Raw genomic sequence first — 55,576 nt, forward strand, 5'->3', positions numbered from 1 at the left:
GCAGGTACAACTGGATGCCAAGGGGGTCTCCCTCGAGATCACCGATGCGGCTCGCCACTGGTTGGCAGAGAAGGGATACGACAGGGCTATGGGGGCTCGTCCCATGGGGCGTGTCATTCAGGAGCAACTCAAGAAGCCGCTGGCCAACGAGATCCTGTTTGGTGCGCTGGTCGATGGCGGGGCCGTCAGAGTGGATCTGGGCAAGGAGGGGTTAACCTTCGACTTCCAGACCCAGCCTCTGACCGTACAACACTAAACCAACAACAAAAACCCCAACCGACTGGTTGGGGTTTTTGTATGAATTCCTGGCTTAGCGAGAGCGGAAAACGATGCGACCCTTGGAGAGATCGTAGGGGGTCAGGGCAACGGTTACCTTGTCACCGGTGAGGATACGGATGTAGTTCTTGCGCATCTTGCCGGAGATATGGGCGATCACCACGTGACCGTTCTCAAGTTCCACCCGGAACATGGTATTGGGCAGAGTCTCCAGAATGGTGCCCTGCATCTCAATACTGTCTTCTTTAGCCATTGAATCCTCTTGATAAGCCACAACAAAAAACGGCGAGATCATGCCGGATTTAAGGCTATGTGTAAAGTTTACTCGGGGATTGAGGGCACTTTTTTCCACTCTTTGCCGATGAGCAGCTCGTGGGGACGGTACTGGCTCTTGTAGTTCATCTTCTGGCAGTGCTCGACCAGATAGCCCAAATAGACCCAACTCCGGCCCGTCCGAGCGGCCAGCTCCAACTGACTCAGGATGGCAAAGACCCCCAATGAACGGCCCGCCTCTTCGGGATCGAAGAAGGTATACATGGCGCTCAAGGAGTGGGGCATCAGGTCGGTCACCGCGACGGCCAGCAGTTTCGAGCCAGAGCGAAACTCCATGTAGAGAGGGGGCATCCAGTGGCAGTGAAGAAATCCCTGATATTGGCTGCGGCTGGGGGGATACATGGTGCCATCGGCATGACGGCCACGAATATAGCGCTCGTAGAGTTCGTAATACTCGGGTTTGTCCTGATAGCTCAACACCACCTCAAGATCCCGGTTCTGTTGGCGGATACGTTTCTGGCGCTTGCTGGGGACAAACTCCTGGCTATGGATGCGAAGGGATTGGCAGGCCGAACAGGTGGGGCAGTGGGGGCGATAGATATCATTGCCACTGCGGCGAAAGCCGGCGCTGAGCAGTCGTTCATAGCCGTTGGGCGTGAGCAGGGAGTGATCCATTAACACCAGCAGCTGCTCTTGCCTGTCACCCAGATAACTGCAGGTGTGTTGCGGGGTCAGTCCAACCCGAAGGATCACTTCTTCAGTCATAGTGTACCTGCCTGGTAGTCCAGCAGCCGGCATGCAGCGGTTCGTGCTGCAGATGAGACAGGGCATCGAGAAAACGTCGCCGTGGCCACTCTTCAATGCCCATGGTGGCCAGAAAAGGGTTCTGCATCTGGGTGTCGATGAGGGCGCCGCCATGGGCGCAAAAGTGGCGACATAGGGCCATCAATGCCAGTCGTGCACCGCCGTCGATACGCGAGAAGATAGACTCGCCGCAGAAGACGCGGCCCAGGCTCAGTCCGTAGAGTCCTGCGACGGGCTCTCCCCCTTGCCAGATCTCGATGCTGTGAGCGTCACCCTGCTCATGGAGTCTCTTGTACGCGCTGATCATCTCGCTGCCAATCCAGGTTGAGTCGGCGGTACGCCGTGGTGCGGCGCACCCTTCGATGATCCTATTAAAGTCGCGATTGATCCAAATATCGAATTGGCCGCGACGCCACAGTCTGCGTGTGCTGCGTCCTTCGTGGATCTGCTCCGGGATCAGTACTCCACGGGGATCCGGTGACCACCAGAGGATGGGCCTGTGAGGCTCATACCAGGGGAAAATGCCGCGACGATAGGCCGCAAGCAGGCGGGGAGGGGTGAGATCACCGCCGATGGCGAGCAACCCGTTGGGCTCTTCGAGGGCGTGATCTACAGAGGGGAAATGCAGTGAGTGGGCATCCAGCTGGGTGAGATACATCGACATCCAAAGGGACCGATTACGAGCCATAGGGAGATAGTATCCAGCCGGTCCGCCTTTGTCACGGCACCGGCCTGCCCATGCCGGTTATGTGCACTCGGTGACTATCTTGTCGCGCCCCGTCCGCTTGGCGTGGTAGAGCAGTCGATCCGCCTCACTCAGGGCCTCGTCCATGGAGAGCCGCCCCACCTCGGTAACCCCGAAGCTGGCACGCACAAACAGAGGAACCTCACGAGCGAGAGGGAGTTGGCGCAGGTGCAGGCGAAGCCCCTCGAGGCGCTTGGCCAGTACCGGCACACTGCAGTGGGGGACCATAAGGGCAAACTCCTCGCCGCCGAAGCGGGCGATGAGTGCATCGGGGAAAAATTGGGTCAGTTGCTGGGTCAGGTGACAGAGCAGCTGATCCCCCACCGCATGACCCCAGTGATCGTTGACCTGCTTGAAGTGGTCCACATCCAGTACGCAGAGGGAGAGCTGGGTCTCTTGTTGCTGGAGCGCCTCAAACCATTTCATGCCCTCCCCAAACCAGTAGCGGCGATTATAGAGCCCGGTCAAATAATCCCGGTTGGCCGACTCCTGAATGCTGGTGAATTGCTCCAGGGCCTCCAGGTTGTGGCTGACACGGCATTGCAACTCCTCGGGCTCGAACGGTTGGTTGAGGAAGTCGTTGGCCCCCTGCTTGAGATAGCGGGCAGAGAGACCACGTTTGTCGGAGACCGAGATGCCAATGATGGCCAGACGCTGCTTGCTGTAGCGTTCACGCAGTATTCGCACCAGGCTGATACCGTCGATCTCGGGCATGTAGTAGTCGATCAGTGCCAGCCGAATGGCCGGGTTGGACTCGATGATGCCCAGCGCCTCTCGGGCATGTCCTGCCTCGTGAACCTGCAACAACTGCTTGCGCAGTTGGGCGGCGGTGCGGTGACGGGAAGTGCGTGAGTCGTCCACCACCAGCACCTCGATGCGCTGGTTGAGATAGAGTCGGTGGACCAGCCCCACGGCGTACTGCAGGGAGTGCCGTGAATCCTTCATCACGTAGTCGAGCACGCCGGCTTCGAGCCAGGCGTGGCGTTTCTCTTCGCTGATGTCGGCGGTGAGGATCACCACAGGCAGGCCGCGTTCGAGCAGTACATTGACCGCCTCTCCCCGGGGGGCATCAGGCAGTGTGAGGTCAACCAGCGCCACCACGTACTCTTCGCCGTGGCAGTGGCGGGCCCCCTCCAGGGTGTCATAGGCATCGATCTCCAGGCCCGTCTGCTGGGTGATGGCCTGGATCAACATGCGACGGACAGTCAGGCTGTCCTCGACGATCAGAATCTTCTGCTTCATCCGTGCTCTGAAAGTGAAAAAGGCATGCCGGGGCATGCCTTGAGGTTCAACGTGGCTTACTGGCTGTCGAGATAACGCTCGGCATCCAGAGCCGCCATACAACCGGTACCGGCTGAGGTGATGGCCTGGCGGTAGTTGTGATCCGCCACATCTCCCGCGGCAAACACCCCCTCGATGCTGGTCTGGGTGGCAAAACCGTCGAGGCCACCGCGTACCTTGAGATAACCGTTCTGCATCTCGAGTTGACCGTCAAAGATCTGGGTATTGGGCTGGTGGCCGATGGCGATGAAGACCCCCATCAGTGCCAACTCGCGAGTGGTTTCATCACGCACGTCGCGCAGGCGCACACCGGTAACCCCCATGGCGTCACCCAGGACTTCGTCCAGGGTCTGATGGGTATGCAGCTCGATGTTGCCGCTGGCCACCTTGTCGTGCAGGCGCTTGATCAGGATCTTCTCGGCGCGAAACTCGTCGCGACGGTGAATGAGGTGCACTTTCTTGGCGATGTTGGCCAGATAGAGTGCCTCTTCCACTGCGGTGTTGCCGCCGCCGACTACCGCCACTTCCTGGTTGCGATAGAAGAAGCCGTCACAGGTGGCACAGGCAGAGACGCCACGTCCCTTGAAGGCCTCTTCCGACGGCAACCCCAGATACTTGGCAGAGGCGCCAGTGGCGATGATCAGGGCATCACAACTGTATTCACCGCTGTCACCCTTCAGACGGAAGGGGCGTTCGGTGAGGGTCACCTCGTTGATATGGTCAAACTGGATGCGAGTGTCGAATTTCTCGGCGTGAGCCTTCATGCGATCCATCAGTGCCGGGCCGGTGAGGCCTTCCGGATCTCCGGGCCAGTTCTCCACCTCTGTGGTGGTGGTGAGCTGACCGCCCTGCTGCATGCCGGTGATGAGCAGCGGGTTGAGGTTGGCACGGGCGGCGTAGACGGCGGCTGTGTAGCCGGCCGGGCCTGAGCCCAGGATGATCAGCTTGCTGTGGATGACTTCGCTCATGTTAGGTGTCCTGCTCGGTTATTTGGGCCGGATTTTAGGGAATTGTCGATCCGGGGTCAAAGCACTCTGCTCGATAGCCTTCATCGAGACGATGGATGGTTACCTGGAGACCTGATGCAACCACCAGCGTGCGCCCAGAATGGCGGTGGCCGATCCGAGAATCGCGCTGGCCAGCAGATCCCCTGCCCAGTGCATACCCAGCAGCAGGCGCGAGACGGCAACGGCCAGCGCCCAGAGAGGCAAGAGCCAGGCTCCTCGAGGGGCTCTGGCCAGCCAGATCAGACCGAAAAATTGCGCGAGGGTGATGGTGACTATGGTGTGACCCGAGGGAAAGGCGTAGTTAACCCCCTGCTGCCAGTGCTGACCGAGCCAGGTTGGCAGACCGAGCAAGAGGCTGGTGGCATGGATTTGCTCCATACGCTCGCTGACCGGGGCGGCATAGAAGTGTTCGAGAGAGTCCAGCAGTCCCTGCTCGACCAGCCAGACCAGATAAGGACGGGGCTCCTGGGTCAGATGCTTGATAGCCGCCTTGATGCACCAGTCAGCCCCCATCAGCAGGACGAACACCGCCAGCAGCAATCCCCACTCCCGATGCCCCAGCCGCAGCTTGAACTGGGTCATGGCAAAGAGCAGAGCAAAGGTCGCCAACAGCCCGGGCAGGCCGACCGTACCCGATAGCAGATATGCCAGATAGAGCCCGGGTTGGTTCAGGTCGTGGGTGAGGAAGGGGGTCCATCCGGACAGGGCCAGCAGTGCCAGGGGCAGGATCAGGGCGGCACTGAAGCGAAGAACTTGGGCATTGGTCAGCATAGGGGCTCCGGGTGGCAATAAGCGCGCCATTTTGCCTGTCTCAACTGCAGGGTCAAGCCAACGGACATGAAATCGGGCAGCGCTTTGGGCTAGAATGCGCCCCTTGCCGTTTCTCTACCACAGTGCGGGCCGTCGTGCCGCGGAGGTGCCAGTGCTTAAGATCGTTGCCGATGAGAACATGCCCCATGTGGAGGCACTGTTTGGCGAGCTGGGGGAGGTGACCCTGCTTCCCGGGCGAGAGATGCTGCCGGCGCAACTGTGTGATGCCGATGTGCTGCTGGTGCGTTCGGTGACCCGGGTGAACGAGGCGTTGCTGGCGAAGGCCAGTCGCCTGCAGTTTGTTGGCACGGCGACCATCGGGACCGATCACGTGGATCAGGCGCTGCTGCGCGAGCGGGGTATCGCCTTTAGCAGTGCTCCCGGTTGTAACCGTATCTCTGTGGGTGACTATGTGCTGAGCGCCTTGCTGGTGCTGGCCGAGCGCCATGGGCTCTCTCTGTGCGCAATGAGCCTGGCCGTGGTGGGAGCGGGTAACACGGGGAGCGCCGTCGCCACCCGGGCAGAAGCACTGGGCATGCGAGTGCTGCGTTGTGATCCCCCTCGGGCCCGGATCGAAGGGACAGCGGGTTTCGTCACCCTGGAGGAGGCGCTTGCGGCCGATGTGGTGAGCTTTCATGTGCCGTTTACCCGAGATGGCGAGGAGGCAACCCACCACCTGCTCGATGCATCGCGCATCGCCGCCCTGCGACCGGGCCAGTTTCTCATTAACGCCTCCCGTGGCGAGGTGTGGGATAACCGGGCATTGCTGGCGCGTCAACGGGGAGCTGAGCCCCTGCATCTGGTGATGGATGTGTGGGAGCATGAGCCACACTTGCTGCACGAGCTGGTGCCCCTGGTGGAGATTGCGACCCCCCATATTGCCGGTTATAGCCTGGAGGGGAAGGCGCGTGGCACCTGGATGCTCTATCAGGCCCTGTGCGAGCGTCTTGGTCGTTCGGCCCGTCAGGATCTGAGTGCCTTGCTACCCTCTCCCGAGGTGACCAGGATGCAGCTGGGCCAAGCGCCCGATCAGGCGCTGATCGGCCGACTGGTGCATCTGGTTTATGACGTGCGCCGTGACGATGCCCGTTTTCGCCGGGAGCTGGCGATCCCCGGCAGCTTCGACCGTCAACGCAAGCACTACCCGGAGCGGCGTGAGCTCTCGTCACTGCACCTGTGCGGGACGACAACGCCCTGCCTGGCCAAACTCGGTTTTACCCTTTCCTGACCCTCTCGGGTTACCCATTGTGTCGGGCCCGCCCAGGGGCGGGTCCATCCTCTCAAGGAGTGTTTTACATGACTGCGCAACTTGGCGTCGCTGTATTCGGAGCCGGTACTGCTGCCGGCCAACTGGTGCTGGAACTCATCGAGGAGCGCGGCCTGCCGGTCGACACCATCATCCCGCTCGGTTCGTCCGACGAAGTGGGTGAGACGGTGCGCGCCCTCGGCCGTAACCTCGATATTCGCGATGTGGCCGATTTTGACTGGAGCGAGGCAAGGCTTGCCCTCTTTGTCGGCACGGCAAGCGACAGCCTGCGCTGGGCCGACGTGGCGGCCGAGCAGGGCTGTCTGGTGCTCGATGCCAGTGGTGCCTTCGTCACCGATGACGAGGTGCCCCTGGTGTGCATGGAGGCCAATCCCGAAGCACTCGGTGACTATCGCCAGCGCAACCTGATTGCACTCGCCTCCGGGGTGACCAGCCAGCTGCTGGCGGTGCTCAAGCCCCTGCATGCCGAAGTGGGGGTGGCACGGGTCAATCTGAGCGGTTATTTGTCGGTCTCCGGGGCCGGCAAGGCCGGGGTGGATGAGTTGGCCAGCCAGACCGCGGCCCTGCTTAATGCCCGTCCGGTGGAGCCCTCCTGCTTCCCGGTCCAGATTGCCTTCAACCTGCTTGGTCAGTGTGGTGAACTGCTCGACAACGGCTACAGCTGTGAGGAGTGGCAACTGGTGCTGGAGAGCCAGAGAGTGTTGGGGCAGGAGGTGGCCATCAATCCGACCCTGGCCCGGGTACCTGTCTTCTACGGCGATGCCCTGGCGGTACACCTCGAACTGCATCAGCCCCTCGACGCCGAACAGGTCAAGGAGCTGCTGCGCAGCGCCCCCGGGGTTGCGCTCTCGGACGAGGGGGAGGTGCCCTCACCCGTCGTGGATGCCAACGGCCGTGACGAGGTGCTGGTGGCCCGGGTTCGTCAGGATTTTTCCCACCCTCAGGGTGTGGATCTTTGGCTGGTCGCCGATAACCTCAGGAGAGGGGCGGCGCTGGGGGTGGTTCAGGCAGCAGAAAGTGTGTTGCGGGACTATCTCTGAGTCGTGAGGCCACCCCGGGTGGCCTTTTTTATTTGCGCGGGATCACTCTGCCAGAGGCAAAGAGGACAAAAATGAGTCGATGGGTGAGCGATAACTGGTTTGACAGCGTCGGCTGAATTATAGTGATTCGATAAAACGGGCTAACTATCTAAACTTTTCAATGTGATAGAGCCGTCACACGAAGGAACGAATATGGGACACTCCCGCATAGCATTGGCTACGCTGCTGGTTTTAGGGTTGCTGACTCCTGTTCATGCAGAGCAGCGTGAACCCTTCTTTGTCGAGTTAAAGGGACCGGATGAACCGGTTCAGCCTTCCCAACCGACCCAGGCAACCCCCGCCGTGCCGCAACGGACCCAGGCTCCGGCCCCGGCTCCTCGTCAACCGGTTGCCGCCTCCACCAGCGTCGGTCGCTATGGCCCCATTCTGCGGACCGATACACTCTGGAGCCTGGCCAATCGTTATCGTCCCAGCACGCGGGTGAGCGTCTACCAGACCATGGTCGCCATCTACGAGAAGAATCCGCGCAGTTTTGCCGATGGCAACATCAACCACATTCTGGTGGGCTCCACCATAGTGTTGCCAAACGAGCAGGAGGCCAGCCGCATCTCCGACGAGCAGGCGCGCGCCCGTTTCCGCAGCGATAATGCCAGCTGGAAGGGGATCAGCTCTCGCTATACCGCAGAGGTGAAGAACCTCACGGTCCATCCCAAACCCGCGGTCAAGTCTGCCGGGGAGAGCAAGCCCAAGGTTGAGAGCCAGCCACAGACCACGACCAAACCGGCCAAGCCCGAGGCGGTGCCACAACCCGAGGTGGTTGCCAAGGTTGAGGAGAAGAGACCGGCCCCCCTGCCCAAACCGGTAGAGCCGGCCCCGGCCACCAAGGTGGAGGAGGCCCCACAGGTCAAGGCCGAGGCCGAAGCCCCCAAACCCCTGCCGCCCGAGACCCAGACCGAGCAGCCCAGCAGCGTCACCGAGATGAAGTTGGCCCTCGATGATGCGACCAGCCAGCTGTCGCAGGTGAGCGAGACCAACCACAGGCTCAAGTTGCGAGTAGAGTCCCTGACTCAGGAGCTCGAGACCCTCAAGGCCCAGTTGCAGGATCAGGAGTCCTTGCAAAAGCAGATCGCCGAGCTCAAGGCGGGTATGCCTGCCCCGGCGGCCCCCGACGACGGGTCTGCCAAGCCTGACGAGAAGAACTGGTTGCTCGATCTGCTCTCGTCACCGCTCAACCTGGCCATGATCATCCTGTTGCCTGTCTTGCTGGTGCTGGCGCTGGTGACACTCTGGCTGCGTGCCCGCGCTCGCCGCGAGCTGGAAGAGCAGGAGAAGAGCCTCTCCGAGTCCACCTCCGCCTTCATGGAGGAGGGGAGCAACGAATTTGATGAGCTGCTCTCTCCCGAGTTGGGGGCGCTGGATCTCGCTACCGAGCCTCAGGCTGCACCTGAGCCTGAGCCCATTCCCGAGCCAGAACCTGAATATCAGCTTGAGGAAACCAAGGAAGAAGAGCTCTTCTTCCACGATGAGCACGACCTCGACGAGCCTGCCCATGGGCCCGTGGATCCCGATCTGGTCCCCGAGCCTGCCGACTCCCCCGAGTCGCTGATGGCCGATGCCGATCTCTTGCCGGGGGACGATGATGCCCACGAGGTCGATCAACAGTCCTACGAAGAGTTTGATCTCAGTGAGCTCGATGCCGAGCTCGACAAGATGCTGGCCGACTCCGATGACAGCAAGGTCAGCCTCTCATCGGTGGATGAGGCTCTGGAGCTGACCCTCGACGAGTCGCTGGTCGGTGACAGTGAGCCTCGGGAGGAAGATCCCAACGAGCTGGCGCTGGCCGATTTTGAAGATGCCTTCAAACAGGCGGAGCAGGCCGAGCCGGCGGCAGTGCCGGATCGCGAGGCTGCCGATGACAATCATTACGTGGAGATCGATACCCTGTTGGCCGAGGCTGATGCCGCCGGCCAGGGCGAGGAGCCCTACCAGAATGCGACCCTGGATGTGGGTCTCGATGGTTTCCCCGAAGTGCTTCCCGAGCGTAGCGACTTCGATATCGACGCCGATGATGGCGGTGTGGGTGCCAAACTGGATCTGGCGCGCGCCTATCTCGAGATCGACGACAAGGACAGTGCTCGCGAGCTGCTCGAAGAGGCGGCGGCCCAGGGTAGCGACAGCCAGCGCAAGGAGGCCGAGAAGCTGCTCAAGCGGCTTGGTTGACAGGAATAAGTCTGCGTCTGGATGCGGGGCGGCCGGGTGGCCGCCCTTCTTTTTGTCGCCCCATTGCGTATAATTCGCCGCGTTTTTATTGCATTCAGGTGTCCCATGCGTATAGCCCTTGGAATCGAATATGACGGCAGCCGCTACTTCGGCTGGCAGCGTCAACGGGAAGTGATCAGCGTTCAGGAGGAGCTTGAGCGTGCCCTCGGCAAGATTGCCAATCACCCGGTCGAGATCCAGTGTGCCGGCCGCACCGATGCCGGGGTGCACGGTACCGGTCAGGTGATCCACTTCGATACCGCAGCGGTGCGCAAGGAGTCGGCCTGGACCCTGGGCCTCAACTCCAACCTGCCGGGGGACATCGCCGTGCGTTGGGCCAAAGAGGTGCCGGAGGATTTCCACGCCCGCTTCAGCGCGACAGCCCGTCGTTATCGCTACGTCATTTATAACCACAACTACCGCCCCGCCATTCTGGGCAGTGGCGTGAGCCACTATCACGAGCCTCTCGACGCCGAACTGATGCATGCGGCGGGGCAGTGCCTCATTGGCGAGCAAGACTTCAGCTCCTTTCGCGCCATCCAGTGCCAGTCCAACACCCCTTGGCGTAACGTGACGCACCTGTGTGTCAGCCGCTCCGGCCCCTATATAGTGCTCGATATCAAGGCCAATGCCTTCCTGCACCACATGGTGCGCAACATCACAGGCACCCTCATCGAGGTGGGCAAGGGGGAGCAACCGGTGGCGTGGGTGGCCGAGGTGCTGGCGGCGCGGGATCGCAACGTGGCGGGCCCCACCGCCAAGGCTGGCGGCCTCTATCTGGTGGAGGTGGACTATCCCGAGGCCTTTGCCCTGCCGCGCGTTCCGCTTGGCCCCTTGTGGCTGCCGGACTCGGCCCCGGGTACGACCAGTTTTTTGTAACTGCCCCCAAAAAAGTGTGCTTTAATGGCAGGCCACATGTCCCAGCAACACCGCCAAGTCATTGAACTGGCACGGTGTTGCCGTGTTTTCAAGCATTAAAAAGCATTAAGGAATTCCATGAGCTGGCTTGAGAAGATTCTTCCCAAGAGCAAGAACACCGCACCGCGTCGCCACAACATCCCGGAAGGGGTGTGGTCCAAGTGCAGTGCTTGCGAACAGGTGCTGTACCGGGCTGAGCTGGAGCGCAACCTGGAAGTCTGCCCCAAGTGTGACCACCACATGCGTATCAGCGCCCGTACGCGCCTCGAGCGCTTCCTCGACGAGCAGGGACGGGTCGAGGTGGCTGCCGAGCTGGAGCCGCAGGATATCCTCAAATTCAAGGATGCCAAGCGCTACAAGGAGCGCCTGGCCGTCGCCCAGAAGAGCACCGGCGAGAAGGATGCGTTGGTGGTGATGAAGGGGACCCTCAAGGGCGTGCCCGTGGTGGCCTGCTCCTTCGAGTTCGCCTTCATCGGTGGCTCCATGGGATCCGTGGTTGGTGCCCGCTTCGTGCGCGCCGTCGACGAGTGTCTGAAAGAAGGGCGTGGTCTCATCTGCTTCTCCACCTCCGGTGGTGCCCGTATGCAGGAGGCCCTCTTCTCCCTGATGCAGATGGCCAAGACCAGTGCGGCCCTCGATCGCCTCTCCAAGGCGGGTCTGCCCTTTATCTCCGTGCTGACCGACCCGACCCTGGGCGGCGTTTCCGCCAGCCTGGCGATGCTCGGCGATATTCAGGTGGGTGAGCCCAAGGCGCTGATCGGCTTCGCCGGCCCGCGCGTCATCGAGCAGACCGTGCGCGAGAAGCTGCCGGAAGGATTCCAGCGCTCCGAGTTCCTGCTCGAGAAGGGGGCCATCGACCTCATCATCGATCGCCGCGAGATGCGCGATCGCCTGGCCGGCCTCATGGCCAAACTGATGAACACCACAGTCGACGCCGAGTAAGCATGAACGCTTCGTCTCAGAATCAAAGCCGGTCGCTGGTCGACTGGCTTTCTTATTTGGAAGCCATCCATCCGGCCAACATCGACATGGGGTTGACCCGGGTCGGTGAGGTCGCCCGGCGCCTTGGGGTGACCACGCTGCCGTGCAAGGTGATCACCGTGGGGGGTACCAACGGCAAGGGAACCTCCTGTGCCATGGCCGCCAGCATCTTGATGGCCCAGGGTTATCGGGTGGGGGTCTACTCCTCGCCGCATCTGCTGCGCTTTACCGAGCGGGTAAGGATCAACGGCGCCGAATTGGAAGGCGAAGCCCACTGCGAGGCCTTCGCGGCGGTCGAGGCCGCCCGCGGCGATATCTCCCTCACCTTCTTCGAGTTCGCCACCCTGGCCGCCCTCTGGCTTTTTGCCCGCGCCAACCTCGACGTGCTGCTGCTTGAGGTAGGGCTCGGTGGGCGGCTCGACGCCACCAACGTGGTGGCGTCCGACGTGGCGGTAACCACCTCGATTGCCCTCGATCACTGCGACTGGCTCGGGGATACCCGCGAGCAGGTAGCGGTGGAGAAGGCGGGGATCTACCGCGCCGGCAAGCCCGCCATCAGTGGTGAGCCTGAGCCTCCGGCCACCATCGCCAGTGAGGCGGCCCGGATCGGCGCTCACCTTCGTCAGGTTGGCCGCGATTTTCGTGGTGAAGTGCGGGAGCTATGTTGGGACTACCATGGCCTGCACACCTATCTGAACTTGCCGCTGCCAAGCCTGCCTCTGATGAATGCCGTCACTGTATTGGCGGCCCTGGAATCCCTCGGTCTGCCCCTGGGCGAGGCCGCGATCCGCGAGGGGCTGGCCTGCGCCACTCTGGCCGGCCGCCTGCAACTGCTGCAGGAGAGGCCGACCGTCTATCTGGATGTGGCCCATAACCCTCATTCGGCGGCCTATCTGGCCACACGTCTGCGTCAGATGCCGTGCGCCGGGGTGCGCCGCGCCGTGGTCGGCATGCTCAAGGACAAGGACATGGCCGGGTCGCTGGCCGAGCTCAAGGGGTTGATCGGGCAGTGGCATCTGGCCAGTCTGGGCGGGCCGCGTGGCGCCAGTGCAGCCCAGCTGCAGGTGGCTCTGGGAGAGGAGGCGAGCTGTCATGACGTCGTGATGGAGGCCTATCGGACAGCCCTTGCCCAATCGGGGCCCCTTGATATGGTTATCGTTTTTGGCTCGTTTTATACTGTCGCGGATGTATTGGCCGGGCACGAGAAAAAGGAGTCATAGTGGCCTCGCAGTTTCAGAATCGTTTAGTGGGCACCATCATACTGGTCGCCCTGGTGGTCATCTTCCTGCCGGACTTGCTCGATGGTAACAAGCAGCAGGAGGTCGAAGACGCCGCCTTTGCCAAGATCCCCCTGCGTCCGGAACTCGAGCCCGCCAAGCCGGCCTTGCAGGTCTCCGGTGCTGCCGATCTGCAGGCGGCTCATGAGCAGGCGAAGGTGGCCGCAGCTCAGCCCGAGGCCAGCGGCGATGCCAATAGCTGGCAGGTTGAGCCCATTGCCGAGCCGGTGACGGTGCAGAGCCAACCCGTGCCGCAGGCGACGGTGCCACCCAAGCCTGAGCCCGAACCCAAGCCAAAGCCAAAGCCCGCCGAGCTGGCCCAGGCCAAACCCAAGCCGGTCGAGGCCAAGCCAAACGTGGTGGAGAGCAAGCCCAAATCGGTCGATCCCCTCGGCGATCTGGTCTCCAGCCTCGACAAACCCAAGCCGGCCTCGCCGAGTCAGGGGGCCTGGATCATCCAGCTGGGGGCCTTCAAGAACGTGGAGAGCGTCAACAGCATAGTCGCCAAGCTGCGGGCTGCCGGCTATCCGGCTCATACCATCCCCCGTACTCCGCGCCAGGGAGAGCTCAATCGAGTGGTGGTGGGGCCCGATGTCTCCCGCGACAAGCTGCAGGGAATGTTGCCACGACTCAATCAGTTGACCGCCCTGAGTGGCTCTGTGGTGGCCTACAACCCCTAGTCACTCTCGCGTTTAAAAACACCGCGCCTTGGCGCGGTGTTTTTTCAGATGCATTTAACCGGCTTGGGAAGGCCGCCGATCTTGGTCGCCTGCTTGGCCGGCCCCTTGGGGAAGAGCTTGTAGAGATAGCGACTGTTGCCCTTCTCGGGGCCGTAGTGCTTCTCCATCGCCTTGACCAGGGCGCGGATCGCCGGCGAGGTGTTGAACTCCAGGTAGAAGCCGCGTACGAAACGCACCACCTCCCAGTGAGGCTCCTCCATCACGATTCCCTCCTGCTCGGCCAAAAGCTGTGCCAGCTCCTCGCTCCAGTCGTGGATGTCGCACAGATACCCCTGGGCATCGGTGGCGATGGCTCGCCCGTTGAAAATCAGTTCTGCCATGGATGACTCCTGTGATGAGGCGGGCATGGTAGCGCCTCACTCCGGCGCGAGCAACCGGGTCTGGCGCGCCAGTGCCTGCAGCTCCTCGGCCTGTTGGCTGATGAGGTTGAGTTGCTGGGTCAACATCTGCTGCTCCTCGCTCTGATCGTGGCTAAGCAGGGGGCAATGTCCCTGGGGGGGCAGGGGGGGCTGACCGGTCACCTGCCTTGCGGCGCTGTGCAGGGTCTGCTCCAGATAGAGCCCGATCTCGGTCAGACCCTCTATGCTCTCGAGCTTGTCCCGGTGTGCTCCGAGGGCCGAGATGTAGGAGAGCAGGGCATGGTTGTGCCAGGTCAGCGAGAAGCAGAGATCGAGAAAGCGGCGCCGCTTCTGGGGCTCAACCAGCATGCTTTGCCAGGCCAGGGCCAGCTCGCTGTCGGCCTGATGGGCCTGCTTGCGGGCGATACGATAGTCGAGGGAGTCCCTGCGTCCCTGATGAAGGGCCGAGAGGACTCGCTCCAGATAGCCGGCATTGGCCGACAAGGAGCGGGCTATCAGGGCCGGCAGGCGCTTGTACTGCCAGTCAGGCCAGAGCCAGGCCACCAGGGCATAGGCAAGCAGGCAGCCGAGGGTGGTGTCGAGCAGGCGAGGGGCGACGATGCCGAGACCCTGCTGATCGAGCAGGTTGAAGGCCATCAGTACATAGAGGGTGATGAAACAGACCGCCGCGCTGTAGTTGCTGCGCACCTGGGTGAAGAAGAGAAACGCCGCCAACCCCATCACCACCAGCTGGGAGTGGAGATCGGGGAAGAGCAGCAGCACGGGAACCCCGAGCAGGATCCCGATGAAGGTGCCGAGCATTCGCTGCACCAGACGGCGTCGTGTGGCGCTATAGCTGGGCTGGCAGACGAACAGCAGGGTCAACAGGATCCAGTACCCCTTGTCGAGGGAGAAGGCCTGCAGCAGGCCGTAACCCAACACCAGACCCAGAGAGATACGGATGGCATGACGCAGCAGCATGGAGTCAAGAGAGAGGTGCTGGCGCAGGCTCTGCCAGCCGATCCGGGCTGGCCTTGCCAGGGGAGGGAGCGCCCCCTCCGGCTCGGGAAGGGCCGCCGCGCTCTGCAGCAGGGCGTTGATGCTGGCCAGGTTACGCCGCAAAAACTTCATGGGGGTGAAGAGGCTGCTGGGATAGTGCTGCTTGAGATGGGTGAACTCCAGCTGGTCCCCGAGTGCCTCCAGGGTCCAGTGAATGCGCCGTGAGTGTTGATAAGGCTTGTGCACCAGGATGCTGTAACCCAGGCGCTGGCACGCCTCGGCCAGTTGCAGCAGCACCTCCTGGAATCCCTCCAGAACGATGCCCTGCTTGAGATCCTGCTCGAGGCGGCTGTAGGGGTAGTGGCTCGAGGTTGCCCGCTCATGGATCTCCTGGGCCAGCAGATAGAGTTGCAACAGGCGGGCCAGCTCGGGTGCCGGAGGTTGGCCGAGGCGGCTGTTAAGGCTGGCCTTGGCCAGGTTCATCCCCTGTACCACCTCGATATTGAGCAGGGCCAGGTTGTGGCGGATCGCCTGGCTGCCGTGCTCATCGGCCGGAAAGAAGCGGGATTTCTCCAGCAGGTAGCGGCCGAGGGCGAAATAGCCCTGAGCCAGTTGCTCGTGCAGGGTCTTGTAGGGGAGCAGCCAGAGCCAGACGAGCGACACCGCCCCGTACCAAAGGGCGCCGGCCGACAGCAGGAGGGGTTGATAGAAGAGTGAAGGGGCGCTGGCGGCCCCCAGCATGGTGTAGATGGCGATGAGCAGGGAGCCAAAACTGATGGTGGCGTAGCGCTGGCCGAGGGCACCGACCATCACAAACAGGAAGCTCGAGCCGGCCAGTCCCAGGGCGAAGAGCCAGGGCCAGGGGAAGAGAAACTGCACGCAGACACTGGCAAAGAGGAAGCAGCCGAGGGTCATGGCCAGGTTCTTGATGCGCCCCCAGGGGTGGTCATCGGTCTCGGCGATGGCGCCGGCCACGACCCCGAGGGAGAGGAGCACCGCCATACGCAGCTCGCCGGTGACGAGGGCAAAGGCGAGGATCCCCAGGATGGCGATCAGGACTTTGAGTGCAAAATAGACGTGACTGTCGGTAACGAGGCGGCGCAGGGGGCCCAGGATATCCATCGGCATGGGAGAGGTGACACATCCGAAGCGGTAACAAAGCCCTGATATTAGCCCAAAAGAGAGGGGCGACATCCTGATCCAAATCAGGGGGCAAGAAAAACCCCCGCCGAAGCGGGGGTCATTTTACCATCTGGCTTAGTTGCGGCTGCCGCCGAGCAGGCTCAGCAGGCTGACGAAGATGTTGTAGATGGAGATATAGAGGGTGATGGTGGCCGAGATGTAGTTGGTCTCGCCGCCGCGCACGATCTGCTGGGTAGTGAGCAGGATGGCACCGGAGGAGAAGAGCATGAACATGGCCGAGAGGGCCAGATGCAGGGCCGGCATCTGCAGGAAGATGTTGGCAATCATGGCCACCAGCAGTACCCAGAAGCCCACGAACAGCATGCCGCCGATGAAGGAGAGATCACGCTTGGTGGTCAGGGCATAGGCGGAGAGGGCGAAGAAGGTCAGCGCCGTGCCGCCAATGGCCGTCAGCACGATATCGCCACCGCCGTTGTTCATAAACAGGTTGATGATGGGACCCAGGGTGTAGCCCATAAAGCCGGTGAACAGGAAGGTGAACACCAGCCCCATGCTGTTGTTGCGGTTCTTCTCGGTCAGGAACATCAGGCCATAGGCACCGATGAGAAAGACAGCCCAGTGGGGGGCAGGCAGGGCCAGCATGGCGGCAGTCCCGGCCACCAGGGCGGAGAAGCCCAGGGTCATGGAGAGCAGCATATAGGTGTTGCGCAGCACCTTGTTGGTGTCGCGGGCGGTGCTCTGGACACCGGTAAAGACAGAACGGGTTTCCATCTTGTCGATCCTCTTGTGATGAATGGGCCGGCTGCGGCCTGTTGACCCCACCGAGATGGGGACGGCAGTGCCGTGTCACAACCTTTGGCGTCGATTATTACTCACCAGTATGTACTTGTCATGAACAACCGGACCGGGAATGGCGGTCGAGGGCTCGCCGTCGCAGGACCGAGCAGGTCCAGAGGCGCTCGATGACGATGGCGCCAAGCAGGGCACAAAGCGAGCCAAGCAGCAGGGTCCCGAGCAGCAGGGCAGGTCCCAGGGTAGCAAACGAGTGGCTCAGCCATTGCCAGCTTGCCTCGAAGGTGAAGGGTTGGGGATCCGTACCGAGCAATCGGGCGCCGAGTTTGTAGGCCCCGTAAAACATGGGCATCAGGGTGACGGGATTGTTGAGCCATACCAGAGCCACCGAGAGGGGGAGATTGGCGCCCAGCAAGAGGGCACCGGCTACTGCCACCACCATCTGAAACGGGATGGGTAGCCAGGCACAGAAGAGACCGACGGCGAAGGCGCGCGCCGCCGTGCGCCGGTTGAGGTGCCACAGGGTGGGGCGGTCGAGCCAGCGGCCAAAGAGGCGCAGTCTGGGGTGATGGCGCAACTGCGCCGGGTTGGGCATCCAACGATTGAGCAGGCGCTTGAGCTGCATGGCGTGTGCTCCTTGGGTCACAAAGGGCGGTGAGTGTAAACCTCTCAACCCCCGTTGGCACGGATTAACTCAGTGCCACCGTCGCCACAGGGCAAGCGTGCCGCCCAGTAGCAGGTAACCCAGTGCCGCGCTCAGCAGACCCAGCAGCAGGGAGCCGAGCAGGAAGGGAGGGAGCACGGTCAGTGCCTCGTGCTCGAACCACCCCAGGCGCCACACCAGATGGAACTGCTCGGCCGGAAGCCCGAGCAGGCGACAGCCGATCTCGTAGGCGGCCAGATACATGAGGGGCAGGGTCAGGGGATTGTTAAACCAGACCGCCAGCAGGGCGAGGGGAAGGTTGAGCCCGAGCCAGAGAGCCAGCACCACGGCGATCAGGGAGTGCATGGGCACCGGGATCCAGCTGGCAAAGAGGCCGGCGGCCAGGGCGCCGCCCAAGGCAAAGGGGGTCGTGCGCCAGAGGCGGGGGGCGAGCAGGCGCTCCCCGAAGAGGGCAAACCAGCGTTGCTGGCGCAGGGCCTCGGGGGTCAGCCCCAGGCGGGATAAAAACCGGCTGTTCAAGGTTGCCATGCTCTTGCTGTGAGGAGGCGTCAGTCTATCTGCATCCGAAGAGGTGGCCAAGGTGGCGAAGCTTGCGAGCCATACGAATACTCAATCCATGGACCGTCATCTCATCGGCTTCTGCCTGGGCGGGGCATCGGCCCTGCTCTGGCCCTTCATCCCCGCCTGGCCATGGGCATTGCTTCCCCTGGCAACCCTCATCTTGGCCCTCAGAAAGGGGCCCAGCCCCCTGTTGCTGGGGCTCTGCCTCGGGCTCCTCTGGCTGCAGCTGAGCCTGCATCTCAGGCTCGCCTGGCTTGAGCAGTTGCCAGCCCAGCAGCGACTCTCCCTGGTCGGGAAACTGGAGCGTTGGGAGCGTGTCGACGAGCGTTTCAGTCGCTGGTGGGTGCGCGTCAACCGAATGGAGGGGAGCCCCCTCTGGCCCGAGCCGCTGGTCCAGCTCAACCTCTATCGCCCCCTGACTCCGCCGGCGGTCGGCGCGCATCTCGCCCTGACTGCCCGGCTCAAGCCGGCCCATGGCCTGGCTAACGGTGCCGGTTGGGATGGGCGGCGTACCCTGCTCGGGAAGGGGATCACCGCCACCGGCACCCTCGATAGCGTAGCGGTGCAAGAGGCCCGGCCCCCGGCTCTTCGCGAACGCTGGCTGAGCCAAGCCGATGCCCTCTGGTCGCCGCTCTCCCAGGCTGCCTTGCTGCGGGCCCTCACCTTTGGCGAGCAGGGGGGGATCAGCCGCCACCAGTGGGATCTCTTTCGCGGCGGAGGGTTGACCCATGTCATCGCCATCTCGGGTCAACACATCGCCATCGTTGCGCTACTCGGTTGGTGGCTCGGCCGCCTCTGGGGGGAGCGTCCGGCCATCATCCTCTCTTCGCTACTCGCCCTTATCTACACCTATCTGGCCGGTTTCGGGGTCTCGGCCGAGCGGGCGCTGCTTATGGTACTGGTATGGGGCGCGCTGCGTTGGTGGCGCCGCGCCTGGCCACCCTGGCGAGTGTGGCTCTGGGCCTTTTCCCTCCTGCTGTTGTGGGATCCCCTCTCGCTTTGCTCGGCCGGCTTTTGGCTCTCGTTTGTGGCGGTGGCCCTCCTGATGGTGGCGGGGCTCCTCTGGCGACGCCCCTCCCTGTGGCGGTTGCAGCTCTGGATGCTGCTCGGGCTGTTTCCCCTGCAAGTCATCCTGTTTGGCGGCGTGGCGCCCCTGGCCTTTGCCACCAACCTGCTACTTCTGCCCCTCTTTGGCCTGCTCATCATCCCGGCGGCCCTGTTGGGGGTGTTGTTGTCGCCTCTGGCTGCCGTGCTCGCCTATCCCCTGCTGTGGCTCTCCAATGAGGCGCTGGTGGGCGTGATCTGGCTGCTCGAGTGGTTGGCTGGGCAGGTCGTGCTCTGGTGGCCCTTGGGGCGTGAGTGGGGGCTTATCGTGGCGCTGGCGCTGCTCTCTATGGTGGCCTGGCGCCTCTCGGGGGGACGCTGGTTGCTGCTGCCGGCACTGCTGCTGAGCCTGATGGCGGGTTGGTCCCACGACAGGGGCCGGGTCAGCGTGCTCGATGTGGGCCAGGGGCTCAGCGTAGTCGTGAGCCAGGGGGGCCGCGCGCTGGTCTATGACACCGGAGATCGCTATCCGGGCGGATACAACATGGCCGAGGCGGTCTTGCTGCCCCATCTTCATGAGCGGGGGATCCGCCGGGTCGATACACTGGTGATCAGCCACAAGGACAGGGACCACTCGGGTGGGCGGCGAGCGTTGCTGCGCCAGATAAGGGTGGGGCGAGAGGTGTCCTCCTACCCTTTCGCAGGCAGCACCGAGCCCTGTCAGGCCGGGCAGCAGTGGCACTGGCAGGGGATCCGGGTGCGGGTGCTCTGGCCCGAGGCGGGACACAGGGCGGATAACAGCCGCAACAACGGCAGCTGTGTGCTGCGCCTGGAGGGGGAGGGGTGGAGCCTGTTGCTGCCCGGCGATATCGAAAAGGAGGCCGAGGCTGCCCTGGTGGCGCGCTGGGGCTCTGCGCTTGGAAGCGATCTGCTGGTGGTGCCCCACCACGGCAGCCGCACCTCATCCACCCCGGCTTTCGTGGCGGCGGTCGCGCCCCGCTTCGTCGTCTACAGCGCCGGTCTTTACAACCGCTGGCGCTTTCCACGCCCCGAGGTGGTGGCCCGCTATCGGGCGATCGGCGCCCGCCAGTGGGTCACCGGTGAGCACGGCGAGGTGGTGATGGTGGCGGGGTCAGATGGCCTCACGGTGAAGGCCGAGCGTGAAGGGGGCCCCTGGTACCGGCGTCACGGCGCTTGGTGGATGCCGGCGCTTTGGCTAGAATGACCCGTCTTTTCAATTAACAAGCAGCATTTCAATGCAAGAAACTCATGATCAGCCGAGCTGGCCCATCTTCAAACGCCTGCTCGGTTATGTGCGCGATCGCAAGCTGGGTCTCATCGGTGGCATCATCGGCATGCTGGGCTACGCCGCCGTCGATACCACCTTCGTCTACTCCATCAAGCCCCTCATCGATGAGGGGATCAACGGCAGCGATCCGAGCGTGCTCAAGTGGATGCCTTTCTTCGTGCTCGGCATCGTCGCCCTGCGCGGGCTGGCCAACTTCCTCTCCAACTACTGCATGGCCTGGGTCGGCAACCACGTAGTGATGCGTCTGCAGCAGCAGGTATTCAACCACATGGTGGCTATGCCGATGAGCTTCTTCGACCGGCAAAATACCGGTCATCTGCTCTCCAAGGTGACTTACGATGCGAGCCAGGTCTCCTCGGCCGCCAGTACCACGCTGGTGACCCTGGTGCGTGAAGGGGCGACCGTGGTGGGCCTGCTTGGCCTGATGTTCTATCACTCCTGGCAGCTGTCGGTGATCTTTCTGGTGGTGGGTCCCCTGGTGGGCATCATCATCGGTCTCATCAGCCGCCGTTTTCGCAAGATAAGCCGCCACATTCAGCACGCGGTGGGCAATATCACCACCTCTACCGAGCAGATGCTCAAGGGGCATAAAGAGGTGCTGATGTTTGGTGGCCAGAAGGTGGAGGAGAAACGCTTCTACCAGGTCAGCAACAACATGCGCCAGCAGACCATGAAGATGGTGGCGGCCGATGCCATCGGCAGTCCCATCGTCCAGATGGTTGCCTCCATCGCCCTGGCGGCCTTCCTCTACGTGGCAACCATCGACAGTGTGCGCAGCACCCTGACTGCCGGTACCTTCACCGTCATGATCACCTCCATGATGATGCTGCTCAAGCCGCTAAAAAGCCTGACCGACGTCAACAACCAGTTCCAGCGCGCCATCACCGCCTGCCACAGCCTGTTTGGCCTGCTCGACACCGAGCCGGAGCCGGACACCGGCACCCGCACCCTGGAGCGTGCCCGCGGCGAGCTCGAGTTTCGCAACGTCACCTTCACCTACCCGACCAAGGAGACCCCGGCCCTTTACAACCTCAGTTTCAAGGTCGAGGCGGGCAAGTCGGTGGCCCTGGTGGGACGCTCGGGCTCTGGCAAGAGCACCATTGCGAGCCTCATCACCCGTTTCTATGACATCGATGAGGGGGAGATCCTGCTCGATGGGGTCAATATTCGTGACTATCGCCTGAGTGAGCTGCGCAAACAGTTCGCCCTGGTCTCCCAGCAGGTGCACCTGTTTAACGACTCGGTGGCCAATAACATCGCCTACGCCGCCGAGGATCGCTACAGCCGTGACGAGGTAGTGCAGGCGGCCCGCATCGCTCATGCCGACGAGTTCGTGAGCAAGATGCCCCAGGGCTATGACACCGTGGTCGGGGAAAATGGCGCGTCGCTCTCGGGGGGCCAGCGCCAGCGTCTGGCCATCGCCCGTGCCCTGCTGCGCGATGCCCCCGTGCTGCTGCTCGACGAGGCCACCTCGGCCCTGGATACCGAATCCGAGCGCCACATCCAGGCGGCCATCGACGAGCTGTGCAAGCAGCGCACTTCCCTGGTCATCGCTCACCGCCTCTCTACCATCGAGAAGGCCGACGAGATCCTGGTGATCGACGAAGGGCGCATCGTCGAGCGTGGCAACCACGCCGAGCTGATGGGCAAAGCCGGCACCTATGCCCAGCTGCGCGCCATTCAGTTTGGTGACAAAGCCTGATGCTTGACGCCCTCTGGTATCAAAAAAGCCCCCTGCGCTGGGGGCTCTTGCCCCTGGCTGCCCTGTTTGCCGCCGTGAGCAGCGCTCGCCGCGCGGCTTACCGGCTGGGGCTGTGCAAGGCCTATCGCTCGCCTCTGCCGGTGGTGGTGGTGGGCAACCTCTCGGTGGGAGGAAACGGCAAGACCCCCGTGGTGGTCTGGCTGGTGGAGGCCTTGCGCGCCCGGGGGCTGCGCCCCGGGGTGGTGAGCCGTGGCTACGGTGGCAAGGCGCCGCACTATCCGCTGCGCCTCGTCGCCGGCACCACCACCGCCGAGGCGGGGGATGAGCCTGTGCTGATCCACCGTCGCTGCGCCTGTCCGGTGGCCGTCTCTCCCAAACGGGCCGATGCGGTGCGGCTGCTCGAGCAGAGCGGTGAGGTGGACATCATCATCACCGATGACGGCCTGCAGCACTACGCCCTGGCCCGGGACGTGGAAATCGTGGTGGTCGACGGGATACGCCGCTTCGGCAACGGCTGCCTGCTACCCATGGGGCCACTGCGCGAGCCGCTTTCGCGCCTTGGCTCGGTCGATGCCATCATCTGCAACGGTGGCGAGCCTGCCCCGGGGGAGTGGGCCATGCGTCTGGTCCCGGATGCACCGCGCCGGGTGCTGGATGATCTCCCCGCCGAGGGGGCGCTCGGTCCCAAGGTGGACGCCCTGGCGGGTATCGGCCATCCGCCCCGATTCTTTGCCACCCTGCGCGAGCTGGGCTATGACCTGGTCCAGGCGCAGGGCTACCCCGATCACCACGGCTTCGATGAGGCCGAGCTGACCGCTCGTTTTGGCGAGCGGCCGCTGCTGATGACCGAAAAGGATGCGGTGAAGTGCCGCGCCTTCGCCCGGCCCAACTGGTGGTATATTCCCGTGCGTGGCGAGCTGCCGGAAGGGCTGCTCGCCACCCTCATGACATCGCTAAAGGAGTGACGCAGTGGCTCTCGATCCGAAACTGCTGGATATCGTGGCCTGCCCCCTGTGCAAGGGCAAGCTGAACTATGACAAGAGCAAACAGGAGCTGGTGTGCCGGTTTGACCGACTCGCCTATCCGCTGGAGGAGGGGATCCCCGTGCTCCTCGAAAACCGTGCCCGTCACCTCTCCCTGGAAGAGCTCAATCCATGAGTTTTATCGTCATTATTCCGGCCCGTTACGCCTCGACCCGGCTGCCGGGCAAGCCGCTGGCCGATATCCATGGCAAGCCCATGGTGCAGCACGTGGCGGAAAAGGCCCTGCAGTCAGGCGCCGAGCGGGTGATCGTCGCCACCGATGACGAGCGGGTGCGCCAGGCGCTGCTCCCCCTTGTCGCGGGGACCGGCGTCGAGGTGTGCATGACATCACAGGATCACCAGTCCGGCACCGAGCGTCTGGCCGAGGTGTGCCGCCACTACGGCTTTGCTGCGGACACCATCATCGTCAACGTGCAAGGGGATGAGCCCCTCATTCCGCCCGCCCTCATCCGCCAGGTGGCAGACAATCTGGCCGGCGCCAGTGCCCCCATGGCGACCCTGAGCGTACCGGTACACACCGCCGCCGAGGCCTTCAATCCCAATGCGGTGAAGGTGGTGACCGACAAGGATGGCTACGCCCTCTACTTCAGTCGCGCCCCCATTCCCTGGGAGCGTGATCGCTTCGCCCAGAGCCGCGAGGCCATCGGTCCCTGGTTCCAGCGCCACATCGGCATCTACGCCTATCGTGCCGGCTTTATCGAGCGCTACGTCTCCTGGGCACCGAGCCAGCTCGAGCAAGTTGAGGCTCTCGAGCAGCTGCGGGTGCTCTGGTACGGAGAGAAGATCCACGTGGCCGAAGCCATTGAATCGCCGCCGGTGGGGGTCGATACCCCCGAGGATCTGGAGGCGGTGCGCCGGGTCCTGGCCGGGTAGGCGAGAGACCCTCTTTTCCTGTTTTTCGGATAAAGCGACACCCGGTGTCGCTTTTTTATGCACTGTTATTGTCTAATTTATTGATTTTAGTGAGGATGTTCTCGATTTTTTGCCTCGGACTTGCCCCGGATTGCCAAATCGGGCAGTTTGGTTATGATGCAAGAATTGTGGTTCGCCCGAGTGAGGGCGAAATAAGTAATAAAAATGGGGTGTCCGGGTGATTAATGTATTTCTGGTCGATGACCATGAGCTGGTGCGTACCGGGATAAGACGAATTCTGGAAGATGTGCGCGGGATCAAGGTGGTGGGCGAGGCCCAAAGCGGCGAGGCTGCCGTCACCTTCTGCCGCCAGAGCCATCCCGACGTGATCCTGATGGACATGAACATGCCCGGGATCGGCGGGCTCGAGGCGACCCGCAAGATCCTGCGTATCTGCCCCGATGTGCGCATCATAGTGCTGACGATCCATTCCGAGAATCCGTTCCCGACCAAGGTGATGCAGGCGGGCGCCGCCGGTTACCTCACCAAGGGGGCGGCCCCCGAGGAGATGATCCAGGCGATCCGTCTGGTTCACTCCGGGCAGCGCTATCTCTCCCCCGAGATCGCCCAGCAGATGGCCCTGAGCCAGTTTGCCTCCGGCGATGAGAACCCCTTCAAGTCTCTCTCCGAGCGCGAGCTGCAGATCATGATGATGATCACCAAGGGGCAGAAGGTGAACGACATTTCCGAGCAGCTCAACCTGAGCCCCAAGACGGTCAACAGCTACCGCTATCGCCTCTTCAGCAAGCTCGGGATCAACGGTGACGTAGAGTTGACTCACCTGGCCATCCGCTACGGCATGCTGGATGCCGATACCCTCTGAGCCTTGGGCTCACGTTTGTCAAAGGCGGCCGTGGCCGCCTTTTCCCTTGATGGAGCACCATGAGCGAGCAGTTTGACAGCAAGGCCTTCCTCAAGGTCGTGACCCACCAGAGCGGTGTCTATCGCATGTATGACGCCGGCGGCGTTGTCATCTACGTGGGCAAGGCCAAGGATCTTAAAAAAAGGCTCTCCTCCTACTTTCGCAAACAGGTCGACAGCGCCAAGACCCGCGCCCTGGTGAGCCAGATCGCCGACATTCAGGTGGTGGTGACCCACACCGAGACCGAGGCGCTGATCCTCGAGCACAACCTCATCAAGCAGTACCAGCCGCGCTACAACGTGCTGCTGCGGGACGACAAGTCCTACCCCTGGATCATCATCACCGATCAGCGCCACCCGCGCATCGGGATGCACCGTGGGTCGCGCAAGGTGAAGGGGGAGTACTTCGGACCTTACCCCTCTGGCGGTGCGGTGCGCGAGAGCCTGCACCTGATGCAGAAGATCTTCCCGGTGCGCCAGTGCGAGGACGCCGTCTATGCCAACCGCTCGCGCCCCTGTCTCATGTACCAGCTCAAGCGCTGCGCCGGCCCCTGTGTGGCGGGGCTGGTGAGTGACGAGGAGTACCAACGCCAGGTGGAGCTGGCGCGCCTCTTCCTGGCCGGCAAGAACCAGGAGGTGATTGGCCGGCTGGTGGCTAGGATGGAGACGGCGAGCCTGGAACTGCGTTTCGAGGAGGCGGCCCGTTTTCGCGATCAGATCCAGGCCCTGCGCCGGGTGACCGAGCAGCAGTCGGTGAGCGGCAACGTGCTGGACGATCTCGACGTGGTGGGGGTGGCCCAGGAGCAGGGCACCGCCTGTGTGCACGTGCTCTTTATCCGCCAGGGCAAGGTGCTCGGCTCGCGTAGCTACTTTCCAAAGGTGCCGAGTGACACGCCCCTGGACGAGGTGGTGCAATCCTTCCTGCTGCAATTTTATCTCTCGGGTCACTCCGGTCGGCAGATCCCGAGCGAGGTGTTGCTCGATGTGGCCCTCGAGGATGAATCGGTCATCGCCGACACCCTGGCGCAGACCGCCGGCTACAAGGTGCGGGTGGTGAGCCGCACCCGCGCCGAGCGGGCCCGATTTATCAAGCTTGCCAGCACCAATGCGCTCACCGCACTGCAATCGCGTCTGGCTCACAAGAGCACCATGGGTGAGCGACTGCGCCAGCTCGAGGAGCTGCTCGAGCTGGAGACGCCGATCGCACGGATGGAGTGTTTCGATATCTCTCACACCATGGGGGAGCGCACCGTGGCCTCCTGCGTGGTGTTTGGTCGCGAGGGGCCGGTGGGCGGCGAATATCGCCGCTTCAACATCGAGGGGATCACCGGGGGCGATGATTATGCCGCCATGGAGCAGGCCCTGGAGCGCCGTTTTGCCAAGCAACAGGATCCGGACAAGGTACCGGACGTGCTGTTTATCGATGGCGGCCTCGGCCAGTTGCGCCGGGCCGAGGAGATCCTCGCCAGCCAGCAGGAGCGGCTCGGTGGCAAGCAGCCTCTGCTTATCGGGGTGGCCAAGGGGGTGACCCGAAAGGCGGGTCTCGAGACGCTGATCATCGGCGACAGCCACGAGGAGCTGCACCTGCCGGTGGATATGCCGGCACTGCACCTCATTCAGCACATTCGCGACGAGTCCCACCGCTTCGCCATCACCGGCCACCGGGCACGGCGCGCCAAGGCGCGGGTATCGAGCTCACTCGAGGAGATCCCGGGGGTCGGCCCCAAGCGGCGGCAGGCGCTGCTTAAATATCTGGGAGGACTGCAGGAGGTCAAGCGTGCCGGGGTTGAGGAGCTGGCCAAGGTGCCCGGCATCAGCGAGGCCCTGGCCGAGGCGATCCACGCCGCGTTTCACGGTGCAAACGGGTGACGCACAGACGGTGGGGTGACATAATGGCGGGGCCTGCCAGGCAGGTACTCTCAGGCGGCACTGCCGCCTCTCGCTCGCACAGATGAAGTGGCTGACAATAATGACCAATATCCCCAATCTCCTGACCTACTTCCGGATCTTGCTGATCCCCTTCTTCATCGTTCTCTTCTATCTCCCCTATGAGTGGTCCTATCTGGCGGCGGCCATCGTCTTCATCCTGGCGGCGGTCACCGACTGGTTCGATGGCTATCTGGCGCGCAAGCTCAACCAGTCCACCGCGTTTGGCGCCTTCCTCGATCCGGTGGCCGACAAGATCATGGTGGCGGCCGCCCTGGTGGTTATCGTCGAGCACTACAACACCGTCTGGGTCACCATCCCTGCGCTGACCATGATTGGCCGCGAGATCCTCATCTCGGCCCTGCGCGAATGGATGGCCGAGATTGGCAAGCGCTCCGCCGTTGCCGTGGGCTGGATTGGCAAGTGGAAGACCACCATCCAGATGATTTCGCTCACCGGCCTCATTTGGCAGTACAACATCTGGATGGTGTGGCTTGCCTATGTGCTGCTCTATGTGGCCACCGTGCTCACCTTCTGGTCCATGTTCCAGTACCTCAAGGCGGCCTGGGCCGATCTCAGCTACCACTCCCGTTTTTAAGCCCCCTTCATGGGTTGGGGCCCCGTCATGGGGCCCGACGGGTTTCGCGCCGCTCTTTTCACCAAACGGCGCAAAAAACGCCCGAACGATCAGGCAATTAACTTTTTTGGGTTGACTCGTTGGCGCAAGCCGATAGAATGCGGCCTCACAGTCAGGGCGAAAGCCAAGACAGGCGGGAATAGCTCAGTTGGTAGAGCACGACCTTGCCAAGGTCGGGGTCGCGAGTTCGAGTCTCGTTTCCCGCTCCAAACTCTCTTAGAGAGCATGGCGCGTTAACAAAGCGGTTATGTAGCGGATTGCAAATCCGCCTAGTCCGGTTCGACTCCGGAACGCGCCTCCATATTCCAGGGCCCGCAGTGCGGGCCCTATTACAATCAGATACCGCCCGGATGGTGAAATCGGTAGACACAAGGGATTTAAAATCCCTCGACCTTTGGTTGTGCGGGTTCGAGTCCCGCTCCGGGCACCAGTTAAAATGATTGTAAAAACATATGCTTACGAAAGGCCACTCCAACGAGTGGCCTTTTTCGTTTGTGCACATCACCTGCAAAGTGGCGACAAAGTGGCGACAGAATTCTCGAGGAGCCTGAAGGCAGGGCCGGTCAGACTCTTCTGCTTCTGCTTCTGCTTCTGCTTCTGCTTCTGCTTCTGCTTCTGCCTCTGCCTCTGCCTCTGCCTCTGCCTCTGCCTCTGTGGTGTGGTTGTGGGGCACAGCAAGCGACATGCGCTCTCGGGCCCCTCTCTTCTCTGTGACTCCCTGTGACATGCCTTTTTTTGGTGCAACCACGGGGTTGCACCAATAGTGTGCATCCTGATGGTGCTGCTGCGCCTTGATTGGGATTGAGGGGAGGGGATGAGGCCGTGAATGATTGTATTTTATTGATATTTAAAGATTAAATTTTTTGGCACGGGATTTGATTGATTGCATCCGGGAACACCTAAGGATTGGGAGAAACCAGATGAAGTTAATCACTGCCATTATCAAACCCTTCAAACTCGACGATGTGCGCGAGGCCATCGCGGATCTGGGCGTCGAGGGGCTGACCGTCTCCGAAGTGAAGGGATTCGGTCGTCAGAAGGGGCACACCGAGCTCTATCGCGGCGCCGAATATCAGGTCGACTTTCTGCCCAAGGTCAAGCTGGAGATAGCCACAGTGGCTGAGAACGTGGAGCAGATCATCGAGGCGATCTGTTCGGCGGCCTACACCGGCAAGATCGGTGACGGCAAGATCTTCGTCTATGACCTGCAGCACGCCGTACGGATCCGTACCGGCGAGAGCGATGCCGAAGCCCTGTAATATTCAAGGAGAAGTGACATGGACGAGTTGACCAAATCCGTAACCGAGCTGCGCTTTGCGCTCGATACCTTTTATCTGTTGATGTCCGGGGCCCTGGTGATGTGGATGGCGGCCGGATTTGCCATGCTGGAGGCCGGCCTGGTTCGGGCCAAGAACACCACCGAGATCCTGACCAAGAACGTGCTGCTCTATGCCATCGCCTGCGTCATGTATCTGCTCGTTGGCTACAACCTGATGTATGTGGACAACACGGCCGGTGGCTGGTTGCCGAGCCTGGGTGCCCTGTTGGGGAGTCAGGCCGAGGGGGCGGGGCACTCTCTGGAGTCGGATTTCTTCTTCCAGGTGGTGTTTGTGGCTACCGCCACTTCCATCGTCTCGGGCGCCGTGGCCGAGCGGATGAAGCTCTGGTCCTTCCTGCTCTTTTGCGTGGTGATGACCGGGTTTATCTACCCCATGGAAGGCTACTGGACCTGGGGCGGCGGTTTCTTGAAAGAGGCGGGCTTTAGCGATTTTGCGGGCTCGGGGATCGTCCACCTGGCCGGCGCGGCAGCCGCTCTCTCCGGCGTGATGTTGCTGGGCGCTCGGCGCGGCAAGTATGGCAAGGATGGGGCCATCTATCCCATCCCCGGCTCCAACCTCCCCCTGGCGACCCTGGGGACCCTGATCCTCTGGATGGGTTGGTTTGGCTTTAACGGCGGCTCCCAGCTGGTGCTCTCCAGCGCCGCCGATGCGACCGCCATTGGCAAGGTATTCGTCAACACCAATGCCGCCGCCGCCACCGGAGCCCTGGGGGCGCTGTTGGTGACCAAGCTCACCTGGGGTAAGGCCGACTTGACCATGGTGCTTAACGGTGCCCTGGCCGGGCTGGTGGCCATCACCGCCGATCCTGCCTCGCCGACACCGCTGTTTGCCTCCCTGATCGGTGTGCTGGCGGGAGCCCTGGTGGTCTATGCCATCGTCTGCTTCGACAAGCTCAAAATTGACGATCCGGTCGGGGCCCTCTCGGTGCATGGGGTGTGCGGCCTGTTTGGCCTGCTGGTGGTGCCTCTCTCCAACGAGGCGGCCAGCTTCAGTGGTCAGTTGCTCGGGGCGGCCGTCATCTTCGGTTGGGTCTTCCTCTCCTCCTTGCTGGTATGGAGCCTGCTCAAGGCCACCCTGGGCCTGCGCGTCTCCGAAGAGGAGGAGCTGATGGGGGTCGACGTGCACGAGTGCGGTATCGATGCCTATCCGGAGTTTGTGACCGTCAAGTCCAGCCTCTGAGGCTTACCCTTCAGACGGGCCGGGGTTCTCCCCGGCCCGTTCTTTTTGGGCGACACTCAGTGGCAGTGTGTGATGCGGCGACAGGAGAGGGGGAAGCATGAGATCGTTGCTGATGATGCTCTGGTTGGCATCGGCCCCGCTGTGGGGGGCCCAGTGGCGGCTGGAGCGCTCGGTGGATGGGGTGACGCTCTGGAGCCAGCCCCGGCCCCCGGAGTCTTATCTGGCCTTGCGTCTTGAGATGCGGGTACGGGCCGCTCCCGCAGCCCTGCTCAGGGTGCTGCGCGACACCTCTCGCCATCGGCTCTGGCTGCCCCAGAGTCGGGAAGTACGTCTGTTGGCGCGTCCGTCCCCGGGAACCGATCTGGTTTATACCCTGCTGGTGGCCCCCTGGCCGGCGGCGGATCGCGAGCTCATCACCCGCTCCCATCTCAGTTGGGGGGAAGATTGCCGCCTCGTGTTGGTAGTGCAGGCGGAGCCCGATGCGCGGCCCTCGCACCCGCAGCGAGTGCGGATCCGGCACAGTAGCGGACGCTGGGAGGCCCTTCCTATGGGCGATGGCACCACGCTCGTTCGCCTCGAGAGTTACACCCATCCGGGGGGCTCGCTACCGGCCTGGCTGGTCAATCCCATGGCCATGAGGGCAGCACTGGAGGGATTTAGTGCCATCCGGACCTTGATGCAGGTTGCCCCTCAGGAGGCATCGGATTGTGAACCCTGTGCGAAGGCTCGCTGCCAGAGAGCCAGCATGGGGTCACCCAGCAAATAGAAGTGCAGCTCCAACTCGGCAAACTCAGGTCTGCGGCAGGTTGCCAGCGCGATGGAGGCCGCCTCGGCCGGAGGGAAGCCGTACACGCCGCAAGAGATAGCGGGCAGTGCCACCGAGTGGCAGCCGTGCTCAAGAGCCAGGGTCAGGGCGTTGTGATAGGCCCGAGCCAGGGTATTGGCCGGAGCAGGATCATGGCCGTAGACAGGGCCCACGGTGTGAATGATATAGCGAGCCGTCAGTCTGCCAGCCTGGGTGATGCGTGCCTCCCCCGGGGGGCAGCGCAGGCCGCTGTGCAGCGGCAGGGCCTGGCAGGCCGTGAGCAGATCTGGCCCTGCTGCCCGGTGAATGGCGCCATCGACGCCACCGCCTCCCAGTAGTGAGGGGTTGGCGGCGTTGACGATGGCATCAACCCGGGCCCGGGTGATATCCCCTTGATGTAGGTACAGTTGTCCCATGGCGGCTTCTCTCTGGGGAGCCCCGGTTTACTCACCAGGTGCGGTCAAGGTCGTCGGCATAGAGCTCGATGGCGCGTCGATAGGCGCGGATCGTCTCATCGTTGGTGGTGGAGACCAGCAGGCGCAGCAGCAGGGCAACTGCCTCCTTGTGCTGGCCGAGGTTGTAGAGGCACATGGCGTAGAAGGGCGCTATCTCCTGCGCCTCGGGAAATTCCCGGCGGGTCTGCTCAAAGTAGCCCAGGGCCTCGGTATAGTGGCCCAGAGTGCGCAAGGTGCTGGCCAGTCCCAGCAGCGCATCGAGACGCTCGTCGGGGGCGAGGGTTCCGGCCAGTGCCCCCTGGTAATGGGGAACGGCCTCCTGCTCGGCACCCTGATTGTCAAAGGACCAGGCGATGTGCAGATGGGCCCGGGCCGCCAGTTCCGGCTTGTCGAGCAGTGGGGTGAGCAGGGCCCTGCTCTCCTCGTCGCGCCCCTCCTTGCGAAGGGTGATGGCTTCGTCGATGGTGTGGGTCATCCTGGACTCCTCGTAGGTCGATGGAGAGCCATCATGATGGTTTCCGTTTCACCGGACAAGCTCTTCCCCCTCAACGGGGGTAGAGCGCCAGTTGCTGCAGGGTGTCACAGAAGGCGGTGAGGGCCGGGCTCCGGGGCTCGGCCGGGCACATCAAGCCAATGGGCCAACTGGCGTCGGGTCCGGTCAGTGGCAGGATTTTCACGCCCGGGTGATCGACGGGAATGGAGGAGGGGAGCAGGGTCCAGGCGATCCCGGCCGCTGCCATGGTGATGCCGGCGGTAAAGTCACTCAAGGGGTCGAGGTGGGCAAACGGCGTTCCCAGTTGCGCCAGGTAGTGGAGCAGGTGATCGTGGAAGGCCGGGGCCTTCTCCCGGCGCAATATGGCAAGGGGATAGGCTGCCAGCCCGGTGATGTCGGTTATCGCTGGATAGTCGGCGGGGAGCACCGCCACCAGATGAGAGTGCAGCAAGGGGCGGAAGAACCAGCCGCGTGGGGCCGGCAGGCGACAGCATCCCAGATCCAGCTTGCCCTCCAGCAGGGCACGCAGCTGGTGGTGGGTGGAGAGATCGTGCAAGGTGATCTTCACCTCGGGGTGGTGCTGGCGAAACGAGGCGATGGCCTGTGGCAGCAACAGGCGTACCGGAGCCCCGAAGCCGATGCGAAGCGTCCCCCGGGTACCGGCCAGTACCTCCTGGGCCAGCCTGGGGAGGCGCTCGCTGCGCTCGACAAGCACACGGGCCTCGTCCAGCAGGGCGACCCCCAGCGCCGTGAGCCGGGTCGCTCCCGGGCTGCGCTCGAAGAGAGGCGCGCCCAGTTGTGCCTCCAGGCGCTTGAGCTGTTTGCTCAGGGCCGACTGGGTCAGGCTCAGGCGCTGGGCCGCCTGACCAAAGTGCAGTTGCTCGCTCAAGGTCACGAATGCACGCAGATCCCTTAACTCCATCATTCCTCCGGGGAATATTAAAAGGTCCAATATATCATTGGACGGAATTGGCCAAGAGCGCAATCCTAAGCATCCGATACCCCATCTGAGGAGCTCAACATGCACCATGCTCGCCTTTCCCCCTTCCCTGACGGCTTTCTCTGGGGAGCCGCCTCGGCTGCCTACCAGGTGGAGGGCGCCTGGGATCAGGATGGCAAGGGTCCCTCGGTGTGGGACACCTTCAGCCGGGTCCCGGGCACCACCTTCATGGGCAGCAACGGGGAGGTGGCCGTGGATCACTACCATCGGCTGGAGGAAGATCTTGATTTGATGCAGCAGATGGGGCTTACCGCCTACCGCTTCTCGGTCAGTTGGCCCCGGCTCTTCCCCTCGGGGCGGGCGCCCCTCAACCCGGCCGGACTCGCCTTCTATGACCGTCTGGTGGATGGGCTGCTGGCACGCGGCATCGAGCCCGTGCTGACCCTCTATCACTGGGATCTGCCCCAGGCCTTGCAAGAGGAGTACGGTGGCTGGGAGGACAGGCGGATCCTCGATGACTTCGAACACTACTGCGTGACCCTCTACCGCCATTTTGCCGATCGGGTCACCTACTGGGTCTCGCTCAACGAGCAGAATTTCAATCTGACCAACGCCTATCTGTTGGGATCTCACCCTCCGGCGGTGCAGGACAGGCGCCGCTTCTTCAACGCCAACCATATCGCCTCACTGGCCAATGCCAGGGCGATCCGGGCCTTTCGGCAGCATGTCCCCAGGGGGCAGATAGGGCCCAGCTTTGCCTATTCGCCGGCCTACCCGCTCACCTGCGCTCCGGCGGATCTGCTTGCCTTCGACAATGCCGAGGTGTTTTGCAACCACTGGTGGCTCGATATCTACTGCTATGGGCGCTATCCCAGGGTGGCCCTGCGCTGGCTCGAGCAGCGGGGTGAGGCCCCCGAGATCTTGCCCGGTGACATGGCCCTGTTGGCCGAGGCCAGGCCCGATTTTGTGGGGGTCAACTACTACTACACCCTGACCTATACCGATAACCCCATGGGAGGAGAGACCCTGCGGCGCATCAATCACTCGGGTCAGAAGGGGACAACCCCGACGAGCGGGGTGCCAGGCCTCTACAAGACGGCGACCAACCCCCATCTTGAGACCAGCAACTGGGACTGGGCCATCGATCCCACCGGATTGCGTCTGGCTCTGCGCCGTCTGACCTCCCGTTACGACTTGCCACTGATGATCACCGAAAACGGGCTGGGGGAGTTTGATACCCTGACCGGGGAGGGCGTTCAGGATGAGTACCGGATTGCCTACCTCAAGGCCCACCTCATCGCCTGCCAAGAGGCAATGACCGACGGCGTCAGGCTGATCGGGTACTGCGCCTGGTCCTTTACCGACCTGCTCAGCTGGCTCAACGGCTATCAGAAGCGCTATGGCTTCGTCTATGTGGAGCGTGACGAGCAAGGAGGGAGCCTCAGGCGTATTCCCAAGGCGAGTTTTCACTGGTACCGGGAGGTGATCGCAAGTCAGGGGCTGAGCCTGGGTAATACCTGATTGTCATAAAAAGGGTCTACGCTTGAATCCTTCTCTTGAGCGTGGAGGCATCATGGAGAGAATGAGACTCTATCGAGCTGCATGCAGGCTGGTGGCCCGGGACCCCTTTACCCTCGACAATGCCCGCGCTCTGGAACGTCTGGAGGCGCGGGCAGAAGGGGAGGAGCGGCTGCTGATCGCCACCCTCTGGGTCGGCTTGCTGGAGCGGGGAGACGAGGGGCTGACCCGTTATATTCATCGGGAAGAGAACTGACCCGCCCCGATGGCGGGATCTTTTCTATCCTGTTGGTGATGATCCCGTGCCGCCCCGCATCGGGGCCACATCAGGAGGAGATAACGATGGCGCGCCATTCCACCTTGCTGAGTCGGGCCGAAGAGCTGCTCACTCACGATCCCTTCACCCTGGCCGATGCCAAGGCTCTCGAAGAGCTCGAGGAGTTGGCCTCGGGCGAAGAGGGGCTGCTGATTGCCGAGATCTGGGAGTCGGCCCAGGGCATCGCCGATGATGAGGCCCGGCTCTATATGAGCGGTCTTCGATAATCGGGCGAGCCATGCCGGAGTATGACGGTCGCCAGGTGCGACCGTCTTTTTTTGCCATTGCAATTTGCAATGGCCATTGCAATTTGGCTCTCCCGGTGCATTCCGGCAAGGGAATTGTGACCCGGTAATGGGGTGGCACGCCCTATGCCTGTTCGCTTCGTGCAAGTCACGACAGGGAGCGAGTCATGAGAAACAATCAGCCGGTCACCCAGAAAGAGGTGCTCTACGGGGATGAAGAGAGCCTCATCTCCACCACCGATCTGGAGAGCCGAATCACCTATGCCAACGAGGCGTTCTGCAAGGTCGCCGGCTTCACCGAGAAGGAGCTACAGGGGCAGCACCACAACATGGTGCGCCACCCCGACATGCCCAAGCAGGCGTTTGCGGATCTCTGGGAGCATATCAAGGCCGGAAAGAGCTGGATGGGGCTGGTCAAGAACCGTTGCCAAAATGGTGATCATTACTGGGTAAGCGCCTTCGTGACGCCCATTCGCGACAGTAACGGCAAGGTGATCGAATACCAGTCGGTGCGCAGCGCGCCGCGCAGTGAGTGGAAGAGCCGTGCCGAAAAGGTCTATGAGGGGCTTCGTGCAGGCAAGATGCCGAACCTGATGTGTCTCTCCTGCAGCGCCATCGGTTTGGGGGGGGCCGGGGTCGGGCTCTTGGTGCTGCTGGGGGCCATCGTGGTCGGTGGCCTACCCTGGGCATGGGGGATCCCGCTGCTCGTCCTCCAGGGGGCGGTGGCCGGATTGCTGCTCCGGTCTCGCCAGCGGTTGGCCAAGGTCAATGCCCTTGCCAGAGAGTATTTCGACAATCCCCTGATGGAGCATCTCTACACGGGTCAGCGTGACGATCTGAGTGCCGTCGAGCTGGCGCTCATCATGGGCAAGGCCGAGCTGCGCGCCGTGGTGGCTCGCAGCCAGCAGACCTGTATCAACATACTGCGCTCGGCCGAGCAGGATCAGCGCAATATAGAGGTGATCGCCAGCAACCAGGTGCGCCAGCAGGAGGAGACCAACATGGTCGCCACGGCCATGGAGGAGATGAATGCCTCGATCCACGAGGTGGCCAAGAGTGCCAGTGCCTCCAGCAAGATGATCGAAGATACCCAGAGCCTCTTTGCCGACGGCCATCGCAACCTGAGCGAGACGGTGAACGAAGTCGCGACCCTGGACAGCGAATTGCAGCGCTCCCAGGGGGTGATCCACTCACTGGCGGAGCAGTGCCGCGCCATCGACACCATAGTGCTGGCTATCAGCGAGATCGCCAACCAGACCAACCTGCTCGCCCTCAATGCGGCCATCGAGGCAGCGCGGGCCGGGGATCAGGGGCGTGGCTTTGCGGTGGTGGCCGATGAGGTCCGTCAGCTGGCGACGCGAACCCAGAGCTCGACCGGTGAGATCCAGAGCATCATCCACCGGTTGCAAAGCAGTGCCAGTGAGGCCGAGCATGCCATGCAGGCGGGGTCGGCCCTCTCTTCCGGTTGTCAGTCCAAGGCCAGGGCCAGTGGTGAGCTGCTCGAGCAGATCAATGCCATGCTGCTGCAGGTCGCGGCCAGCAGCACCCAGATAGCCCAGGCTGTGGATGAGCAGTCTCAGGTCACGACCGACATGAACGATCGTATCCACACCATCAAGGATCTGGCCGATAACTCGCGCGAACGCAGCACAGACGCGGCGCACGGGATCGATCAACTGGTGGGGCAACTGGGGGATCTGGAGCGACTGGTGCGCCAGTTTATTCGGGGAAAAGGGCGCCAGAGCGCATAAACAACTCGGGCCCTTTGCGGGCCCGAACTGTTTTTTCGGCTTAAGCCAGCAGCAGATGGGGGTCGGTAAACGCCAGTCCGTGCGCCTCGGCCACCTCCTTACAGGTGAGGCGCCCCTCCAGCACGTTGAGGCCGGCGAGCAGGTGCCGATCCGCGCGCAGCGCGTCGCGCCACCCCTTATCGGCCAGCTTGATGATGTAGGGCAGGGTGGCGTTGTTGAGGGCAAAGGTCGAGGTGCGAGCGACCGCGCCGGGCATATTGGCCACGCAGTAGTGAACGACCCCGTCGACGATATAGGTGGGATCTTCGTGGGTGGTGGCGTGGGAGGTCTCCACGCAGCCGCCTTGATCGATCGCCACGTCGACGATGGCCGAGCCCGGCTTCATGCGTGCGATGTGCTCTCGGGTGACAAGTTTCGGCGCAGCCGCACCCGGGATCAGCACACCACCAATCACCAGATCAGCCGCCAGCACGTGGCGCTCGATGGCTTCTGCGGTGGAGTAGACCACCTTGGCCGCCCCCTGGAATTCGGCGTCGAGACGGCGCAGGGCATCGATGCTGCGGTCGAGGATGGTGACATCGGCACGCATGCCGATGGCCATGCGGGCCGCGTTGGAACCCACTACGCCCCCCCCGATCACCACCACCTTGGCCGGCTCAACACCGGGTACACCACCGAGCAGCATGCCGCTGCCACCGCGAGACTTCTCGAGGGCCTGGGCACCGGCCTGGATCGACATGCGACCGGCCACCTCGGACATGGGGGCCAGCAGGGGCAGACCCCCCCTGTCATCGGTCACGGTTTCATAGGCGATACAGATTGCGCCGCTCTCGATCAGCTCCTTGGTCTGGGGCAGATCCGGGGCCAGATGCAGATAAGTGAAGAGGATTTGACCTTTCCGTAACATGGCGCGTTCCACTGTCTGAGGCTCTTTCACCTTCACGATCATCTCGCTCTGGCTGAATACCTCGGCAGCGGTTTCCAACACCTCGGCACCGGCGGCCCGATAGTCATCATCGCTAAAGCCGACACCAAGGCCGGCGCGGGTTTCGACAAAAACCCTATGGCCTCTGGCCGTCAGTTCACGTACACTGGCCGGAACCATGCCTACGCGATATTCATGGTTTTTTATTTCTTTCGGTACGCCGATTATCATGTTGTCCCTCACATACGTCGCTGGTGGTTTGTGTTGCCAGATTGTTAAGCAACATTTTGCGCCAAGTATACTGGGGAGTTGACAGGATTTGTCACTATTATTATAAAATCATTGGTGATTCTTACCAAAAAATAGCCAAAGGATGGAATAAATGATGGAAGTTAAGAGTCGACTGAAAGATTTGGACCGGATCGACCGCAACATTCTCAATGAACTGCAAAAGGACGGCAGGATCTCGAATGTTGAATTGTCCAAGCGTGTTGGCCTGAGCCCGACCCCCTGTCTTGAGCGTGTCCGTCGTCTGGAGCGCCAGGGGTACATCGAAGGGTACGCGGCCATTCTCAATCCCCATTTCCTGGATGCCTCTTTGCTGGTCTTCGTCGAGATCACCCTTAACCGGGGTGCCCCTGACGTGTTCGAACAGTTCAACAAGGCGGTACAGGTGCTCGAAGAGATCCAGGAGTGCCACCTGGTCTCCGGTGACTTCGACTACCTGCTCAAGACCCGGGTAAGCGATATGTCTGCTTACCGTCGTCTGCTGGGAGAGACCCTGCTGCGCCTGCCCGGCGTCAACGACACCCGCACCTACGTGGTGATGGAAGAGGTCAAGCAGAGTAGCCGGCTGGTGATCAGCACCCGCTGAGCAGGGGCGAATGCCACGATGAGAAACGAGCGGCCAGTCCGCTCGTTTCTTCTTCTGTCGTCCGCCGGGTGGCTGACAGGGGGGGGGAGTTTCAGTGATACTAGGGCCCCCGGGCATAATGACGAGTACAAGGAGCCGGAGTTTGGCCGTCAAACCTCATATTTTCACTCCCCTTTCAGGCATGGCGCGCATTGGTGAAGCCCTTCTCATCGCCGTGACTATCGGGGCGGCGTTTCTCATGCTGGCACTCATCAGCTACAACCCGGCCGACCCCGGCTGGTCCCAGACTGCCTGGGAGGGAGAGGTGCACAATCTTGCCGGTACCACCGGTGCCTGGGCGGCCGATATCACCATGTTTACCTTCGGTGCCTTCGCCTATCTGGTCCCCTTCCTGGTGGTGCTGCTGGGCTGGAGCCTGCTTTGGAAGCCCAAGCGCCTGCTTGATGTGGATTACCTCACCCTGGGTGTTCGCATCATCGGCTTCATCCTGACCGTGCTCGGGATGTCGGCCATCGCCAGCATGAACTTCAACGATCTGCACAACTTCTCTGCCGGCGGGACCGTGGGAGATGTGATTGTCGGTGCCGTGATCCCCCTCTTTGGACGGGTCGGGGCCAACCTGATGCTGATCTGCTTCGTGGCCACCGGCATCACCCTCTTCACCGGCATGTCCTGGCTCACTATCGTCGAGCGGATCGGGGCCGCCGCCATTGGCAGCGTCACCGGTATCTACACCTTCCCCATGAAGCTGGGGCAGTGGCTGACCGGTGGCTGGCGCCGTGACCCCCGCGAGGAGGGGCCCGATCCCCTGCTCGATGCCGGTGGCGTTACCCTGACCCCGGAGGACGAGCAAGAACTGGCCCCCGTCATGAATCTGCCGCGGGCCAGCGCATCCAAGCGTCGCAAGGCCGAGGTGTTGCCCGAGCTCGACGAGGATACCTTCCAGTTTGACCCCGACTTCGATGATGACGAAGAGGGGATCCCTGCTCGCAAGGTAGCGCCCAAGGCGCTCGAGATGGATGATGACGCCTTCGACGAGGAGCTGGATCTGCCCTGGGCCGGTGAAGCCGAAGCGCCGGCCGCCGCAGCGCCCCAGCGGGCCTCTGTGCTCAAGCCCAAACCGAAACGTCCGGCCAATATGGCGCCGCTGCCTTCGCTGGAGCTGCTCGACCGACCGCCGGCGCGCACTCAATCCATGAGCAACGACGAGCTCGAGCGCATGGCTCGCCTGGTCGAGGCCAAGCTCGCCGATTACAACGTGCAGGCCAAGGTGGTCGGGGTTTATCCGGGCCCGGTCATCACCCGGTTTGAGCTCGATCTCGCCCCCGGCATGAAGGCGAGCAAGATCACCAACCTGTCGCGGGATCTCGCCCGCTCTCTGTCGGCCAGCAGTGTGCGCGTGGTCGAAGTGATCCCCGGCAAGACCTTCGTGGGCCTCGAGCTACCCAACCGGGTGCGCCAGACCGTCTACCTGCGCGAAGTGCTTGATTGCCCGGGCTTTAGCGAGACCGATAACCCGCTCACCATGGTGCTCGGGCAGGACATCGCCGGCTCCCCTGTGGTGGTCAACCTCGGCAAGATGCCTCATCTCTTGGTCGCCGGTACCACAGGCTCGGGTAAGTCGGTGGGGGTCAACACCATGATCCTCTCCATGCTCTACAAGGCCTCGCCGGATGAGCTGCGCTTTATCATGATCGACCCCAAGATGCTGGAGTTGTCGGTCTACGAAGGCATCCCACACCTGCTCACCGAGGTGGTGACCGACATGAAGGATGCCGCCAACGCCTTGCGCTGGTGCGTGGGGGAGATGGAGCGTCGCTACAAGCTGATGTCGGCGGTCGGGGTGCGTAACCTCAAGGGTTACAACGCCAAGGTGCAGGCCGCCATCGACGAGGGCGATCCCTTGCTCGATCCCCTGTGGCGCCCGGGCGACTCCATGGATGAGATGCCTCCCGAGCTCGAGAAGCTGCCCCATATCGTGGTCGTGGTCGACGAGTTTGCCGACATGATGATGATCGTCGGCAAGAAGGTCGAAGAGCTCATCGCCCGTATCGCCCAGAAGGCGCGGGCCGCGGGTATTCACCTTATCCTCGCCACCCAGCGTCCGTCGGTGGATGTGATCACCGGCCTCATCAAGGCCAATATCCCGACCCGGATCTCGTTCCAGGTGTCGAGCAAGATAGACTCGCGCACCATCCTGGATCAGGGCGGAGCCGAATCCCTGCTCGGCATGGGTGACATGCTCTACATGCCGGCCGGCACCTCGGACCCGGTGCGGGTGCACGGTGCCTTCGTCGACGACCACGAGGTTCACAAGGTAGTGGCCGACTGGAAACTGCGCGGCGAGCCCAACTATATCGACGAGATCCTCGCCGGCGAGAGCAGTGAGGGCGGCAGTGGCGAATATGGTGGCGAAGGGGATGACGAGCTCGACCCCCTGTTTGACGAGGCGGTGGCTTTCGTGGTGGAGTCCCGTCGTGGCTCGACCTCCAGCATCCAGCGCAAGTTCAAGATCGGTTATAACCGGGCCGCCCGCATCATCGATCAGATGCAGGATCAGGGCATCGTCAGTGCCCCCGGCAGCAACGGCCAGCGCGATGTGTTGGCACCGGCACCCATGCGTGATTAATGAGACGGCCAGCCCGGTGGCTGGCCCACTAACAGAGAGAATGCGATGAAAAAAGCCGTAGTCTTAGGAGCCCTGCTGCTCGCCTGCAGCCAGGCCTGGGCCGCCGGGGCGGCCGACCAGCTCAAGCAGAAGCTGGCCGGGGTCAAGCTCTTCTCCGCCCAGTTCGAGCAGACCGTGTATGACGTCAAGGGGCGAGAGCTACAGAAGGCGGGCGGTACCCTGACCGTTTCCCGTCCCAACCGTTTTAATTGGCATACCACCTCGCCGGACGAGAGCCTGATCGTCTCCGACGGCAAGGATGTCTGGCTGTGGGATCCCTTCGTCGAGCAGGCCACCGCCATGAGCCTCAAGGATGCGGTGCTCAATACCCCCTTCATCCTCATCTCGGGCACCGACGACCGTTTCTGGAAGAACTACGACGTGACCCGTGAGGGGGATGTCTTCACCGTCACCAGTCGCAATCAGAGCGAGCTCATCGCCTCGTTTCGGGTGACCTTTGATCGGCAGGACAACATCAGCCGCTTCGATGTGAAGGAGGCCCAGGGCCAGTGGAGCGAGTTTCGCTTAAGCCACTTCAACCGTCAGCCTGTGCTCAAGGGCAACGAGTTTATCTTTACCCTGCCCAAGGGCGCCGAGCTCGACGATCAGCGTCGCTGAGGCGCCCATGAGTAACCTCTCCCTCGATTTTTCCTCCGATTTTCGTCCCCTGGCCGCACGGATGCGGCCTGAGACCCTCGAGCAGTACATTGGCCAGCGCCATATCCTCGGCCCCGACAAGCCCCTGCACAAGGCTATCCGTGCCGGCCACTGTCACTCCATGATCCTCTGGGGCCCCCCCGGCACCGGCAAGACCACCCTGGCCGAGCTGGTTGCGCGTTACTGCAGCGCCGAGGTGGAGCGGGTCTCGGCGGTCACCTCCGGTATCAAGGAGGTGCGGGCCGCCATCGACAAGGCCAAGGAGAACGGCTGGCGCGGGGTGCGCACCATCCTCTTCGTGGATGAGGTGCACCGCTTCAACAAGAGTCAGCAGGATGTCTTCCTGCCCCACATCGAAGACGGCACCATCACCTTCATCGGTGCCACCACCGAGAATCCCTCGTTCGAGCTCAACAACGCCCTGCTCTCCCGCGCCCGGGTCTATCTGCTCAAGCGGCTGGAGGAGGAGGATATTCTGGCCATGATCGAGCAGGCCCTGAGCGATCCGCGCGGCCTGAACGACTCCGCCCTCACCTTCGCCCCCGGGGCCAAGGAGGCGCTGGCCCGGGTGGTGGACGGGGATGGCCGCAAGGCCCTCAACTACCTGGAGCTGCTGGCCGACATGGCCGAGCCGGGTGAAGGGGGAAACAAGGTGATCGACGCCACCCTGCTCTCTGCCGTGGTGGGGGAGCACATCGCCCGCTTCGATAACCGGGGCGATCACTTCTATGACCTCATCTCGGCGGTGCACAAGTCCATCCGCGGCTCGGCCCCCGATGCGGCCCTCTATTGGTATGCCCGCATGGTGAGCGCCGGCTGCGATCCCCTCTACATCGCCCGGCGCCTGCTGGCGATTGCCTCGGAGGACGTGGGCAACGCCGATCCGCGCGCCATGCAGGTGGCCCTGTCGGCCTGGGACTGCTTCCATCGGGTGGGGCCGGCGGAAGGGGAGCGCGCCATCGCCCAGGCGATTGTCTATCTGGCCTGCGCCCCCAAGAGCAACGCCGTCTACACCGCCTGGAAGGCGGCACTCGGCGATGCGAAGTCCCAGCCCGACTTCGAGGTGCCGCCGCACCTTCGCAATGCCCCGACCAGGTTGATGAGTGAGCTGGGCTATGGGGCCGAGTATCGCTACGCCCACGACGAGCCGGGTGCTTACGCCGCCGGGGAGGAGTATTTCCCACCCGAGCTGGCCGGTCGGCGTTACTACCAGCCGAGCGATCGCGGGATGGAGATCAAGATTTCGCAAAAACTCGATTACTTGCGGGATCTGGATGCACAAAGTTCGCGCAAACGCGGCAAATAGCCGCTGTTCGGGTAAGGTTGCTGCTGATACACTGTTTCGACTGCGCCGCGGGCACACCCGGGGCGAGCCAACCGAAGGTCAAATCAGGGATCTGTGTTTTCTGCCCGGTGCTTGGGCCCGGATCCCGTTTCATTACAAGTAGGATATATAATGCTGGATCCCAAATATTTGCGTGGCGATATCGAGGAAGCAGCTGCACGTCTGGCCACCCGTGGCTATACCCTGGACGTCGCTGCAGTGACCGCACTGGAAGAACAACGCAAGGATCTGCAGTCCCGTACCCAGGAGCTGCAGGCAGAGCGCAATGCCCGCTCCAAGTCCATCGGTGAGGCCGCCCGTCGCGGGGAAGATGTGGCTCCCCTCAAGGCCGAGGTGACCAAGATCAATGACGAGCTGGATGCCTGCAAGGCCAAGCTCGACGTGCTGCTCGCCGATATCAAGGCCATTGCCGACGCCATTCCCAACCTGCCGAGCGAGACCACTCCGGTCGGCCGCGACGAGAACGAGAACGTCGAGGTGCGTCGCTGGGGGACTCCCCGTGAGTTCGGCTTCCCGGTGCGCGATCACATCGATCTCGGCGAAGGGCTCAAGGGTGTCGATTTCGCCAATGGGGTCAAACTCTCGGGCTCCCGCTTCGTGGTGATGCGCGGTCAGATTGCCCGTCTGCACCGTGCCCTGGCCCAGTTCATGCTGGATCTGCACACCCAGCAGCACGGCTACACCGAGTGCTATGTGCCCTATCTGGTTAACCCGGACAGCCTGTACGGCACCGGTCAGCTGCCCAAGTTCTCCGAGGATCTCTTCAACACCGGGATCGAAGGGGAAGGGGAGCTGGAGGGGACGACCCGCAAGTTCTCCCTGATCCCGACTTCCGAAGTGCCGCTCACCAACACCGCCCGCGACGAGATCTTCGACGAGCAGGAGCTGCCCATCAAGATGACTGCCCACAGCCCCTGCTTCCGCTCCGAAGCGGGCTCCTACGGGCGCGACACCCGCGGTCTCATCCGTATGCACCAGTTCGACAAGGTCGAGATGGTGCAGCTGGTGCACCCGGCAAAATCCTGGGACGCCCTGGAAGAGATGGTGGGTCACGCCGAGAAGGTGCTGCAACTGCTGGAGTTGCCCTATCGCGTCATGGCCCTGTGCACCGGCGACATGGGTTTCTGCGCCGCCAAGACCTATGACCTCGAGGTGTGGCTGCCGGCCCAGAACACCTATCGCGAGATCTCCTCTTGCTCCAACTGCACCGATTTCCAGGCGCGCCGCATGCAAGCCCGGGTCCGCATCGACGGCAAGCCCCAGCTAATCCACACCCTCAACGGCTCTGGCCTGGCGGTGGGGCGTACCCTGGTGGCCGTGCTGGAGAACAACCAGCAGGAAGACGGTCGCATCGAAATCCCGACCGTGCTGCGTCCCTACATGGGCGGCCTGACCCACATCGGCTGATCCCGCAGGCGCTGATCACAAGGCCATGGCTCTGCCATGGCCTTGTTCGTTTTAGCCGCTGTCAATCGTTTTCGTATGGAAAAAAAGAGCGCTAACAGGCGCTTTTTTGGTCATTTAACACATTTTTATCAAGCAATGCGCAATCGTTTTTGTTAGACTGCGCCGCAATTTGGAAGGACATCCGTTTCTATGGTCTGGATTGATTACGCCATCCTCGGCATCATCGGTTTCTCCGCCCTCATCAGCCTGGTGCGCGGCTTCGTCAAGGAGGCCATGTCGCTCGTCACCTGGTTTGTCGCCTTCTTCATCGCCAGCCGTTTCTATCCCGATCTCGCCGTCTACTTCACCGCCTTCTCCGATGCCATCATCCGCAATGGTCTGGCTATTGCAGCCCTGTTCGTGGCGACCCTGATCCTGGGTGGCGTGGTGAACTATGTGGTGGGCTTGCTGGTCGAAAAGACCGGACTCTCCGGCACCGACCGGGTGCTCGGCGTCTGTTTCGGCGCGATCCGCGGGGTGCTGATCGTCAGCGCCCTGCTCTTTTTTATGGATACCTTTACCAGCCTCTCCCAGACACCCTGGTGGCAGGCGTCGAGGCTGGTGCCCGAGTTCGGGCTGGTGATCCAGTGGTTCTTTGATTTCATGCAGAACTCATCGAGTTTTCTTAAACAGGTAACCTGACTTCGAGGTAGCAAGGACATGTGTGGCATTGTCGGTATTGTTGGCACTACTCCCGTTAACCAGGCGCTCTACGACGCCCTGACGGTGTTGCAACACAGGGGGCAGGATGCGGCCGGGATCGTGACCGTCGACGAGGGACACTTTCGGCAGCGCAAGGCCAATGGCCTGGTGAAGGATGTCTTCGAGGTGCGCCACATGCAGCGCCTAAAGGGCCAAATGGGCATCGGTCATGTTCGCTATCCCACCGCCGGCAGCTCCAGCGCCGCCGAGGCCCAGCCCTTCTACGTCAACTCCCCCTACGGGTTGGCACTGGCCCACAACGGTAACCTGACCAATGCCCACTTCCTCAAAGAGGAGCAGTTCAAACGGGCGCGTCGCCACATCAACACCACCTCCGACTCCGAGGTGTTGCTCAACGTCCTGGCCCACGAGCTGGATCTGCTCGACAAGATCTCCCTCTCGCCGGACGATGTCTTCACCGCGGTGCGCCGTACCCACGCACAGGTGCGCGGAGCCTACGCCGTGGTGACCCTCATCATCGGCCACGGCCTGCTGGCGTTTCGCGATCCCAACGGCATCCGTCCCCTGATCCTGGGGCGTCGCAGCGACGACAAGGGCCAGCTGGAGTACATGGTCGCCTCCGAGAGTGTGGCCCTCGACGCCATCGGTTTTGACACGGTGCGCGACGTCGCACCGGGCGAGGCCATCTACATCACCGAACAGGGGCAGCTCTTCTCCATGCAGTGCAGCGAGGCGCCCCAGCACAGCCCTTGCATCTTCGAGTACGTCTACTTTGCCCGTCCCGACTCCTTTATCGACAAGGTCTCTGTCTACGGGGCGCGCCTCAACATGGGTCGCAAGCTGGGTGAAAAGATAGCCCGGGAGTGGGAGGACCTCGACATCGACGTGGTGATCCCCATCCCCGAGACCTCCTGCGACATCGCCCTCGAGATCGCCCAGCGCCTCGAGCTGCCCTATCGCCAGGGGTTCGTGAAGAACCGCTACATTGGCCGTACCTTCATCATGCCGGGCCAGACCCAGCGCAAGAAGTCGGTGCGCCGCAAGCTCAACGCCATCAGCTCCGAGTTCAAGGGAAAGCGGGTGCTGCTGGTCGATGACTCTATCGTGCGCGGCACCACCTCGGAGCAGATCATCCAGATGGCCCGGGATGCCGGCGCCGCCAAGGTCTACTTCGCCTCTGCCGCCCCCGAGATCCGCTTCCCCAACGTCTACGGCATCGACATGCCGAGCGCCAACGAGCTGATTGCCCACGGCCGTGAGGTGGAGGAGATCTGTGCGCTGATCGGTGCCGATGGCCTCATCTTCCAGGATCTCGAGGATCTGCAGGAGGCGGTGCGCGAGCTCAATCCGGACCTGCGCCACTTCGAGACCTCGGTGTTCAACGGCCACTATGTGACCGCCGATGTGGATCAGGGTTACCTCGATCACCTCAATGCCATGCGCAGCGACGACAGCAAGGCGGTACGCGAGTGGCAGGAGGGGAGCAGTAACCTGGAGATCTTCAACGAAGGAAGTTGAGTCATCCGGGGCTGACAGCGGGAGTCTTCGGACTCCCGTTTTTCTTGGTGGATGATGGCAGATCCGCTAGGATAGCGGCCCCCTAGAGTAGCCGTGAGACACGATGTGATGATGGATGAGTTGCTGGCGCCGGTGCGGGCCTTCCTGCAATGTGAGACCCCGGATGGCTGGATTGAGGTGGCCCGCCGGCCGGAGAGCCTGCCGGTGCTGCTGATCGATCACGCCAACTGCGAGACCAAGGCGGCCATGACGGCCCACAGCTTGGTTCGTCGCTACTGCCTGCCCAAGGGAAAACGCCATCTGTTGCCCAAACTCGATTTCTATCGGGAGTTGGAAGCCATTCCCGAGAAGGCCGAGGTGCTCGGCAAGCGGACCATGGGGGAGGGGGATCGCACCCTGTTTGCCGAGCTTGAGCGCAATCCCCTGCTGTTTCCCATGGTGCGGCTCATTCAGGAGGAGCTGCACCACTTCGAGCAGGTGCTGGAGATCATGACGGCCCGCAACATCCCCTATGAACCCGTCTCCGCCTCTCGTTATGCCCGTGGATTGATGCAGGCAGTGCGTACCCATGAGCCGGCGACCCTGGTCGACAAACTCATCATAGGGGCCTATATCGAGGCGCGTTCCTGCGAGCGATTTGCCCGGTTGGCGCCCTACCTGGACGAGGAGCTGGGGCGCTTCTACGTCTCTTTGCTGCGCTCGGAGGCGCGCCATTATCAGGACTACCTGACCCTGGCCGAACAGTTTGCCAATGAGGATATCAGCGAGCGGGTGGCCTTCTTCGGCGCCCTGGAGGCGAGCCTGATCAATACCCCTGACGAGGAATTTCGGTTCCATAGCGGTCTTCCTGTCAGATCTGACAGTTGTTGACGCGCGGTCCGACCACTACTCTTGTCAATGTTCCTACTACGAGCGACTCAATTTGTGTTTTTTCACTCAAGCCCGGCTTTGCCGGGCTTTTTTTCGTCGTAAAAAGCACTCGGGCCACATCAGGTGGCCCGTTTATTGCCGATCAGCGCCGGTATTCGTTGTCGTAGTTCTGGATAAGGCGCTTGGTGACATCGTGCTGGGGATCGGCGAAGACCCGCAGGGTCTTGCCGCGTTCGACGATGCGTCCCTCGTGCATCACCAGTACCTCGTCACTGATGTGGCTCACCACCCCCAGATCGTTGGCCACCATGATATAGCTCAGCCCCATGCGCTCCTGCATCTCGAGCAGCAGGTTGATCATCTGGGAGCGCACCGAGATGTCGAGGGTGGCCAGGGTCTCGTCGGCAACCACGATAAGGGGATTGAGGATGATGGCCCGGGCCAGGGCGACCCGCTGTTTCTGCCCCGCCGCCAGCATGGAGGGGTAGAAGAGGGCGTGGTCAGGCAGCAGCCCAACCTGACGCAGGGTCTGCATGACGCGAGCCTCCCGCTCCTCCTCGCTGAGGCTGGTATTGAGGCGCAGGGGCGTCTCCAGGATGCGACCAATGCGCAGCTTGGGATTGAGGGAGGAGTTGGGGTCCTGAAAGATCATCCGCAGCAGCTTGCAGCGGGTCTGATAGTCCCCATGCACCATGGGTTCGCCGTTGATGCGGATCTCGCCGCTGCTGGGCTCCACCACTCCGGCCAGGATCTTGGCCAGGGTGCTCTTGCCAGAGCCCGCTTCACCGACGATGGCCAGGGTCTGGCCCACATCGAGATCGAAGGAGAGAGGCTTGATGGCCTCCACAGTTTGGCGTCGAAAGAGGCCAATTCGGTTGTGGAAGGTCTTGCTCAGACCCCGGACCTGTAGCAGGGCACTCTCTTCACTCACTTCTTGCTCTCCTCGAGGTTCAGGGGGAAGTGGCAGCTGAACTGGTGGCCCTTGATCTTGACCATGACAGGGGTCTGCACACAGAGCTTCTGGGCATAGGGGCAGCGGGGGCCCAGGCGGCAGCCGATGGGCAGATGCTGCAGGGGGGGGATAACCCCGGGCAGGGTATGCAGCCTCGCCTTGTGGCGCACCAGTTCGTCAAAGTCCGGGCTCGACTTGAGCAGGGCGTCGGTATAGGGGTGGTGGGGGGCCTCCAGGATCTGCTCCCGGGTGCCCACCTCCACCATCTGGCCGCAATACATGACGTTGATGTTGTCGGTCAGGTTGGCGATGGCGTCGATGTCGTTGCTGATGAGCAGGATGGTGGTATTGCCCAGCTTGTTCATCTTGTCGAGCAGGCGCAGGATCTGTGATTCCGCCGTCGCCTCCATGGTGTTGGTCGGCTCATCGGCCACCAACAGGCGCGGCTGGTTGGCGATGGCCATGGCGATCATCACCTTCTGGCAGACACCGTCAGAGAGCTCATGGGGATAGGCGCGCATCACCTTCTTGTGATCTTTTATCCCCACCCGGTGCAGCAAGGCGACCGCCTGTTTCTTGCGCCACTGGAAGCGCTGCCAGAAGCGCCCCTCGAAGGCCTCGGTCGGGATCGCCTCTTCGAGTTGGACGCCTATCTCTTCGGAGGGGTCCAGGCTGCTGACCGGGTCCTGGAAGATCATGGCGATCTCGCGTCCCATCAGCTTGCGCCGGGCCTTGGGCTCCATGGTCAGCAAGTCGTGATCGTTAAAGCGCATGCGATCGGCCCGTACCGTCCAGTTATCCTTGGCCAGCCCCATGATCACCTTGGCAATCAGGCTCTTGCCAGAGCCCGACTCGCCCACCAGGCCGCGGATCTCACCCTCGGCCAGCGTCAGGCTCACCTTGTCCACCACCTTGACCTTCCCCTGGGGGGTATCGATCTCGATGGTGAGGTTGCGAATATCGAGCAGCGGCATCAGTCCTCCCCCTCTTTGAGCGCTTCGCGGATCCCTTCACCCACCATGTTGGTGACCAGCACGCTAAAGAAGATGGCGATGCCGGGCAGGGTGACGGTCCAGGGAGCGAGATAGACCAGGTCCCCGGACTCGGCGAGCATGGCGCCCCATTCGGGATGGGGAGACTGGGCTCCGAGGCCGAGAAACCCCACCGCCGAGATGTCGAGAATGGCCGCCGACAGGGCACGGGTGGTCTGGGTGACCAGGGTATCGACGATATTGGGCAGAACCGCCAGACGCAGGATGCGAAGGGGAGGAGAGCCATCGAGCTGGCTCGCGATAATGTACTCCTTCTGCATCTCGGCGTGCACCGCGTTGTGGGTGGCGCGGATAAATTGGGGGATGAGTGCGAGGGTGATGGCGATCAGGGTGTTGCCGAGGCCGGGTCCCAGGATGGCCACCATGATGATGGCCAGCAAGAGCGACGGAATGGAGAGCAGGGTGTCGAGCAGGTGATTGAGCACGCTCGATTTGATCCCTCGGGTCATGCCGCCGAGGATGCCGATCCCGGTGCCCAGCAACAGGGCGACCACCACGGCCAGCAAGGCGCAACCGAAAGTAAGCCTGGCGCCGACCACCAGGCGAGAGAGGATGTCTCGCCCCAGATCGTCGGTGCCGAGAAAATAGTCGATGCTCCCCATGGTCGACCAGGAGGGGGGCATCAAGAGGGCATTGCTGTGTTGCTCATCGATGCCGTAGGGCACCAGCCAGGGACCTATCAGGGTGACGGCAAGGAGCCCCAGCAGACACCAGAAGGCCGCCATGGAGAGGGGTTTCTTGCGAAACGAGGCCCAGGTCTGCTCGATGGGCGAGAGGATCCGCAGCTCCGGGTAGAGATTATCTTGCATACAACTCCTTGCGGCGCACCGGATAGATCAGGGTGGCCAGCAGCTCGGTCACCACGTTGGCGAGGATCACAAAACTGGCCACCACCAGCGTGCCTCCCTGGATGGCGGCATAGTCCTGCAGGGCGATGCTGCTCACCAGCCAGCGGCCGATCCCGGGCCAGTCGAAGATCACCTCGGTGATCATGGCGGCGGTCAGCATGCTGCCAAATTGCAGGCCGAGCAGGGGGATGACGGGGGGAAGGGCATTCTTGAGCCCATGGCGCCAGACGATCTGGGCCCGGGACAGGCCGCGGCTTGCCGCCGCCTTCACATAGTTTTGCTTCATCACCACGATGAGGGCGCTGCGGACATGGCGGATCACCTCTGTGGTGGGAACGATGGCCAGCACCAGGCAGGGCAGCACCATGTGGCGCAGGGCATCCATCAGGGCCTCATGACGCCAGGGCTGGTCACTCAGAAGAATATCGAGCAGAGGAACGCCGGTGAGAGAGGGAAGATCGTAGCGCAGGTCCAGCTGGCCCGACGAGGGGAGCCAACCCAGCTCGAGGGAGAAAAACGACACCGCCAGCAGGGCGAGCCAGAAGATGGGGACCGAATAGCCGATGAAGGCTCCCCCCATGATGGCCACATCGATCCCCTTGCCCTGGTTGAGGCCTGCCAGCGCCCCCAGAGGGACGCCCAGCAGCAGCGAAATGATGAAGGCGCTGAAGCACAGCAGCAGGGTCACCGGGAAATAGCGCTCGATAAGCTCGAGTACCGGCAGCCCCGAGGCCTGGGAGAGACCAAAGTCTCCCGACAGGATGCGCGCCAGGTACTCCGGATAGCCGCTGAGCAGGGGAAGCTCCTGACTGAGCAGGCGATGACCGAGCAGATAGGCGACCAGAGTCAGCACCAGTATGGTGATCAGCAGCAGGCTGATGCGACGCAAGGTGTAGATCAGCATGTTTTAGTCCCGATAGGCTCTGTTAAAGAGGGTGCCACCCAGTGGGTTCATCTGCACACCCTGAATGTCGTGGCGACTGGCCTGGGTTTGCAGGGCATGGGCCAGGGGGATGAGAGGCATCTCCTCGGCCAGCACCTTCTGGGCGTAATAGTAGTTTCGAATGCGAAAGCCGAGCTGTTGGGTGCTGACGGCATCGTCGAGCAACTGCTCGAAGGAGGGGCTGCACCAGCGGCTCATGTTGCTGCCGCTGGCGATGGCCTGACAACCGAGCAGTTGGCGAAAGAAGTTGTCCGGGTCGCTGCTGTCGGCTTGCCAGCCACCGAGCACCGCATCGTAGCGCCCATTGTCGACCGCGTTGTCGAGCACCGCCTGTTCGAGCTTCTGGATCTTCACCTTCACCCCGAGGGCGGCCAGATCGTTGCGGATCAACTGGGCCGTCTTGAGGGGATCGGGGTTGTAGGAGCGCGAGCCGACCGGGGCGAGCAGTCGCATCTCGAATCCCTTGGCGACGCCGGCCTCTTTGAGCAGTTTGCGGGCGGCTGCCAGATCGCTCTGTACCGGTGGCAGCGCCGGATCGAAGCCCCAGGAGAGGGGGGGCAGCAGGCTGCGAGCCGGCTCACCGGTGTTGTAGTAGACCGCATGCAACAGGTTGCTGCGGTTGATGGCAAGAGCCAGGGCCTGACGCACCTTGGCATTGTTGAGGGGAGGCTGGCGTGTATTGAGGGCCAGGAAGGCCACGTTCATCCCCGATTGTACCGAGAGACTCAGATCGTTGTGAGCCTGGATCACCGCGATCTGGCTGGCGGCCGGATAGCTCATCACATCGCATTCGCCTGTGAGCAGCTTGGTCAGGCGCTTGGCCGAGCGGGGGGTAATGTCGAAGATGAGCTGCGCGGTGCGAGCCGGCCCCTTCCAGTAGGCCTCGTGGCGCAGATAGCGGATAAATTGATGATCCCGATACTCCCCGAGGCGATAGGGGCCCGTGCCTACCGGGGCCTTGTCGACGCGATCCGGGGTCCCGGCCAACAGCATCTTCTCGGCATATTCGCTCGAGAGGATCACCGAGCTGGCACTGGCCAGATCGGCCAGGAAGGCGGCGTTGGGGCGCTCCAGATCAAATTCGACCACCCGATCCGAGCGCTTGTGCACCCCCTTGATAAGCTTGTCCAGCCCCAGATTCTTGAAGAAGGGGTAGCGACCCCCCGAGACGTGATAGTAGGGGTGGCGCGGATCCAGTACCCGGGAGAAGCTGAAGATCACATCATCTGCATCGAGCGGACGCGTCGGCACGAAGTCCGGGGTCGCGTGGAACATCACCCCTTTGCGCAGGGTGAAGCGATAGCGCAGACCGTCTTCGCTGACCGACCACTCGGTGGCGAGGGCGGGCTCCAGGGAGAGGGTGATGGGGTTGAGCTCCAGCAGCCTGTCGTAGAGGGGATAGGAGACGGCATCGAGGGTGGTGCCGAGATTGGTCAGCTGGGGATTGAAGGTCTGGGGTGAGCCTTCCGAGCAGTAGATCAATCCCTCAGGCCGGTTTTCGGCCCCTTGCGCCTGGGCGCAGGCGATCAGCAGGCTGCAGGCGAGCAGCAGCGGTTTGTTGGTGATCATGGTTCAACCGTAGTGTGAAATGGCTCAGGCATCGTCGCCATCTTGCAGCCGATATTTGCGTATCATGCCACGAAACTGGTGATAACTCAGCTCGAGCAGGTCGGCAGCCTTGCGCTGGTTGTACTGTGCCGTGCTCATCGCCTGCTTGATAAGCCCCACCTCGAAGGCGGCCACCGCCTCCTTCAGCGGGAGCGGCAGGGCCAGACTCTCCCCTTCGGGTGCCTGCACCTGTCCCGGACGGCGGGGACGCCACGGCGAATCAAACGGGTCCAGTACCAGCTCTGCGATAGGCTCCTGGCTGTGGCCGTGGCGATAGAGGCTGCGCTCGACCACGTTCTTGAGTTCGCGCACGTTGCCCGGCCAATGATAGTCGCGCAGGGTCTGACGCACCCGGGGGGAGAAGCCCGGGAAGAGCTCGAGTTCGAGCTCCCGGGCCATCTGCAGGGCAAAATGGTCGGCCAAGAGCGGTATATCCTCGGGGCGTTCACGCAGGGGGGGCAAGGTTATTACATCGAAGGCGAGGCGATCCAGCAGGTCGTGACGAAATTTTCCATCGTCGGCCAGGCGGGGCAGATCCTCGTTGGTGGCGCAGATGAGGCGCACGTCCACCTTGACCGGTCGGGTGCCCCCGACGCGCTCGAACTCCCCGTATTCGATGACCCGCAGCAGCTTCTCCTGCACCCGGGCCGAACTGGTGGCCAGCTCGTCGAGAAAGAGGCTGCCCCCGTCGGCACGCTCGAAGCGCCCCTGATGGCGCTTGCTGGCGCCGGTAAAGGAGCCGGCCTCGTGGCCAAACAGCTCGGTCTCGAGCAGCGTCTCGCTCAGGGTGGCGCAGTTGATGGCGATAAACTCCTGATCCCAGCGGCTCGAGAGATAGTGGAGGCGGTGGGCGATGAGCTCCTTGCCGGTGCCCCGCTCGCCGATGATGAGCACGGGCTTGCGCAGGGGGGCGAGGCGGGAGACCTGCTCGATCACCTCGAGGAAGGCATTGGACTCTCCGAGCAGGCTTTCCATGGCCGGTTGCATTGGGGCTCCTTGGTCAGTTGAACCAACAGTTGGTCTATTTAACCACGTTGCTCTAATTGTCACCAGTGCTACAGGGGTGTTAGGCTTGATAAATCAAGGCATTAAGAAGATATACCGAGTTGGCACAGCCCTTGCTGTTGGCTAGAGCACTGGATTATGCCAACCCGTGAACGTACAACAGGAGTCTACAATGGGCATTTTTTCCCGGCTTGCCGACATCATCAACTCTAACCTCTCTGCCCTGCTCGACAAGGCGGAGGATCCCCAGAAAATGGTGCGTCTGATCATCCAGGAGATGGAGGATGAGCTGGTGAAGGAGCGCTCCAACCTGGCCCGCTTCCTCGCCAATCAGAAAGAGCTTGACCGCCAGATCGCCCGCCACGAGGAGGAGGTGCAGGCCTGGCAGGAGAAGGCCGAGCTGGCGCTGACCAAGGGGCGTGAGGATCTGGCCCGTGCCGCCCTCATCGAGAAGAAGAAGCAGGGCGAGGTGGTGGAGGCGCTCGGTCGTGAGCTGGCCGCCGCCGACGCCGGTATCGCCAAGCTGAGCGAGGAGATAAGCCAGCTACAAGCCAAGCTGGAAGATGCCCGAGCCAGGCAGAAGGCGATGACCCTGCGCAGCGAGGCGGCCAGCAGCCGTATCAGCGTCCAGAGCACTCTGGAGCGGGGTAGCGGCCAGGCCGCCATGGAGAAGTTCGACCGCATGGAGCGTCGTATCGACGAGATGGAGGCCCGTGCCGATCTGGGGGCCGACCGCTCCCTCAAGGCCCAGTTTGCCGAGCTGGAGGTCGACGATCAGATAAGTCGTGAACTGGAGGCCCTGCGCAGTAAACTCGGTCAGGGCGACAACAAGCAAGGGGAGTAAAGGATGGAAGATCTGCTCGGAATTTTGATGATCCCCATGGTGGTCTTCATGGTGGTGGTGGCGCCTATCTGGCTCATCCTTCACTACCGTGCCAAGGGGCGTCTGGGGGAGGGGTTGGCCGAGGAGGAGCGGATGCAGCTCCATGGCCTCGTCAGCCGTGCCGAGAAGATGCAGGAGCGTGTCGCCGCCCTCGAGTCGATCCTCGACTCTGAGGTACCGGGCTGGAGGAGCCGCGTATGAGCGGGCTTCACGACGCGGGCCGTCGCCTCTATCGTGACCCTCGCAGCGGCAAGATAGCCGGTGTCTGCGCCGGGTTGGCCGACTACTTCGGGGTCGAGACCTGGATCGTCAGATTGCTGGCTATCTCCGGGCTGATCTTCGCCGGTTTTATCACCTTTATCGCCTACTGCGCCGCCTGGTTGCTCCTCGACAAGCGACCGGTACGCCAGATGGAGGAGGGGATCCTGATGAAGGAGCGCAGCTGGCAAGCCGGGGCCACCCCGCGCCAGGCGCTGGGCAAGGTGAGCGCCGAGCTCGATCGTCTGGAGCCCAGGTTGCAGGCCATCGAGAAGCTGGTCACCTCGCGCGAGTTCCATCTGCAACGGGAGTTTCGCAACCTCTGATGAGCCTCGAACACACACTGAGGCGTTGGCAGGAGAGGGCCACGGATGTGGTTAACCGTGGCCTCGACCGACACGTTCGCCTTG

Annotated in this window: 56 protein-coding genes and 3 tRNA genes (2 of these 59 cut by a window edge); 38 read left to right on the forward strand and 21 right to left on the reverse strand. The window is 62.4% G+C overall.

Features of this window, described 5'->3' with window-relative positions:
* Positions 1-256, forward strand: the end of a protein-coding gene (gene clpA, locus BN1133_RS05425; RefSeq protein WP_050665531.1) for an ATP-dependent Clp protease ATP-binding subunit ClpA. The gene continues 2,000 nt to the left of window position 1, outside the view; 256 of the gene's 2,256 nt are visible here — the last part of the coding sequence; the start codon falls outside the window, past its left edge; it ends in the stop codon at positions 254-256.
* A gap of 54 nt (positions 257-310) precedes the next feature.
* Here the strand turns inward: clpA and infA are convergent, their stop codons facing one another.
* The 6 genes from infA to BN1133_RS05455 form a co-directional block, all read right to left on the reverse strand.
* Positions 311-529 carry a translation initiation factor IF-1 gene (gene infA / locus BN1133_RS05430; RefSeq protein WP_005300033.1) on the reverse strand — a complete coding sequence of 73 codons (219 nt, stop codon included), beginning with the start codon at positions 527-529 and terminating at the stop codon, positions 311-313.
* A 68-nt stretch (positions 530-597) separates the two neighbouring features.
* Positions 598-1,314: an arginyltransferase gene (locus tag BN1133_RS05435; RefSeq protein WP_050665532.1), complete on the reverse strand. Its 717-nt coding sequence runs from the start codon at positions 1,312-1,314 to the stop codon at positions 598-600.
* On the reverse strand, positions 1,307-2,017 hold the full coding sequence (aat, locus tag BN1133_RS05440; RefSeq protein WP_050665533.1) for a leucyl/phenylalanyl-tRNA--protein transferase: 711 nt from the start codon (positions 2,015-2,017) through the stop codon (positions 1,307-1,309). The genes BN1133_RS05435 and aat overlap by 8 nt, the downstream gene beginning before the upstream one ends.
* Before the next feature lie 81 nt (positions 2,018-2,098).
* Positions 2,099-3,340, reverse strand: a complete 1,242-nt coding sequence (locus tag BN1133_RS05445) for a diguanylate cyclase (RefSeq protein WP_050665534.1) — start codon at positions 3,338-3,340, stop codon at positions 2,099-2,101.
* Positions 3,341-3,396: 56 nt separating this feature from the next.
* Positions 3,397-4,347: a thioredoxin-disulfide reductase gene (trxB, locus tag BN1133_RS05450; protein ID WP_050665535.1), complete on the reverse strand. Its 951-nt coding sequence runs from the start codon at positions 4,345-4,347 to the stop codon at positions 3,397-3,399.
* Positions 4,348-4,446: 99 nt separating this feature from the next.
* Positions 4,447-5,157, reverse strand: a complete 711-nt coding sequence (locus BN1133_RS05455; RefSeq protein WP_050665536.1) for a phosphatase PAP2 family protein — start codon at positions 5,155-5,157, stop codon at positions 4,447-4,449.
* Between the two features lie 94 nt (positions 5,158-5,251).
* Between BN1133_RS05455 and BN1133_RS05460 the strand changes: the two genes are divergently transcribed.
* The 7 genes from BN1133_RS05460 (at position 5,252) to dedD (ending at position 13,618) form a co-directional block, all read left to right on the forward strand.
* Positions 5,252-6,424, forward strand: a complete 1,173-nt coding sequence (locus tag BN1133_RS05460; protein ID WP_050665537.1) for a 4-phosphoerythronate dehydrogenase — start codon at positions 5,252-5,254, stop codon at positions 6,422-6,424.
* Positions 6,425-6,492: 68 nt separating this feature from the next.
* Positions 6,493-7,503, forward strand: a complete 1,011-nt coding sequence (locus tag BN1133_RS05465; protein ID WP_050665538.1) for an aspartate-semialdehyde dehydrogenase — start codon at positions 6,493-6,495, stop codon at positions 7,501-7,503.
* Between the two features lie 192 nt (positions 7,504-7,695).
* On the forward strand, positions 7,696-9,723 hold the full coding sequence (locus BN1133_RS05470) for a FimV/HubP family polar landmark protein (protein ID WP_050665539.1): 2,028 nt from the start codon (positions 7,696-7,698) through the stop codon (positions 9,721-9,723).
* Between the two features lie 105 nt (positions 9,724-9,828).
* Complete coding sequence (gene truA / locus BN1133_RS05475; RefSeq protein ID WP_050665540.1) at positions 9,829-10,641, forward strand: tRNA pseudouridine(38-40) synthase TruA; 813 nt, start codon at positions 9,829-9,831, stop codon at positions 10,639-10,641.
* Positions 10,642-10,758: 117 nt separating this feature from the next.
* Positions 10,759-11,622, forward strand: a complete 864-nt coding sequence (gene accD / locus BN1133_RS05480) for an acetyl-CoA carboxylase, carboxyltransferase subunit beta (protein ID WP_050665541.1) — start codon at positions 10,759-10,761, stop codon at positions 11,620-11,622.
* Positions 11,623-11,624: 2 nt separating this feature from the next.
* On the forward strand, positions 11,625-12,881 hold the full coding sequence (gene folC / locus BN1133_RS05485; RefSeq protein WP_050665542.1) for a bifunctional tetrahydrofolate synthase/dihydrofolate synthase: 1,257 nt from the start codon (positions 11,625-11,627) through the stop codon (positions 12,879-12,881).
* The gene (gene dedD, locus BN1133_RS05490; protein ID WP_050665543.1) at positions 12,881-13,618 is read left to right on the forward strand and encodes a cell division protein DedD; all 738 of its coding nucleotides are present in this window, start codon (positions 12,881-12,883) and stop codon (positions 13,616-13,618) included. Before folC ends, dedD begins: the two co-directional genes overlap by 1 nt.
* 44 nt (positions 13,619-13,662) lie before the next feature.
* On the opposite strand, the gene BN1133_RS05495 is transcribed toward dedD, so the two are convergent.
* The 5 genes from BN1133_RS05495 to BN1133_RS05515 form a co-directional block, all read right to left on the reverse strand.
* The gene (locus BN1133_RS05495) at positions 13,663-13,998 is read right to left on the reverse strand and encodes a TusE/DsrC/DsvC family sulfur relay protein (RefSeq protein WP_050665544.1); all 336 of its coding nucleotides are present in this window, start codon (positions 13,996-13,998) and stop codon (positions 13,663-13,665) included.
* 36 nt (positions 13,999-14,034) lie between these two features.
* Positions 14,035-16,143: a YccS family putative transporter gene (yccS, locus tag BN1133_RS05500; RefSeq protein ID WP_050665545.1), complete on the reverse strand. Its 2,109-nt coding sequence runs from the start codon at positions 16,141-16,143 to the stop codon at positions 14,035-14,037.
* 129 nt (positions 16,144-16,272) lie between these two features.
* Positions 16,273-16,929, reverse strand: coding sequence for a Bax inhibitor-1/YccA family protein (locus BN1133_RS05505; RefSeq protein ID WP_050665546.1), 657 nt, complete (start codon positions 16,927-16,929; stop codon positions 16,273-16,275).
* A 118-nt stretch (positions 16,930-17,047) separates the two neighbouring features.
* Positions 17,048-17,575: a DUF2062 domain-containing protein gene (locus BN1133_RS05510; protein ID WP_050665547.1), complete on the reverse strand. Its 528-nt coding sequence runs from the start codon at positions 17,573-17,575 to the stop codon at positions 17,048-17,050.
* 69 nt (positions 17,576-17,644) lie between these two features.
* Complete coding sequence (locus BN1133_RS05515) at positions 17,645-18,142, reverse strand: DUF2062 domain-containing protein (protein ID WP_396021063.1); 498 nt, start codon at positions 18,140-18,142, stop codon at positions 17,645-17,647.
* Positions 18,143-18,230: 88 nt separating this feature from the next.
* Between BN1133_RS05515 and BN1133_RS05520 the strand changes: the two genes are divergently transcribed.
* The 14 genes from BN1133_RS05520 to BN1133_RS05585 all read left to right on the forward strand — a co-directional run bounded on the left by BN1133_RS05520 (position 18,231) and on the right by BN1133_RS05585 (position 30,894).
* Complete coding sequence (locus tag BN1133_RS05520; protein WP_050665548.1) at positions 18,231-20,444, forward strand: DNA internalization-related competence protein ComEC/Rec2; 2,214 nt, start codon at positions 18,231-18,233, stop codon at positions 20,442-20,444.
* Between the two features lie 31 nt (positions 20,445-20,475).
* Entirely contained in the window at positions 20,476-22,230 is a 1,755-nt protein-coding gene (msbA, locus tag BN1133_RS05525; RefSeq protein ID WP_050665549.1) for a lipid A ABC transporter ATP-binding protein/permease MsbA, read from the forward strand.
* Complete coding sequence (gene lpxK / locus BN1133_RS05530; protein ID WP_050665550.1) at positions 22,230-23,195, forward strand: tetraacyldisaccharide 4'-kinase; 966 nt, start codon at positions 22,230-22,232, stop codon at positions 23,193-23,195. The genes msbA and lpxK overlap by 1 nt, the downstream gene beginning before the upstream one ends.
* Positions 23,196-23,199: 4 nt before the next feature.
* Positions 23,200-23,388 carry a Trm112 family protein gene (locus tag BN1133_RS05535; protein WP_005354121.1) on the forward strand — a complete coding sequence of 63 codons (189 nt, stop codon included), beginning with the start codon at positions 23,200-23,202 and terminating at the stop codon, positions 23,386-23,388.
* The gene (gene kdsB / locus BN1133_RS05540; RefSeq protein ID WP_050665551.1) at positions 23,385-24,146 is read left to right on the forward strand and encodes a 3-deoxy-manno-octulosonate cytidylyltransferase; all 762 of its coding nucleotides are present in this window, start codon (positions 23,385-23,387) and stop codon (positions 24,144-24,146) included. Before BN1133_RS05535 ends, kdsB begins: the two co-directional genes overlap by 4 nt.
* Before the next feature lie 217 nt (positions 24,147-24,363).
* Positions 24,364-25,008, forward strand: coding sequence for a UvrY/SirA/GacA family response regulator transcription factor (gene uvrY, locus BN1133_RS05545; RefSeq protein ID WP_050665552.1), 645 nt, complete (start codon positions 24,364-24,366; stop codon positions 25,006-25,008).
* A 59-nt stretch (positions 25,009-25,067) separates the two neighbouring features.
* Entirely contained in the window at positions 25,068-26,915 is a 1,848-nt protein-coding gene (gene uvrC / locus BN1133_RS05550) for an excinuclease ABC subunit UvrC (RefSeq protein WP_050665553.1), read from the forward strand.
* Positions 26,916-27,015: 100 nt separating this feature from the next.
* On the forward strand, positions 27,016-27,570 hold the full coding sequence (gene pgsA / locus BN1133_RS05555; RefSeq protein ID WP_005354108.1) for a CDP-diacylglycerol--glycerol-3-phosphate 3-phosphatidyltransferase: 555 nt from the start codon (positions 27,016-27,018) through the stop codon (positions 27,568-27,570).
* A 172-nt stretch (positions 27,571-27,742) separates the two neighbouring features.
* A tRNA-Gly gene (locus BN1133_RS05560) sits at positions 27,743-27,818 on the forward strand.
* Positions 27,819-27,836: 18 nt separating this feature from the next.
* Positions 27,837-27,910: transfer RNA gene (locus BN1133_RS05565), tRNA-Cys, on the forward strand.
* A gap of 43 nt (positions 27,911-27,953) precedes the next feature.
* A tRNA-Leu gene (locus tag BN1133_RS05570) sits at positions 27,954-28,039 on the forward strand.
* A 490-nt stretch (positions 28,040-28,529) separates the two neighbouring features.
* A complete protein-coding gene (gene glnK / locus BN1133_RS05575; protein ID WP_050665554.1) occupies positions 28,530-28,868 on the forward strand; it encodes a P-II family nitrogen regulator in 339 nt (112 codons plus the stop codon).
* Between the two features lie 18 nt (positions 28,869-28,886).
* Positions 28,887-30,128 (forward strand): ammonium transporter, encoded by a 1,242-nt coding sequence (locus BN1133_RS05580; protein ID WP_050665555.1) that lies wholly within the window; start codon positions 28,887-28,889, stop codon positions 30,126-30,128.
* Between the two features lie 97 nt (positions 30,129-30,225).
* Positions 30,226-30,894, forward strand: coding sequence for an START domain-containing protein (locus tag BN1133_RS05585; RefSeq protein ID WP_082177915.1), 669 nt, complete (start codon positions 30,226-30,228; stop codon positions 30,892-30,894).
* Here the strand turns inward: BN1133_RS05585 and BN1133_RS05590 are convergent.
* From BN1133_RS05590 to BN1133_RS05600, 3 genes are all read right to left on the reverse strand, one after another.
* The gene (locus tag BN1133_RS05590) at positions 30,819-31,349 is read right to left on the reverse strand and encodes a macro domain-containing protein (RefSeq protein WP_050665557.1); all 531 of its coding nucleotides are present in this window, start codon (positions 31,347-31,349) and stop codon (positions 30,819-30,821) included. The genes BN1133_RS05585 and BN1133_RS05590 overlap by 76 nt on opposite strands.
* A gap of 31 nt (positions 31,350-31,380) precedes the next feature.
* Positions 31,381-31,863 (reverse strand): tetratricopeptide repeat protein, encoded by a 483-nt coding sequence (locus BN1133_RS05595; RefSeq protein WP_050665558.1) that lies wholly within the window; start codon positions 31,861-31,863, stop codon positions 31,381-31,383.
* A gap of 70 nt (positions 31,864-31,933) precedes the next feature.
* A complete protein-coding gene (locus tag BN1133_RS05600; protein ID WP_050665559.1) occupies positions 31,934-32,803 on the reverse strand; it encodes a LysR family transcriptional regulator in 870 nt (289 codons plus the stop codon).
* Between the two features lie 99 nt (positions 32,804-32,902).
* Between BN1133_RS05600 and BN1133_RS05605 the strand changes: the two genes are divergently transcribed.
* From BN1133_RS05605 to BN1133_RS05620, 4 genes are all read left to right on the forward strand, one after another.
* Positions 32,903-34,342: a glycoside hydrolase family 1 protein gene (locus BN1133_RS05605; protein WP_050665560.1), complete on the forward strand. Its 1,440-nt coding sequence runs from the start codon at positions 32,903-32,905 to the stop codon at positions 34,340-34,342.
* Positions 34,343-34,394: 52 nt separating this feature from the next.
* Entirely contained in the window at positions 34,395-34,595 is a 201-nt protein-coding gene (locus BN1133_RS05610) for a hypothetical protein (RefSeq protein WP_050665561.1), read from the forward strand.
* Positions 34,596-34,681: 86 nt separating this feature from the next.
* Complete coding sequence (locus BN1133_RS05615) at positions 34,682-34,882, forward strand: hypothetical protein (protein WP_050665562.1); 201 nt, start codon at positions 34,682-34,684, stop codon at positions 34,880-34,882.
* 185 nt (positions 34,883-35,067) lie between these two features.
* Complete coding sequence (locus BN1133_RS05620; protein ID WP_050665563.1) at positions 35,068-36,651, forward strand: methyl-accepting chemotaxis protein; 1,584 nt, start codon at positions 35,068-35,070, stop codon at positions 36,649-36,651.
* Between the two features lie 40 nt (positions 36,652-36,691).
* On the opposite strand, the gene ald is transcribed toward BN1133_RS05620, so the two are convergent.
* Complete coding sequence (ald, locus tag BN1133_RS05625) at positions 36,692-37,807, reverse strand: alanine dehydrogenase (RefSeq protein ID WP_050665564.1); 1,116 nt, start codon at positions 37,805-37,807, stop codon at positions 36,692-36,694.
* A gap of 151 nt (positions 37,808-37,958) precedes the next feature.
* Between ald and lrp the strand changes: the two genes are divergently transcribed.
* The 8 genes from lrp to miaE all read left to right on the forward strand — a co-directional run bounded on the left by lrp (position 37,959) and on the right by miaE (position 47,617).
* The gene (lrp, locus tag BN1133_RS05630; protein ID WP_005363787.1) at positions 37,959-38,450 is read left to right on the forward strand and encodes a leucine-responsive transcriptional regulator Lrp; all 492 of its coding nucleotides are present in this window, start codon (positions 37,959-37,961) and stop codon (positions 38,448-38,450) included.
* 118 nt (positions 38,451-38,568) lie between these two features.
* Complete coding sequence (locus BN1133_RS05635) at positions 38,569-41,079, forward strand: DNA translocase FtsK (protein WP_050665565.1); 2,511 nt, start codon at positions 38,569-38,571, stop codon at positions 41,077-41,079.
* 45 nt (positions 41,080-41,124) lie between these two features.
* Complete coding sequence (lolA, locus tag BN1133_RS05640; RefSeq protein ID WP_050665566.1) at positions 41,125-41,736, forward strand: outer membrane lipoprotein periplasmic chaperone LolA; 612 nt, start codon at positions 41,125-41,127, stop codon at positions 41,734-41,736.
* Positions 41,737-41,743: 7 nt separating this feature from the next.
* On the forward strand, positions 41,744-43,081 hold the full coding sequence (locus BN1133_RS05645; protein WP_050665567.1) for a replication-associated recombination protein A: 1,338 nt from the start codon (positions 41,744-41,746) through the stop codon (positions 43,079-43,081).
* Positions 43,082-43,231: 150 nt separating this feature from the next.
* Positions 43,232-44,527, forward strand: coding sequence for a serine--tRNA ligase (gene serS, locus BN1133_RS05650; RefSeq protein ID WP_050665568.1), 1,296 nt, complete (start codon positions 43,232-43,234; stop codon positions 44,525-44,527).
* A 189-nt stretch (positions 44,528-44,716) separates the two neighbouring features.
* On the forward strand, positions 44,717-45,208 hold the full coding sequence (locus BN1133_RS05655) for a CvpA family protein (protein WP_050665569.1): 492 nt from the start codon (positions 44,717-44,719) through the stop codon (positions 45,206-45,208).
* 18 nt (positions 45,209-45,226) lie between these two features.
* The gene (purF, locus tag BN1133_RS05660) at positions 45,227-46,747 is read left to right on the forward strand and encodes an amidophosphoribosyltransferase (protein ID WP_050665570.1); all 1,521 of its coding nucleotides are present in this window, start codon (positions 45,227-45,229) and stop codon (positions 46,745-46,747) included.
* Positions 46,748-46,858: 111 nt separating this feature from the next.
* The gene (gene miaE / locus BN1133_RS05665) at positions 46,859-47,617 is read left to right on the forward strand and encodes a tRNA isopentenyl-2-thiomethyl-A-37 hydroxylase MiaE (RefSeq protein WP_050665571.1); all 759 of its coding nucleotides are present in this window, start codon (positions 46,859-46,861) and stop codon (positions 47,615-47,617) included.
* Between the two features lie 142 nt (positions 47,618-47,759).
* On the opposite strand, the gene BN1133_RS05670 is transcribed toward miaE, so the two are convergent.
* Genes BN1133_RS05670 through pspF form a run of 6 tightly spaced genes read right to left on the reverse strand, consistent with a single transcriptional unit; the run spans position 47,760 to position 54,007 of the window.
* Complete coding sequence (locus tag BN1133_RS05670; protein WP_050665572.1) at positions 47,760-48,548, reverse strand: peptide ABC transporter ATP-binding protein; 789 nt, start codon at positions 48,546-48,548, stop codon at positions 47,760-47,762.
* Positions 48,545-49,543, reverse strand: a complete 999-nt coding sequence (locus tag BN1133_RS05675; protein WP_050665573.1) for a peptide ABC transporter ATP-binding protein — start codon at positions 49,541-49,543, stop codon at positions 48,545-48,547. Before BN1133_RS05675 ends, BN1133_RS05670 begins: the two co-directional genes overlap by 4 nt.
* Entirely contained in the window at positions 49,543-50,430 is an 888-nt protein-coding gene (locus BN1133_RS05680) for an ABC transporter permease subunit (protein ID WP_050665574.1), read from the reverse strand. The genes BN1133_RS05675 and BN1133_RS05680 overlap by 1 nt, the downstream gene beginning before the upstream one ends.
* Positions 50,420-51,373 (reverse strand): ABC transporter permease, encoded by a 954-nt coding sequence (locus BN1133_RS05685; protein WP_050665575.1) that lies wholly within the window; start codon positions 51,371-51,373, stop codon positions 50,420-50,422. Before BN1133_RS05685 ends, BN1133_RS05680 begins: the two co-directional genes overlap by 11 nt.
* 3 nt (positions 51,374-51,376) lie before the next feature.
* Positions 51,377-52,981 carry an ABC transporter substrate-binding protein SapA gene (sapA, locus tag BN1133_RS05690; protein ID WP_050665576.1) on the reverse strand — a complete coding sequence of 535 codons (1,605 nt, stop codon included), beginning with the start codon at positions 52,979-52,981 and terminating at the stop codon, positions 51,377-51,379.
* 24 nt (positions 52,982-53,005) lie between these two features.
* Positions 53,006-54,007, reverse strand: a complete 1,002-nt coding sequence (gene pspF / locus BN1133_RS05695) for a phage shock protein operon transcriptional activator (protein WP_050665577.1) — start codon at positions 54,005-54,007, stop codon at positions 53,006-53,008.
* Positions 54,008-54,197: 190 nt separating this feature from the next.
* On the opposite strand from pspF, the gene pspA reads away from it, so the two are divergent.
* The 4 genes in view from pspA to BN1133_RS05715 are tightly spaced (at most 3 nt apart) and all read left to right on the forward strand, a layout consistent with a single transcriptional unit that may run on beyond the window.
* Positions 54,198-54,869, forward strand: a complete 672-nt coding sequence (gene pspA, locus BN1133_RS05700; protein ID WP_050665578.1) for a phage shock protein PspA — start codon at positions 54,198-54,200, stop codon at positions 54,867-54,869.
* A gap of 3 nt (positions 54,870-54,872) precedes the next feature.
* On the forward strand, positions 54,873-55,109 hold the full coding sequence (gene pspB, locus BN1133_RS05705; RefSeq protein WP_050665579.1) for an envelope stress response membrane protein PspB: 237 nt from the start codon (positions 54,873-54,875) through the stop codon (positions 55,107-55,109).
* Positions 55,106-55,492 (forward strand): envelope stress response membrane protein PspC, encoded by a 387-nt coding sequence (pspC, locus tag BN1133_RS05710; RefSeq protein WP_050665580.1) that lies wholly within the window; start codon positions 55,106-55,108, stop codon positions 55,490-55,492. Before pspB ends, pspC begins: the two co-directional genes overlap by 4 nt.
* Positions 55,492-55,576: the start of a YcjX family GTP-binding protein gene (locus BN1133_RS05715; protein WP_050665581.1), read on the forward strand. Its footprint extends 1,313 nt past the window's final position; 85 of the gene's 1,398 nt are visible here — the first part of the coding sequence; it begins with the start codon at positions 55,492-55,494; the stop codon falls past the right edge of the window. Before pspC ends, BN1133_RS05715 begins: the two co-directional genes overlap by 1 nt.

This window comes from Aeromonas schubertii (assembly GCF_000820105.1).
GTDB classification, from domain to species: Bacteria; Pseudomonadota; Gammaproteobacteria; order Enterobacterales; family Aeromonadaceae; genus Aeromonas; species Aeromonas schubertii.

Coding starts and splice junctions, on each gene's coding strand:
- infA (WP_005300033.1), bottom strand. CDS start 529: ATGGCTAAAGAAGACAGTATTGAGATGCAGGGCACCATTCTGGAGACT.
- BN1133_RS05435 (WP_050665532.1), bottom strand. CDS start 1,314: ATGACTGAAGAAGTGATCCTTCGGGTTGGACTGACCCCGCAACACACC.
- aat (WP_050665533.1), bottom strand. CDS start 2,017: ATGTCGATGTATCTCACCCAGCTGGATGCCCACTCACTGCATTTCCCC.
- BN1133_RS05445 (WP_050665534.1), bottom strand. CDS start 3,340: ATGAAGCAGAAGATTCTGATCGTCGAGGACAGCCTGACTGTCCGTCGC.
- trxB (WP_050665535.1), bottom strand. CDS start 4,347: ATGAGCGAAGTCATCCACAGCAAGCTGATCATCCTGGGCTCAGGCCCG.
- BN1133_RS05455 (WP_050665536.1), bottom strand. CDS start 5,157: ATGCTGACCAATGCCCAAGTTCTTCGCTTCAGTGCCGCCCTGATCCTG.
- BN1133_RS05460 (WP_050665537.1), top strand. CDS start 5,252: ATGCGCCCCTTGCCGTTTCTCTACCACAGTGCGGGCCGTCGTGCCGCG.
- BN1133_RS05465 (WP_050665538.1), top strand. CDS start 6,493: ATGACTGCGCAACTTGGCGTCGCTGTATTCGGAGCCGGTACTGCTGCC.
- BN1133_RS05470 (WP_050665539.1), top strand. CDS start 7,696: ATGGGACACTCCCGCATAGCATTGGCTACGCTGCTGGTTTTAGGGTTG.
- truA (WP_050665540.1), top strand. CDS start 9,829: ATGCGTATAGCCCTTGGAATCGAATATGACGGCAGCCGCTACTTCGGC.
- accD (WP_050665541.1), top strand. CDS start 10,759: ATGAGCTGGCTTGAGAAGATTCTTCCCAAGAGCAAGAACACCGCACCG.
- folC (WP_050665542.1), top strand. CDS start 11,625: ATGAACGCTTCGTCTCAGAATCAAAGCCGGTCGCTGGTCGACTGGCTT.
- BN1133_RS05495 (WP_050665544.1), bottom strand. CDS start 13,998: ATGGCAGAACTGATTTTCAACGGGCGAGCCATCGCCACCGATGCCCAG.
- yccS (WP_050665545.1), bottom strand. CDS start 16,143: ATGCCGATGGATATCCTGGGCCCCCTGCGCCGCCTCGTTACCGACAGT.
- BN1133_RS05505 (WP_050665546.1), bottom strand. CDS start 16,929: ATGGAAACCCGTTCTGTCTTTACCGGTGTCCAGAGCACCGCCCGCGAC.
- BN1133_RS05510 (WP_050665547.1), bottom strand. CDS start 17,575: ATGCAGCTCAAGCGCCTGCTCAATCGTTGGATGCCCAACCCGGCGCAG.
- BN1133_RS05515 (WP_396021063.1), bottom strand. CDS start 18,142: ATGGCAACCTTGAACAGCCGGTTTTTATCCCGCCTGGGGCTGACCCCC.
- BN1133_RS05520 (WP_050665548.1), top strand. CDS start 18,231: ATGGACCGTCATCTCATCGGCTTCTGCCTGGGCGGGGCATCGGCCCTG.
- msbA (WP_050665549.1), top strand. CDS start 20,476: ATGCAAGAAACTCATGATCAGCCGAGCTGGCCCATCTTCAAACGCCTG.
- lpxK (WP_050665550.1), top strand. CDS start 22,230: ATGCTTGACGCCCTCTGGTATCAAAAAAGCCCCCTGCGCTGGGGGCTC.
- kdsB (WP_050665551.1), top strand. CDS start 23,385: ATGAGTTTTATCGTCATTATTCCGGCCCGTTACGCCTCGACCCGGCTG.
- uvrC (WP_050665553.1), top strand. CDS start 25,068: ATGAGCGAGCAGTTTGACAGCAAGGCCTTCCTCAAGGTCGTGACCCAC.
- pgsA (WP_005354108.1), top strand. CDS start 27,016: ATGACCAATATCCCCAATCTCCTGACCTACTTCCGGATCTTGCTGATC.
- glnK (WP_050665554.1), top strand. CDS start 28,530: ATGAAGTTAATCACTGCCATTATCAAACCCTTCAAACTCGACGATGTG.
- BN1133_RS05580 (WP_050665555.1), top strand. CDS start 28,887: ATGGACGAGTTGACCAAATCCGTAACCGAGCTGCGCTTTGCGCTCGAT.
- BN1133_RS05585 (WP_082177915.1), top strand. CDS start 30,226: ATGAGATCGTTGCTGATGATGCTCTGGTTGGCATCGGCCCCGCTGTGG.
- BN1133_RS05590 (WP_050665557.1), bottom strand. CDS start 31,349: ATGGGACAACTGTACCTACATCAAGGGGATATCACCCGGGCCCGGGTT.
- BN1133_RS05595 (WP_050665558.1), bottom strand. CDS start 31,863: ATGACCCACACCATCGACGAAGCCATCACCCTTCGCAAGGAGGGGCGC.
- BN1133_RS05600 (WP_050665559.1), bottom strand. CDS start 32,803: ATGGAGTTAAGGGATCTGCGTGCATTCGTGACCTTGAGCGAGCAACTG.
- BN1133_RS05605 (WP_050665560.1), top strand. CDS start 32,903: ATGCACCATGCTCGCCTTTCCCCCTTCCCTGACGGCTTTCTCTGGGGA.
- BN1133_RS05610 (WP_050665561.1), top strand. CDS start 34,395: ATGGAGAGAATGAGACTCTATCGAGCTGCATGCAGGCTGGTGGCCCGG.
- BN1133_RS05615 (WP_050665562.1), top strand. CDS start 34,682: ATGGCGCGCCATTCCACCTTGCTGAGTCGGGCCGAAGAGCTGCTCACT.
- BN1133_RS05620 (WP_050665563.1), top strand. CDS start 35,068: ATGAGAAACAATCAGCCGGTCACCCAGAAAGAGGTGCTCTACGGGGAT.
- ald (WP_050665564.1), bottom strand. CDS start 37,807: ATGATAATCGGCGTACCGAAAGAAATAAAAAACCATGAATATCGCGTA.
- lrp (WP_005363787.1), top strand. CDS start 37,959: ATGATGGAAGTTAAGAGTCGACTGAAAGATTTGGACCGGATCGACCGC.
- BN1133_RS05635 (WP_050665565.1), top strand. CDS start 38,569: ATGACGAGTACAAGGAGCCGGAGTTTGGCCGTCAAACCTCATATTTTC.
- lolA (WP_050665566.1), top strand. CDS start 41,125: ATGAAAAAAGCCGTAGTCTTAGGAGCCCTGCTGCTCGCCTGCAGCCAG.
- BN1133_RS05645 (WP_050665567.1), top strand. CDS start 41,744: ATGAGTAACCTCTCCCTCGATTTTTCCTCCGATTTTCGTCCCCTGGCC.
- serS (WP_050665568.1), top strand. CDS start 43,232: ATGCTGGATCCCAAATATTTGCGTGGCGATATCGAGGAAGCAGCTGCA.
- BN1133_RS05655 (WP_050665569.1), top strand. CDS start 44,717: ATGGTCTGGATTGATTACGCCATCCTCGGCATCATCGGTTTCTCCGCC.
- purF (WP_050665570.1), top strand. CDS start 45,227: ATGTGTGGCATTGTCGGTATTGTTGGCACTACTCCCGTTAACCAGGCG.
- miaE (WP_050665571.1), top strand. CDS start 46,859: ATGGATGAGTTGCTGGCGCCGGTGCGGGCCTTCCTGCAATGTGAGACC.
- BN1133_RS05675 (WP_050665573.1), bottom strand. CDS start 49,543: ATGCCGCTGCTCGATATTCGCAACCTCACCATCGAGATCGATACCCCC.
- BN1133_RS05680 (WP_050665574.1), bottom strand. CDS start 50,430: ATGCAAGATAATCTCTACCCGGAGCTGCGGATCCTCTCGCCCATCGAG.
- BN1133_RS05685 (WP_050665575.1), bottom strand. CDS start 51,373: ATGCTGATCTACACCTTGCGTCGCATCAGCCTGCTGCTGATCACCATA.
- sapA (WP_050665576.1), bottom strand. CDS start 52,981: ATGATCACCAACAAACCGCTGCTGCTCGCCTGCAGCCTGCTGATCGCC.
- pspF (WP_050665577.1), bottom strand. CDS start 54,007: ATGCAACCGGCCATGGAAAGCCTGCTCGGAGAGTCCAATGCCTTCCTC.
- pspA (WP_050665578.1), top strand. CDS start 54,198: ATGGGCATTTTTTCCCGGCTTGCCGACATCATCAACTCTAACCTCTCT.
- pspB (WP_050665579.1), top strand. CDS start 54,873: ATGGAAGATCTGCTCGGAATTTTGATGATCCCCATGGTGGTCTTCATG.
- pspC (WP_050665580.1), top strand. CDS start 55,106: ATGAGCGGGCTTCACGACGCGGGCCGTCGCCTCTATCGTGACCCTCGC.